At 51.6% G+C, this 57671-nt stretch carries 45 protein-coding genes and 1 pseudogene (1 of these 46 running past the window's edge); 42 read left to right on the forward strand and 4 right to left on the reverse strand.

Going from position 1 to position 57671, the window contains the following annotated elements; translation table 11 throughout:
* From HY768_00205 to HY768_00345, 29 genes are all read left to right on the forward strand, one after another.
* A partial coding sequence (locus tag HY768_00205; GenBank protein MBI4725645.1) for an immune inhibitor A occupies window positions 1-782 on the forward strand: 782 nt, incomplete at its 5' end.
* Window positions 728-940 (forward strand): T9SS type A sorting domain-containing protein, encoded by a 213-nt coding sequence (locus HY768_00210; protein ID MBI4725646.1) that lies wholly within the window; start codon window positions 728-730, stop codon window positions 938-940. The genes HY768_00205 and HY768_00210, both read left to right, overlap by 55 nt.
* Before the next feature lie 73 nt (window positions 941-1013).
* Window positions 1014-3653 (forward strand): T9SS type A sorting domain-containing protein, encoded by a 2640-nt coding sequence (locus tag HY768_00215; GenBank protein MBI4725647.1) that lies wholly within the window; start codon window positions 1014-1016, stop codon window positions 3651-3653.
* Between the two features lie 39 nt (window positions 3654-3692).
* Entirely contained in the window at window positions 3693-5363 is a 1671-nt protein-coding gene (locus HY768_00220; protein ID MBI4725648.1) for a carboxypeptidase regulatory-like domain-containing protein, read from the forward strand.
* A 295-nt stretch (window positions 5364-5658) separates the two neighbouring features.
* Window positions 5659-6909 carry an NAD(P)/FAD-dependent oxidoreductase gene (locus HY768_00225; GenBank protein MBI4725649.1) on the forward strand — a complete coding sequence of 417 codons (1251 nt, stop codon included), beginning with the start codon at window positions 5659-5661 and terminating at the stop codon, window positions 6907-6909.
* Window positions 6909-8525 carry a sensor domain-containing diguanylate cyclase gene (locus HY768_00230; GenBank protein ID MBI4725650.1) on the forward strand — a complete coding sequence of 539 codons (1617 nt, stop codon included), beginning with the start codon at window positions 6909-6911 and terminating at the stop codon, window positions 8523-8525. The genes HY768_00225 and HY768_00230 overlap by 1 nt, the downstream gene beginning before the upstream one ends.
* A 37-nt stretch (window positions 8526-8562) precedes the next feature.
* Window positions 8563-9846: a UDP-glucose/GDP-mannose dehydrogenase family protein gene (locus HY768_00235; protein MBI4725651.1), complete on the forward strand. Its 1284-nt coding sequence runs from the start codon at window positions 8563-8565 to the stop codon at window positions 9844-9846.
* A complete protein-coding gene (locus HY768_00240) occupies window positions 9843-10775 on the forward strand; it encodes an SDR family oxidoreductase (protein MBI4725652.1) in 933 nt (310 codons plus the stop codon). Before HY768_00235 ends, HY768_00240 begins: the two co-directional genes overlap by 4 nt.
* 11 nt (window positions 10776-10786) lie before the next feature.
* Entirely contained in the window at window positions 10787-12367 is a 1581-nt protein-coding gene (locus HY768_00245; GenBank protein ID MBI4725653.1) for a glycosyltransferase family 39 protein, read from the forward strand.
* Window positions 12367-13050, forward strand: coding sequence for a glycosyltransferase family 2 protein (locus HY768_00250; protein ID MBI4725654.1), 684 nt, complete (start codon window positions 12367-12369; stop codon window positions 13048-13050). Before HY768_00245 ends, HY768_00250 begins: the two co-directional genes overlap by 1 nt.
* A complete protein-coding gene (locus tag HY768_00255) occupies window positions 13050-14651 on the forward strand; it encodes a glycosyltransferase family 39 protein (GenBank protein ID MBI4725655.1) in 1602 nt (533 codons plus the stop codon). The genes HY768_00250 and HY768_00255 overlap by 1 nt, the downstream gene beginning before the upstream one ends.
* Window positions 14641-15600 (forward strand): glycosyltransferase family 2 protein, encoded by a 960-nt coding sequence (locus HY768_00260; protein ID MBI4725656.1) that lies wholly within the window; start codon window positions 14641-14643, stop codon window positions 15598-15600. The genes HY768_00255 and HY768_00260 overlap by 11 nt, the downstream gene beginning before the upstream one ends.
* An 11-nt stretch (window positions 15601-15611) precedes the next feature.
* Window positions 15612-16781: a 1-deoxy-D-xylulose-5-phosphate reductoisomerase gene (locus HY768_00265; GenBank protein MBI4725657.1), complete on the forward strand. Its 1170-nt coding sequence runs from the start codon at window positions 15612-15614 to the stop codon at window positions 16779-16781.
* A 147-nt stretch (window positions 16782-16928) separates the two neighbouring features.
* A complete protein-coding gene (locus tag HY768_00270) occupies window positions 16929-17612 on the forward strand; it encodes a site-2 protease family protein (protein ID MBI4725658.1) in 684 nt (227 codons plus the stop codon).
* Between the two features lie 29 nt (window positions 17613-17641).
* Window positions 17642-19357, forward strand: a complete 1716-nt coding sequence (locus HY768_00275) for an AMP-binding protein (GenBank protein ID MBI4725659.1) — start codon at window positions 17642-17644, stop codon at window positions 19355-19357.
* 110 nt (window positions 19358-19467) lie between these two features.
* On the forward strand, window positions 19468-19965 hold the full coding sequence (locus HY768_00280; protein ID MBI4725660.1) for a hypothetical protein: 498 nt from the start codon (window positions 19468-19470) through the stop codon (window positions 19963-19965).
* Window positions 19966-19967: 2 nt separating this feature from the next.
* Entirely contained in the window at window positions 19968-20729 is a 762-nt protein-coding gene (locus HY768_00285) for a DUF1828 domain-containing protein (protein MBI4725661.1), read from the forward strand.
* A 23-nt stretch (window positions 20730-20752) separates the two neighbouring features.
* A complete protein-coding gene (locus tag HY768_00290; protein ID MBI4725662.1) occupies window positions 20753-22369 on the forward strand; it encodes a site-specific DNA-methyltransferase in 1617 nt (538 codons plus the stop codon).
* On the forward strand, window positions 22366-22659 hold the full coding sequence (locus tag HY768_00295) for a nucleotidyltransferase family protein (GenBank protein ID MBI4725663.1): 294 nt from the start codon (window positions 22366-22368) through the stop codon (window positions 22657-22659). The genes HY768_00290 and HY768_00295 overlap by 4 nt, the downstream gene beginning before the upstream one ends.
* Window positions 22656-23000 carry a DUF86 domain-containing protein gene (locus HY768_00300; protein MBI4725664.1) on the forward strand — a complete coding sequence of 115 codons (345 nt, stop codon included), beginning with the start codon at window positions 22656-22658 and terminating at the stop codon, window positions 22998-23000. The genes HY768_00295 and HY768_00300 overlap by 4 nt, the downstream gene beginning before the upstream one ends.
* 3 nt (window positions 23001-23003) lie before the next feature.
* A complete protein-coding gene (locus HY768_00305) occupies window positions 23004-25523 on the forward strand; it encodes a DEAD/DEAH box helicase family protein (protein MBI4725665.1) in 2520 nt (839 codons plus the stop codon).
* A 36-nt stretch (window positions 25524-25559) separates the two neighbouring features.
* Window positions 25560-25829: a SocA family protein gene (locus tag HY768_00310; protein ID MBI4725666.1), complete on the forward strand. Its 270-nt coding sequence runs from the start codon at window positions 25560-25562 to the stop codon at window positions 25827-25829.
* A gap of 181 nt (window positions 25830-26010) precedes the next feature.
* Entirely contained in the window at window positions 26011-26253 is a 243-nt protein-coding gene (locus tag HY768_00315; GenBank protein MBI4725667.1) for a hypothetical protein, read from the forward strand.
* 104 nt (window positions 26254-26357) lie between these two features.
* Window positions 26358-27992 carry a hypothetical protein gene (locus tag HY768_00320; protein MBI4725668.1) on the forward strand — a complete coding sequence of 545 codons (1635 nt, stop codon included), beginning with the start codon at window positions 26358-26360 and terminating at the stop codon, window positions 27990-27992.
* Window positions 27993-28145: 153 nt separating this feature from the next.
* Window positions 28146-29882: a lamin tail domain-containing protein gene (locus tag HY768_00325; protein MBI4725669.1), complete on the forward strand. Its 1737-nt coding sequence runs from the start codon at window positions 28146-28148 to the stop codon at window positions 29880-29882.
* 49 nt (window positions 29883-29931) lie between these two features.
* Window positions 29932-30441 (forward strand): cob(I)yrinic acid a,c-diamide adenosyltransferase, encoded by a 510-nt coding sequence (locus HY768_00330; protein ID MBI4725670.1) that lies wholly within the window; start codon window positions 29932-29934, stop codon window positions 30439-30441.
* Between the two features lie 320 nt (window positions 30442-30761).
* On the forward strand, window positions 30762-32123 hold the full coding sequence (locus tag HY768_00335) for a TldD/PmbA family protein (protein MBI4725671.1): 1362 nt from the start codon (window positions 30762-30764) through the stop codon (window positions 32121-32123).
* Window positions 32124-32125: 2 nt separating this feature from the next.
* Complete coding sequence (locus HY768_00340) at window positions 32126-33448, forward strand: TldD/PmbA family protein (protein ID MBI4725672.1); 1323 nt, start codon at window positions 32126-32128, stop codon at window positions 33446-33448.
* Between the two features lie 67 nt (window positions 33449-33515).
* Entirely contained in the window at window positions 33516-36224 is a 2709-nt protein-coding gene (locus HY768_00345) for a hypothetical protein (GenBank protein MBI4725673.1), read from the forward strand.
* An 85-nt stretch (window positions 36225-36309) separates the two neighbouring features.
* On the opposite strand, the gene HY768_00350 is transcribed toward HY768_00345, so the two are convergent.
* The 4 genes from HY768_00350 to HY768_00365 all read right to left on the reverse strand — a co-directional run bounded on the left by HY768_00350 (window position 36310) and on the right by HY768_00365 (window position 41973).
* Window positions 36310-37974 carry a hypothetical protein gene (locus tag HY768_00350; GenBank protein ID MBI4725674.1) on the reverse strand — a complete coding sequence of 555 codons (1665 nt, stop codon included), beginning with the start codon at window positions 37972-37974 and terminating at the stop codon, window positions 36310-36312.
* Window positions 37975-38091: 117 nt separating this feature from the next.
* Window positions 38092-39651, reverse strand: a complete 1560-nt coding sequence (locus tag HY768_00355) for a DUF4388 domain-containing protein (GenBank protein MBI4725675.1) — start codon at window positions 39649-39651, stop codon at window positions 38092-38094.
* Window positions 39652-39772: 121 nt separating this feature from the next.
* Complete coding sequence (locus HY768_00360) at window positions 39773-40513, reverse strand: ABC transporter ATP-binding protein (GenBank protein ID MBI4725676.1); 741 nt, start codon at window positions 40511-40513, stop codon at window positions 39773-39775.
* Entirely contained in the window at window positions 40510-41973 is a 1464-nt protein-coding gene (locus tag HY768_00365) for a lasso peptide biosynthesis protein (GenBank protein MBI4725677.1), read from the reverse strand. The genes HY768_00360 and HY768_00365 overlap by 4 nt, the downstream gene beginning before the upstream one ends.
* Before the next feature lie 447 nt (window positions 41974-42420).
* Here HY768_00365 and HY768_00370 point away from each other — a divergent pair, with 447 nt between their 5' ends.
* The 13 genes and pseudogenes from HY768_00370 to era all read left to right on the forward strand — a co-directional run.
* Complete coding sequence (locus HY768_00370) at window positions 42421-44079, forward strand: hypothetical protein (GenBank protein MBI4725678.1); 1659 nt, start codon at window positions 42421-42423, stop codon at window positions 44077-44079.
* A 34-nt stretch (window positions 44080-44113) separates the two neighbouring features.
* Window positions 44114-45643: a hypothetical protein gene (locus HY768_00375; GenBank protein MBI4725679.1), complete on the forward strand. Its 1530-nt coding sequence runs from the start codon at window positions 44114-44116 to the stop codon at window positions 45641-45643.
* A 298-nt stretch (window positions 45644-45941) separates the two neighbouring features.
* Entirely contained in the window at window positions 45942-47120 is a 1179-nt protein-coding gene (locus tag HY768_00380) for a phosphopentomutase (GenBank protein ID MBI4725680.1), read from the forward strand.
* A gap of 32 nt (window positions 47121-47152) precedes the next feature.
* A pseudogene (locus HY768_00385) lies at window positions 47153-47450 on the forward strand (four helix bundle protein).
* An 86-nt stretch (window positions 47451-47536) separates the two neighbouring features.
* Window positions 47537-50005, forward strand: coding sequence for an Ig-like domain-containing protein (locus HY768_00390; protein MBI4725681.1), 2469 nt, complete (start codon window positions 47537-47539; stop codon window positions 50003-50005).
* A gap of 615 nt (window positions 50006-50620) precedes the next feature.
* Window positions 50621-51619, forward strand: coding sequence for a DNA polymerase III subunit delta (holA, locus tag HY768_00395; GenBank protein MBI4725682.1), 999 nt, complete (start codon window positions 50621-50623; stop codon window positions 51617-51619).
* A gap of 23 nt (window positions 51620-51642) precedes the next feature.
* On the forward strand, window positions 51643-52671 hold the full coding sequence (locus tag HY768_00400; protein ID MBI4725683.1) for a hypothetical protein: 1029 nt from the start codon (window positions 51643-51645) through the stop codon (window positions 52669-52671).
* Between the two features lie 197 nt (window positions 52672-52868).
* Window positions 52869-53705: a patatin-like phospholipase family protein gene (locus tag HY768_00405; GenBank protein MBI4725684.1), complete on the forward strand. Its 837-nt coding sequence runs from the start codon at window positions 52869-52871 to the stop codon at window positions 53703-53705.
* Window positions 53702-54832, forward strand: coding sequence for a DNA recombination protein RmuC (gene rmuC / locus HY768_00410; protein ID MBI4725685.1), 1131 nt, complete (start codon window positions 53702-53704; stop codon window positions 54830-54832). The genes HY768_00405 and rmuC overlap by 4 nt, the downstream gene beginning before the upstream one ends.
* A gap of 42 nt (window positions 54833-54874) precedes the next feature.
* Complete coding sequence (locus HY768_00415) at window positions 54875-55588, forward strand: hypothetical protein (protein MBI4725686.1); 714 nt, start codon at window positions 54875-54877, stop codon at window positions 55586-55588.
* A complete protein-coding gene (locus HY768_00420; protein MBI4725687.1) occupies window positions 55572-55859 on the forward strand; it encodes a 4Fe-4S dicluster domain-containing protein in 288 nt (95 codons plus the stop codon). Before HY768_00415 ends, HY768_00420 begins: the two co-directional genes overlap by 17 nt.
* A gap of 78 nt (window positions 55860-55937) precedes the next feature.
* On the forward strand, window positions 55938-56444 hold the full coding sequence (locus HY768_00425) for a DUF4833 domain-containing protein (protein ID MBI4725688.1): 507 nt from the start codon (window positions 55938-55940) through the stop codon (window positions 56442-56444).
* Between the two features lie 360 nt (window positions 56445-56804).
* Window positions 56805-57671: the 5' portion of a GTPase Era gene (era, locus tag HY768_00430; GenBank protein MBI4725689.1), read on the forward strand. The gene runs 12 nt beyond the window's last position; only the first 867 of its 879 coding nucleotides appear in the window; it begins with the start codon at window positions 56805-56807; its stop codon lies beyond the right edge, outside the window.

Consider the following 57671-nt stretch of genomic DNA (forward strand, 5'->3'; position numbering starts at 1 on the left):
CCTCTTACGGAGACATTGGGGCCAACGACAGCGCGGCTTCTGATCCATCTTATTATGTAACGGTCGGCGCTCCGCCGGTTTCGCCATATTTTGCCTGGGTAAGGCTTGATATTAGCGCCTTGGGAGGCGGTTATGCCAAGACCGACAGCTTTAGGGTGGTGATTGGCAGCGCCGGGTATTTTGATAATGTGGAGGATACGAATATCACGGCAAAAGTTACGGCTGAATCCCAGTGGCATATAACCGGACAAAGTTTCTACAGCTCCGCCCACAGCTGGTGGTGCGGCGACAGCGCTTCGGGCCAATACGGCAATTCGCTGAACGCCTCGCTTACCCCGCCGGATATTATCCTGGGACCCAACAGCACTCTAAGTTTTTGGCATAAATACGATAGCGAAGTTGGCTACGACTATTGCTATGTGGAATACAGCACCAACAGCGGGGGCAGTTGGAATCAGAAGGCTCCGTTTAACGGGTCTCAGACTTCATGGGTCAAACAAACATATGATCTGTCGTCTTTGGCATCAGGTACTGTTATTAAAATACGGTTTCGCTTTACCTCCGACGCTGGGGTAACCGGCTTAGGCTGGTATGTGGATGACATCAGGGTTCAGGAGATCACCGGGGTCTCTGAAACAATTATTGAACCAGCCCTGCCGGCGGGAATAAAATTGGGTTTGGCCTATCCCAATCCGGCTTCTGACGGTGCCGTCATTAGTTATCAAAACTGCCGAATAAAACCTCGCTGGAACTTAAAGTATATAACATCACCGGCCAGGTAGTCAAGACCATTGACCTGGGAACCAAAGATCCGGGATATCAAAAAGTGTATTGGGACGGCAGAGACCAAAATAATCAAAGGGTGGCGGCCGGAGTTTATTTTTACCAGCTTAACGCCGCCGGTTTTTCGGCCACCAAAAAATTAATCATGGTAAAATAGGAAATACAAAACTAAACCGGGCGTTTTCCAGACAAAAGAAAACGCCCATCAATTATTAGAAAGGAAGGCCGCCATGAAAAGGATCATTCTATCTATCCTGTCTGTAGTGTTTTTTAGCATTCAGGCAGACGCAATCAAACAGCTGGTTTTGATGAAATATTCTGATAAAGCCGGGCTGGAAAAAATACTCAGCAATTCCAATCTTGATGTACTGAAAATAAAAAATAATTACGGCGTAGAATGCCTGGCCGATGATTCCGAAGTATCCAGCCTGAAAAGCCAGGGATTCTCCATAGACGTGATCATTGCCGATGTTATTGCCTATAACCGGAAGATCAAGGCCAATTATAAGTCGGATACTTTTGGCCCCTACTACAGCTATGCCGAGGCCGTGGCCGAAATGAACCAGCTGCACGCCCAGTATCCATCTTTGGTTTCTGCGCCGGAATCGCTGGGCGCCGGGTGGGAACACCGTCCGGTGTGGGCTTTTAAAGTGTCAAGCAGTCCCACCTCTGACAACGGCAAGCCTGGCGTTCTTTACACCGGAGTTCACCACGCCCGGGAACCTATAGGCGTGACCATAAATCTGGGATTTGCCAGATATCTCTGCCAGAATTACAACTCCGATCCCGGCATAAAAACATTGTTAGACAACCGCCAGATATGGTTTGTTCCGATAGTCAATCCCGACGGCTACGTGTTCAACCAGACATATCCAGACTCCATGTGGCGCAAGAACCGCCGCAACAACGGCGACGGGACCTACGGGGTGGACCCGAACCGGAATTATCCCTATAGGTGGGGTTACGATGATGTCGGCTCCAGTCCCACCCCGTCGTCCGAAACCTATCGCGGCCCTTCCGCCGGTTCCGAGCCGGAGATCCAGGCGGTGATGGCTTTGATGAGCCGGGAGGGGTACTTTAAAACGGCGCTTAACTACCACAGCTACAGCAATATGTGGATTTATCCCTGGGGTTATGTATCTGAGAATGTTCCGGATTCTTTGGTCTACCGGGATCTGGCCAAGGAGGTCGCCAGTTACAACGGCTACAGTTACGGCACATCCTGGGAGCTTTTATATAACACCAACGGCGATGCCGACGACTATATGTATAAGGAAGAACCGGATAAACCAAAATGTTTTGCCTTTACCCCGGAGGTGGGCGAGTGGTTCTGGCAGGCCGACACCAGCATCATCGTCCAGCAATTTAACGATAACCTGATGCCGAATATCCTAACTGCCCAGGCCGCCGGTCTGTATCTGGCAGCCACCGGGCAGACTTCCATCTCCGGGGGGGATGGCGATACCATAGCCGAGCCGGGCGAGATGGTAAATATGCTGGTCCAGCTTAAAAACCGGGCCATGGATCAAACCGCGATTTCGGTTACGGCCGTTATTAAAAGTGATGATCCCTATATAAATATAAAGCAGGCGGCTGCCGGATATGGCGATTTCCTTTCCCGGCAAAATAAAAATAACGTTTCCGCGCCGTACCAGTTGGATATTGATCCAGGCTGCCCGCTCGGACATCCGGCTTTGTTTAAAACCGGTATAACCTGTAATACTGGAGAAATGTTCAGCGACAGCTTTAAATTGACCATCGGACAACTGGCCCGCTTTGACACGGTATTTGCCGACTCGGTTGAGAATGGCGAGGGTGCATGGACTCACAGCGGCGGCGGTGATCTTTGGCATATCACCACCTACTCCAGCCATACGCCCAGCCACAGTTGGTACTGTGGGAACGAGGGGAGTTGGCAATATAACGATGACATGAATTGCCGGCTCGCTTCCGGCCCCATATCCTCTGAACGATTTAAGGCTCTGGAATTTTGGACCAGATACGGTTTGGAAACCGACTACGATTACGGTTATGTGGAAATCTCCACCGATGGCGGCGCAACTTGGAAGAAGCTTGATTCAAGTTTTAATGGCACTGCCGGATGGACCAAAAAAGTCATTGATTTAAGCGGTTATTCAGGAACCATTAAATTGGGGTTTCGCCTTTTTTCGGACATGTATGTGACCGATGAGGGCTGGTATTTGGATGACATTCTGGTAACCGGCGATACTAGCAGCAACCAACCTCCCGGCAGCCCGGCGCCGATTTCCCCGGCCGGCGGGGTAGTGGTTTTAGACCCCCTGCCCTATTTGACCGTAAGTAATTCCGGCGATCCCAATGGCGATGTTCTGTCCTACGGATTTAGCGTCTACTCCGATTCTCTGTTGACCAATATCTATGCCCAGGGAAAAAATGTGGTCTCCGGGTCCGGTACTACGGCTTGGCAGTTAAATAAAGCCCTGGTTCCAGGCCATTATTGGTGGAGAGCGTATGCCGATGACGGTAAAGAGAGAGGCTTGTTCTGCGATAAAGCCGATTTTGTCTATCAACCTACCGGGGTGCAGGATAAACCGGAACTCCCGGCGATTCCAAAAATCTACGCCATGGGACAGTTTTCCCCCAATCCTAGCAACGGATCCGCCGTGGTAAAATATCAGCTTCCCAAGGCCGGCCGGGTAAATCTGAAGATCTATAACGTTACCGGGCAAGTCATTAAAACCCTATCAAACGGCCACAAAACGGCCGGGTATTATTCCATCGGCTGGGATGGCCGCGACGATTGGGGGCAAAAGGTCCGTTCAGGAATTTATTTCTACCAGTTACAAACCCCGGGTTATTCCTCAACCAAGAAAATCACGGTGATTAGGTGAACGATACAACTTTAGTCGTGCTTTAAGGGAAAGACGGTTATGAAGAAGGTCCTGTTATTAATCCCTGTCTTGCTGTTGCTTCTGGCCTCGGGAAACCTTTGGGCCCAGCAGATAGATTTGATCCCGGTGAAGATATTTATCTCTTCGCATGACGATGTCTACAAGTTCCAGGCCCTGGGCGTGGGCATAGAGGAACTGCGTAAAGGGTATATAGAGGCCCGGGTCACAAAGGCCAAATATGCGGAACTGCAAGTCCTGGGCTGGATGGTGGAGAAAATAGAACCAGTTATAGTTGATGAGAAAATAGTATCCGCCTACCACAACTACGACTGGCTTACGGCCAAGCTGGATTCGGCCCATAATAATTATCCCAATATTACCAAACTGATCTCCATCGGCGCTTCGGTTCAAGGCCGAGAGCTTTGGGCGCTGATGGTGTCCGATAATCCAGATAGCGCTGAAAACGAGGCCGAGTTGCGCTTTGCCGCCACTATCCACGGAAACGAGCCGGTGGGAACCGAGCTGTGTATAGCTATGATAGATTCTCTTACGCAGTGTTATGACAGCATTCCCGCCATAAAAGATCTGGTAGATAATCGTGAAATATGGTTCTTGCCGATGTTCAATCCCGACGGCCACGCCGCCAACAGCCGTTACAACGCCAACGGAATGGATTTGAACAGGAATTATCCCGTGCCCGACGGTTCAATTGGTGATGACGGTACGTATGCTGTCGAACTTGAAAACCAGAACATGATGAATTGGGTTAATTCCAGGCATTTTGTTTTGGGCTGCATGTATCATGAGGGCGCCGTAGTAGTTAACTATCAATGGGACTACAGCGGTGCTCCAACTCCCGATGATCGACTAATCAGAGAAGTATCGCTGGGATATGCGCGGCTTAATAGTTTACTATATAATGAAAATTACGATTACGATAACGATGGACAAGCCGATAGCGGCGTGGTGTTTGGATATTATTGGTATCCGGTATCCGGTTCTTTGCAGGATTGGTCGTATTTTGCCAACTCCTGTATAGATTTAACGATAGAAATTGACACCTTAAAAACTCCACCCGCTTCGCACCTTCCCCAGCGGTGGGCAGATAACCGCAGTTCAATGCTGTATCTTATCCGCCAGTCCGGATTGGGCATCCAGGGCATAGTTACCGATTCGGCCTCTGGCCAGCCTTTGGACTTTGTTCAGGTTGAGGTGGTCGGAATTAATAAGTCTGTTTACACCGACACCATCGGCGACTATCACCGGATGCTGCTTTCGGGGACCTACGATTTTACATTTTCCAAGGAAGGATATTTCCCCAAGACCATCAGCGGCGTCCGGGTCAACTACGACAGCCTGACCATTCTGGACGTAGCCCTGGCCAAAGACCCGGGGGAAGTAACCGGGGGAAAGCCTTCGGAAATAGTCTGGCAAAAAGGTCAGCTCTTAAATAACAGGCCAAATCCCTTCAGCAATCAGACGGCCATCAATTACCAGATCGCAAAATCAGGAATAGTCAGCCTGAAGGTATACAATGCGGCCGGGCAATTAGTAAGGATATTAGATGAGGGATATCGGATCTCGGGGGAACATAGCGTTAACTGGGACGGCCGGGACAAGAGCGGCAAGAATGTTTCCAACGGGGTATACATTTATCGACTTCAGGCCGGGGATATTAGCCAAACCAGAAAGATGGTAGTTTTGAGGTAAATCAGGGTGTTGATTTGAACAAAACGAGGTGTTTCAGGTAGGGTAAAAAATTGTCCCAAGGCAAAGATAATCGTTCTACGGTCATTTAAATCAGCCGTTTTTTAGAGGGGTCAGATTTCCGATTTCAAATCAACAGCCTGTAAATCTTGTAAAATATCCTAATAGCCCAAATCAATATTTTGACTTGGGCTATTTTATTTTGATAAATATATTTTAACAAATATATTGCAAGCGCGCCGTAAATTTGGTATCATACGATGTTAAACTATTTGCCGCAATTGCAGTTAGGTAAACTATAATTTCCAAATCCACGGACAAAAAAATATTGATAATCGGCGGCGGGCCGGCCGGCATGATGGCTGCGATAACTGCGGCCAGGGCAGGCTCACAGGTCATGCTGTTGGAAAAAATGCCGGCTTTGGGCCGCAAGCTGTTGCTTACCGGCCAGGGCCGTTGCAACGTCACCAATAACCTTGATCCCAGGCAGTTTATAGCCGACTGCGGTCCCGGCGCCCGTTTTTTGTATGGAGCCTTGGACCGTTTTTCCAGCCAGGATACTCTGGATTTCTTTGAACAGCTGGGAGTGCGCATGGTGCTGGAGCGGGGCGGAAGGTTTTTTCCCGAATCCCAAAAATCCAGAGACATATTGCTGGCTCTGCAAAAAGCCCTGAAGCAGGCCGGGGTGGAAGTAATCACCAATGCCAGGGTCTTAAATATTTCGAAACAACTTCAAGGTTATAGAATATCTACACCGGGCAAGACATACTCTGCCGATACCCTGATAATAGCCACTGGGGGAAAATCCTATCCGGCCACCGGTTCCACCGGGGACGGTTACGGTTTGGCCAAAACCTTCGGGCATATAATTGTCCCGCCTAGGCCCAGCGATGTGCCGCTGACCATTAAGGAAGATTTTGTCAAACAGCTTCAGGGATTAAGCCTGAAGAATGTGGCGTTGAATTTTTCCCAGGGCAAAAAAAAGATCTCTTTTTTCGGGGAGATGTTGTTTACCCATTACGGCATATCCGGGCCGATAGCGCTGGATGCCAGCAGACAGGTTGGCCGGTGGCTTAAGGATGGACCAGCGCAATGTTCAATAGACCTGAAGCCCGCTCTGTCAAACGAAATTCTGGATCAGCGGCTGCTGCGCGACATGGATCTGCAGGGCAGGAAGACCTACAAAAATTTTTTGAAAGGACTGCTGCCAGCCAGCCTGATCCCGGTATTCTGTTCCCTATCCCGGATAAGCCCGGATGCCTTAGTCAATCAACTGAACAAAGAACAGCGGGGCGCGACAAAAAAACTGCTGAAGGGAATAAATTTCACCGTCACCGGTTTAAGGGGCTATGACGAAGCGGTGGTTACCGCCGGCGGAGTGGATTTATCAGAGGTTAATCCCAAAACCATGGAATCAAAAAAAACTTCAGGGCTTTATTTTTGCGGGGAAGTGCTGGATCTGGACGGACCCTGCGGCGGCTATAATCTGCAGATAGCCTGGTCCACCGGATTTGCGGCCGGAAGCAGCGCAACCGGACGGTCTTTCTGATGAACGATAAAATTCAAGACATAAACCAGGAACAAAGACATCTGGAGGTGATGTCGGCCTGGGTGCGTTGGGCGGTGCTGTTCCTGGCGGCGCTGCTGACGGCGGCGCATCCCGAACAGCTGGGATACAGCGGGCTGGGGCTGATCATCGTGCTGACCGGGGCGGCGGTTTATAACCTGCTGATAATTCTGGCCAGTGCCAGGATCTTTGATGTTTTAAGGCGCCGGTCCATTACCCTGGGATTTGATCTGGTTTTCGCCACCCTGCTGATCGCTTTCACCGGGGGAAGTCGCAGCCAGTTCTTTTACCTTTATTATCTGGCCGTGATCTGGGCGGCCCTGCTGGGCAGCCGCCAGGGAGCTCTTAAAGCCGCGGGCGCGTCGATAGTCCTTTATTTTGCGGCGCTGGCCTGGCGCCGGGAATTGGTGCGGGAACAATTGTTTTTATATGATCTGTTGTTTAAAATCGGCCTGCTGTCGTTGACCGCCTTTTGGGCCGGTTTTATTTCCGACCAGCAGAAGCTCTGGCGCAGCCGCCACCTGGAGCTGAGCCGGGCGGCAGACGAGTGGACCCGCACCGTCTCTAATATCCACTCGGCTGCCATGTTTGGGATCGGAGCGCTGATATCCTCCTCCAAGGATATAGAGGAAACCCTGGGGCTGACCCTGGACGCCATCGAGGACATAGTAAAATCCGACCGCTGCTCCATTCTCCTTTTAGACTTCGACACCAGGGAACTGGTGCTGCGGGCTGCCCGGGGGATGAGGGCCGGGATGGTGGGCAAGCTGCGGCTGCAAGCAGATCAGGGAATCGCCGGAGAAGTGCTTAAGACCGGCCTTCCCAAGAACGTTCCCGACACCGACCTGGAGCCGATGTTCGTGCCCTCGCCCAAGGGATATGATAAGATCCGCTCCATGCTGGTGTTTCCCTTGATGGTCAGGGAAAAAAGGATGGGAGTGATCAACATCTCCGAGGTCAAGGGCAAAAGGGAGTTCACACCCAGCGAGCTTTCGGCCATCAAATTGATCGCCGATTACGCGGCCCTGGCCCTGGAAAACGCCGGCATCATGGAAGAGAAGGAGAGGGAAGCCACCACCGACGGCCTGACCGGGCTTTACAACTACCGTTATTTTTGGGAAGAACTGGTGCTCTTATTGAAAGATGAAAAGCAACATCCCCTGTCCCTGATCTGGATGGACCTGGACCACTTCAAGGAATACAACGACGTCTTCGGACACCTTAAGGGAAGCGAGATACTGAAAAGGATGGGCAACATAATCGGGTCGGTCCTGGCCGGACAATCTCCGGTGATCTGCCGGTACGGCGGAGACGAATTTGCGGTAATCCTCAAGAACTCCGACAAAGGCCAAACCTGCCGGGCGGCCGAGGCCGTCAGGATTTCCATCTATCGGACCGAATTCTCCCAGACCCGCCCCGACGGGAAAAAACTTTCGGCCAGTCTGGGGGTGGCTGTCTTTCCGGGCGATGCCAGGGACGGCAGGGAGCTGGTGGAAAAGGCCGACCAGGCCATGTACTTCGCCAAAGAGCAGGGCAAGAACCGGGTAGCCTGCTGGGCCTCGGATAAAATAATTCTGACGGGCGGATTTGAAAGATAAAAAACTAATAAAAAATATAAAAAACCGGGAGAAGATCATGAAGTTAGCAATAGTGGGGACCGGATATGTGGGTCTGGTCTCCGGGGTTTGTTTTGCCGAATGGGGCCACCAGGTAATCTGCGTGGATAATGATGAACGGAAGATCAATATGCTTAAGAAAGGCCAGATCCCGATATACGAGCCCGGGCTGAAGGAATTGATGGACAAGAACCTTTCCCATCTTACCTTTACCGCTTCCATCGAAGAAGCCACCGATAAATCGGACATCATCTTCATCGCCGTGGGTACGCCGCCCCGTCCCAACGGGGAAGCCGACCTGTCGGCGGTGGAAACCGTGGCCGCCACCGTGGCCCGCCGGATGAAGTCCTACAAACTGGTAGTGGAGAAGTCCACCGTGCCGGTGCAGACCGGCGACCAGGTCAAACGCACCATGGCCTTGAACAACGTCAACAAAGTGGAATTTGACGTGGCCTCCAATCCCGAGTTCTTAAGGGAAGGCACGGCCATCGAGGATTCCTTAAAGCCCGACCGGGTGGTGTTTGGCACCGACTCCGAGAGGGCCAGGAAAATGCTGATGGAATTATACAGCCCCCTGGGCTGTCCCATAGTGGCCACCGACATCCAGAGCTCGGAGCTGATCAAGCATGCCTCCAATTCATTCCTGGCCATGAAGATCTCCTTCATCAACGCGGTTTCGGTAATCTGCGAAAAATCCGGGGCCAACGTGGAACAGGTGGCCTACGGCATGGGGCTGGACAAGAGGATCGGCCGGTCCTTTTTGAGCGCCGGGATCGGGTTCGGCGGTTTCTGTTTTCCCAAGGATCTGCAGGCTTTCATCCGGATCTCGGAAAAATTAGGCTACGATTTCAAATTGCTGAAGGAGGTTGAAGGGATCAATGACCAGCAAAAGATCAACTTCGTGAAAAAGATCGAAGAGACGGTGTGGAACATTTCGGGCAAGACCATCGGAATTCTGGGGCTGGCCTTTAAGCCCAACACCGACGACATGCGGTTTGCCCCGTCCATCGAAATCATAGAAGCCCTGCAGAAGGACGGAGCAAAGGTCAAGGCCTACGATCCGGTTTCCATGGACCGGGCCAGGCAGATTTTAAAGGGTGTCCAATACTGCGACAACCCCTACGATGCGGCCAGGGATGCCGATTGTTTGGCTATCGTCACCGAATGGGACGAGTTCAAAAACCTGGATATGTCAAAAATAAAATCCCTGCTGAAAGTTCCGGCCCTAGTGGACGGACGCAATATCTTTGACCCCCGGAAAATGAAAGAACTTGGCTTTACCTACAAGGGAATCGGTCGATGAGGATACTGGTGGCCGGGGGGGCGGGCTTTCTAGGCTCCCACTTGTGCGACCGTCTGCTGATCGACGGACATCAGGTCCTGGCCCTGGACAATTTGATCACCGGGAGCTTAGAGAACATCAGCCGCCTGCAGCATCGGGACGATTTTAATTTCATCGAGCAGGACGTGACCAAGCCGTTCAAGATCGGGGGGCCGGTTGATTTCATATTTGACCTGGCCTCGCCGGCCAGCCCGATAGATTTTGTGAAGATCCCGATGGAGATACTGCTGGCGGGATCGTATGGGGTGCATAATCTGCTGGAACTGGCCAAGGCTAAGAAGGCCGGGTTTCTTTTAACATCCACTTCCGAGGTCTACGGCGATCCGCTGGTGCATCCCCAGAGCGAGGACTACTGGGGCAATGTCAATCCCATCGGGCCGCGCAGCGTCTACGACGAGTCCAAACGCTATGCCGAGGCCCTGACCATGGCCTATCACCGGTTCCACCGCATCGATATCAGGATAGTCAGGATATTCAACACCTACGGTCCCCGGATGCGCTTGGACGACGGGCGGGTGGTGCCCACCCTGATCGACCAGGCCCTAAACAACCGCCCCCTGTCTGTCTTTGGGGACGGCAGCCAGACCCGCAGTTTCTGTTACTCCTCGGACCTGATCGAGGGAATCTATTTGGCCATGAAGTCAGCTGAACACCAACCCATCAACCTGGGCAACCCCCATGAGATGACCATCCTGGCGTTCGCCCAGGCCATTCAAAAGTACACAGGCGCCAAATCCACCATTGAGAATAAACCTCTGCCGGCCGACGATCCCAAAGTAAGGAGGCCGGATATTAGCCGGGCAAAAAGAGTTTTGAACTGGGAGCCGAAGGTCGGCTTTGAGCAAGGAATAAAACAGACGATAGATTGGTTCGCTGAAAAAAACAACTAATAGAAAACAGGATGCGGCTAAGCGTAAAGTTCCCCAGATATTTAGTCCTGGGGATAATATTGCTGATAGGGCTGATGCTGAGGGCAGAGGGCCTGAAGTGGGGGATTCCCAAAGCTCCTTACTGGAAGGCGTATCATCCGGACGAAAGAGTGGCCTTTGCCAACCTATTGGTTATGACCACTTCCGGGGGAAAGCTCAATCCCCATTATTTTGTAAATCCCACCTTTCATTACTACCTGATAGGTTCGGTTTGGTGGGTCGCGAAAACTGCAAAGATTGTTCCATCATTTAAGGATATAATAGATGAAACTCCATCGGTAACCCTGGAGGATGTAACCAATATCTGGCTAATAGCCAGGTCAATAAGCGTGGCTTTGGGTGTCCTTACGATATTACTGACATATCTTTTAGGCTTGGAGATATTTAAAAGCGAAACCTATGCCGTTGCCGGGGCTTGGCTGGCGTCTGTAATGCCGACATTAGTGGTGCAGTCCCATTATCTGACGGTGGACGGTCCGGTGGGGTTTTGGTTTTTGGCGGCGCTGCTTTTGATAATCAGGGCTTTCAGAGACAATAAGTTTTGGCTGTGGATGGCGGCCGGTTTGGTATCGGGACTTTCGGTGGCTACCAAATACAACGCCCTGTTGGGAATAATATTTGTTTTTACCGTTTTTTTAGTCCGGCAAAAATCAAGCCGGGCCGGGCAGATAGCAAAAGCGCGGATCAAGGTGGCGATCTTTGCCGGAGGTCTCAGCGCTGGATTTTTATTGGGATGCCCATATTCGGTGTTGTCTTTCGGCGAGTGGAAGAATGGCATCAATGGTTTGCTTTATTATAACGATTTTGCCACAGATTGGCTCTATCCCTGGCTGCAAACCAGTCGCTATTCCTTGGGTTGGCCTGGCTGGGTACTGTTTCTGGCCTCTTTGTTTTCGATCTTTATAAAACCCGATAAATGGAGGACGGTCCTGGGCGCGGGCATAATTCCGTATTTTATAATTTACGGTTATAAGGCATCACCCTACATGAGGCACATGGTGCTTATTATTCCTCTGATGATACTGCTGATCATTTATGCCCTAATGAAAGCCGGGGGATATTTCTGGCATCGCAGCTTCAAATTAATAGTTGGCGGACTTATCTTTCTAACATCCAGTTACGCTTTGGCCAACAGCCTGGCCTGGGTGAAAGTAATGTCGGGCCAGGATACCAGGGAGGAAGCGGCTGAGTACATCAAACAGAACATACCGTTGGGATCCAATATCGGACTGGCCGGCAGGTACTGGTTCTACACCCCGCCGTTGGAGGAGAGTGAATATAACCTGATTCGTCTTGAATACCAGCCGGCTATATTGGGCAACTTTTATCCCCCGCTGGTCATCATAAGTGAATATGAGTCCAAACAATACGCCTTCTGCCGGGTGGCTCCCGAAATAAGGAACGATTTCTTCAAGATGCTCAAACAACATTACCGGGTAAACCGGGTATTTAAAAAGGTTCCGCAGTGTTGCGGAATAAAATTCGAAGGCTATCCTCTGGCTGATTGGAATTATTTCTACCCCGAGATAACTATTTACGAAAGGTCCTTTTAATGAAACTTTCCGTGATCATGCCGGTCTACAACGAAAAGGCCACCATCGAAAAGATCATCTCCCGGGTGCTGGCAGTTCCGGTCGAAAAGGAACTGGTGATAGTGGACGACCATTCCACCGACGGCACCAGGGACATCCTGAAAACCTTTGAAGGCAAACCCAGCATCAAGATATCCTATCATCCCTACAATCTGGGCAAGGGGGCTGGGATCCGCACCGGAATCCGGGAATGCACCGGGGACATAGTGATCATCCAGGATGCCGATCTGGAGTATTCCCCCGAAGAATATCCCAAGCTGATCGAGCCCATCGTGCGGGGCGCAGCCGACGTGGTCTACGGCTCACGATTCTACGGCACCCACCGGGTTTTCATGGTCTGGCATTACCTGGGGAACAAGTTCCTGACGGCTTTTACCAATGTCCTGTATAACACCATGCTGACCGATATGGAGACCTGCTATAAGGTTTTCCGGGCCGAGGTGCTGAAAAATCTGGAACTGAAATCCAACCGTTTTGACATCGAGCCGGAGATCACCGCTAAAATATTTAAGAACCGTAAACTCAGGGTCTATGAGATGCCCATTACCTACGACGGGCGGGATTACGACGAAGGCAAGAAGATCACCTGGCTGGACGCCCTGCCTGCCATCTGGACCCTGATCAAATACCGGTTCACAGATTGATGGGCAAAAATAAAAAAATATCACCCCAAAACGAAGCAACAAACCGCCAGGGTTTTGATCTGCCGGGCTGGGCGGAAAAACATTCACAATGGCGATTGATTTCCGTGTTGGCGTTGTTCGTCGTCCTTTCGCTGCTGCTGTTTGATCCCAAGCCGTTCGTGGGCGGGGATAATGCGGCCTATGTGTCGCTGTCAAAATCGCTGGCCCAGGGCAAGGGACTGACCGAGGTCTGGACGCCGGAGGGGAAGCCCCATACCCAGTATCCCTTCGGCTTTCCGCTGCTGCTGGCCCCGGTCTCACTTTTGAAACTGCCGTATGCCTGGTACAAGCTGATCCCCTGGCTGTCGGGGCTGTTGTCCCTGCTGGCTTTCGGGTTGCTGGTCAGGGATGACAAAAAAGTTCTTTATGCACTGCCGGTTTTCCTGCTGGCAATAAATCCGTATTTCCTGGAATATACCCATTGGGTGCTTTCCGAACTGCCGTTCACGTTTTTTGTTTTGCTGACCTTCCTGCTGTTGAAACGTTGGGAAGACAAAGGGGGGCATCTATGGCTGGCGGGGGCCATTCTGTCCTCGGTCTTCGCCAATCATACCCGCAGCGCAGGGATCGCATTGTATCTGGGGATCTTCCTGTACCTGCTTTTCAAGAGGAAGTTCAAAGCATCGGCGGTATTCATTGGCGGGTGCATCGCGCTGACCCTGCCCTGGGCCCTGCGGAACAGCCATTACGGGACCTCCGGCGGATACCTGGACCAGTTTTTGATGCGCGATCCTTATCAGCCGGAATCGGGCTTTTTGGGGATCGGTGGGTTGGTCCAGAGATTTTTTGCCAACGGCAAAATATATTTTTCCAATATGATGCCCCAGATGCTGTTTCCGGCGGCCGATGACTGGGGACTATCCGGCGGCCGGGCGATCATAACCCTGCTGGCTGTGGTTCCGTCAATTACTGTCCTTATAGCCAGGGTCGTCAGAAGTCCCAAAGGATACGACGGGTTCGTCCTTATCTATCTTGGCATGTCCCTACTGTGGCCGGAAACCTGGTCAGACATTCGCTTTCTGCTGCCGCTGCTGCCGTTCTTGTTGTTTTATATGGTCCAGGCTTATCGCTATCTCCTTACCCGCCTATTCAAAGAAAAGGCACTATGGCCGGCAGTGATAATGATTCTGCTTGTTGCTGCAGCCAATGTCTCATCCGGTTGGAACAAGATAGCCAGCAATCTGGAGGCTGGGAAATATTACTCCCGGGATAAATATTCCGGGTACGACCCGGCCTGGCGCAGTTTTTTTGCGGCGGCGGAATGGATCAAAGATAATACGCCGGAGACCAGCGCGGTAGTTTCCCGCAAGCCATCTTTGTTCTATTTATCATCCAACCGGAAATCTTATTGTTATCCCTTTACCGCCAACCGGGACTCGGTGCTTAAGGAAATAGACCGGGCCGACTATATTATGGTGGAGCCGGTCAGCGGCACCGGGCAGAAATATCTAATACCGGTGGTCCAGCCGTTATTGGATAAAAAATTCAAAATAATATATGCCAACGGAAATCCGCCAACCTATGTGTTGCAGGTTGTAAAGGAGATTGAAAATGCCAGATAAAATCAACCTCTCGGTGGTCATTCCGGTTTACAACGAGGAAGAGAACATTGCCGAGCTCTCGGCGCGGTTAACCACGGTCTGTCGGGGCCTTGGTAAAAGCTACGAAATCCTTTATGTGGATGATGGAAGCAAGGACGGTACCCTTGAGGCGATCAAAAAAGCCAAGTTGAAGGATAAGAACATCTATGCTATCCGTCTGGCTAAGAATTTTGGTAAAGCCGGGGCTTATGGAGCCGGTTTCCACGCGGCCCAGGGCGATATCATAATTACCATGGACGGGGATCTTCAGGATCGGCCCGAGCAAATCCCAGATTTTCTTAAGAGAATAGATGAAGGATACGATCTGGTAACCGGATGGAAATATACCGGAAAAGGGAAAAGGGCTGTATCCTCAAAACTCTTTAATTCTTGGGTGCAAAGGCTCACTAAACTTAAAGATATTCACGATACCAATTGTCCCTTCAAGGCGTACCGGGCAGAAATTGTCAGTAGCCGCGAGGAGAACAAGCACGCCGGTTTGTGGATCTATGGCAACTTATACCGTTTCATACCTGCGATGGCATTCTGGAAGGGTTACCGGGTAACCGAGATCAAGGTTGAGAATGATCCACGCCGCCACGGGCAGACGAAATATGGACCTGCCCGGTTTGTCGGCGGGTTTTTGGATCTGTTGACTGTGATATTTTTGACCCAATATATCAAAAGACCGATGTACTTTTTTGCGGTGTTAGGCCTGCCCATGATTCTGACGGGTATATTACTAGATTCAGTCATAGTAATTTGGGGCCTGGTAGAGGATGGGCGGGTGGGACATTTTGCGCTTTTGATATTGGGTCTGGTAGCGGTAATAATCGGCATTCAGTTTATTTTTACAGGGTTGCTGGCCGAAATGATAGTTCGTTTGCATCAAGAACAACGCAGGGATATTCCAATTTTTATAAAATACTAAAGACTTTACATTTGGACAAAAAGAAAAATATCATAATCCTGGGTTCCACCGGGTCCATTGGCACTCAGACCATCGAGGTCATAGCCAAACATCCGCAGCTTTTCAAAATTGTGGGGTTGGCGGCCAATTCGCGTTTTGATCTTTTGGCCCGGCAGATAAAACAATTCAAGCCCCAAATGGTCTGTATCGGCGACAAGGCAGCCGGCCTGGCGGAGATTGACGGGCCGGGTTCCAAATTCAAGTTGGTCAGAGGCCCGGAAGGCTTAAAAATACTGGCTTCCCTGCCCGGGGCCGACATGGTGGTCAACGCCCTGGTGGGCTCGGCCGGGCTGGAGCCGACCCTGGCCGCCGTCAAGGCAGGGCACGACGTGGCCCTGGCCAACAAGGAGACCCTGGTAGCCGGCGGACAACTGGTGATGCCGGCGGTGAAAAAGAATAAGGTACGTCTGCTTCCCATTGACAGCGAGCACGTGGCCCTGCACCAATGCCTGGAAGGGCGGGATCCGGCCACCGTTAAAAACCTGATACTGACGGCCTCGGGCGGGCCGTTCCGCAATCACAGCCTCAAGCAGCTTGACAGGGTCAAGGCCCGGCACGCCCTGAACCACCCCACCTGGTCCATGGGTAAAAAAGTGACCATCGATTCGGCCACCCTGATGAACAAAGGGTTGGAGATGATCGAGGCCCATTACCTGTTCGGCCTCCCGCCGGAACGGATAAAAATAGTCATCCACCCCGAATCCATAATCCACTCCATGGTGGAGTTCAGCGACGGCTCCATTATCGCCTATCTCTCCACCCCGGACATGCGGCTGCCGATCCAGTACGCCCTGACCCATCCTCAACGCCTGCCGTCATTAGTCAAGGAATGCCAGCTGGATGAATTGCCAAAGCTTACCTTCCATAAGCCGGACCGGATGACCTTCAAATGCTTAGGCCTGGCCTATCTGGCGATAAAACGGGGGGGGATCATTCCGGCAGTGATGAATGCGGCCAATGAAGCGGCGGTGCAGGCCTTTTTGGAAGGGCGGATAAAATTCCTGCAGATCCCGGGTTTGATCGCCGGAGTGATGAATAAATTCAAGGCGACCGGGGTCAGGCAGATATCCGACGTCACTTCAGCCGGCCAGTCCGCCCGACGGCTGTCGGAAAATATTTTAAAGTCATTTCAGCGCGAATAAAGCGCAAATAAAGATTGACAACCTGGCCGCCGGTCTGTTATTCTTCGATGTTCCAAGCGATACCCCATTCGTAGTATGGCTGGCTGAAAAACACCAAACGAAGAGGCCGGAAGGTCCGCTAAAACAACTCCAAAATTTCTTCTGATTATGAATTTGAAAATATTTGAATATATCCTGATAATTCCTCCGGTGCTGTTCGCCATCACCATTCACGAAGTGGCCCATGGGTTCATCGCTTTTAAACGGGGGGATCACACCGCTTTTTTAATGGGACGGCTCAATCTGAATCCCCTGAAGCACCTGGATCTTTTCGGAAGTTTTATCTTCCCGGCCATGCTGATATTCTTCAAGGCTCCTTTTGTGTTTGGCTGGGCCAAGCCGGTGCCGGTCAATTTTTTCGCCTTAAAGAACCCCAAGCGGGACATGATCTGGGTATCGGCGGCCGGACCCGGCAGCAACCTGCTGGTGGCCGCAGCGGCCGGTCTTTTCTTCCGGTTGCTATATCCCTTTTATGGGGGGCCGGAAACGCTGCTGCACCCGGTGCTGGTGATCCTGTTTTATTTTATCTTGATAGATACGGCTTTAGCCGTATTCAACCTGATTCCCATCCCGCCCCTGGACGGTTCTAAGATCCTGGCCGGACTGTTGCCCGGGCCTCTTTCGGCAAAATACTTAAGACTGGAAAAATACGGGATGTTCATCTTTATGGCGCTAATAATCATCATCCAGCTGACCCGGATCAATTTTCTTTCCTATGCGCTGGCCCGGCCGGTGGTCCTCATTTCTCAATTCTTCGGGGGGCCGGAGCTGTTCCAGTTTATGCCCAGGTAAAAGCATCGGCAACTCAATAAAAAACAAAGATGCAGAATTTCAGCGACAAACACTACCCGGTGCGGGAAGGGCTGGGCCTGATCACCATCAAGGGGATGCTGGCCCGTTCGGCCGGGCTGTACCCTTACAAGACCGCCCTCCAGATCAAGCGGGGCAACGAGTTTTATAAGGTCACTTACCGCGAGCTCAAGGAACGGGCGGATCAATTGTCGGCCGGGTTGGGAAAGAAAGGGATCAAGTTTGGCGACCGGGTGGCCTTGATCGGCGAGAACTGCCCGGAGTGGGTGGAGGGCTATATGGCCCTGGCCAGCCTGGGTGCGGTGATCGTGCCTTTGGACACCCAGCTTAAGGCCCAGGAGATCCGGCACATCCTGACCGATTCCGAAGCCGTGGCCCTGCTGGCCTCCAATAATTTCAAGGAAGCGGCGGACGAGGCAACCAGCAAACTTTCCAGTCTGAAACATCAGTTCTCCCTGAACAACCTCCCGGCCCTTTACGAAACGCCCGAACCCAAGGGGCTTAAGCGACAGGTCCAGCTGGACGATCTGGCGGCCATCATCTACACCTCCGGCACCACCGGGCAGTCCAAGGGCGTGATGCTCAGCCACAAGAACATCATGTCCGACGTGGACGGAAGTTACCAGATATTCCATTATGATCATCACGACAATTTCATTTCAGTGCTGCCTCTTCATCACACTTTCGAGGCCACCTGCGGGATGCTGGTGCCCATGTATGTGGGGGCCACCATCACCTACGCCCAATCGCTGAAATCTCGGGACATCATCAACGACATCCGGGACAGCCAGGCCACCATGATGGTGGGGGTCCCGCTGTTGTTCGAGAAGATGTACCAGGGGATCATCCGGGCGGTAAAGGAAAAGCCGCTTTTGACCCGGATGGCCTTTTCCACCTCAAACGGCATAGTCAAATCCATCAAGACCATTACCGGGAAAAGGGCCGGGGGCAAGGTGTTCCAGTCGCTGCGGGAGAAGGCCGGCCTGTCCACCCTCAGGCTTTTCGTCTCGGGCGGGGCGGCCCTGAACGTGGAAGTGGGCAAGGGCTTTGAGACCTTGGGTTTCGAATTGATCCAAGGCTATGGTTTGACCGAATCATCTCCGGTGCTGACCATCAATACCATCAAGAATCCGGATCACGCCTCGGTGGGCCCGCCCATTTCCTGCGTGGAGCTGAAGATCACAGACCCCGACGGCAGCGGCATCGGCGAAATAGCCGCCAGGGGCCCCAATGTGATGCTGGGCTATTACAAGAACCCCAAGGCCACCGAAGCGGTGATGAAAGACGGTTGGCTGCTAACTGGTGACCTGGGTTACATCGACAAACGGGGCTGCCTTTATATCACCGGACGGGCCAAGAATCTGATAGTCTCGGCGGCCGGAAAAAACATCTATCCCGAAGGGATAGAGGCCCAGCTATTGAACAGTCCTTTCATTACCGAAGTTCTGGTGATCGGAGAAAAGAACCCCCAGACCGAACGGGAGGAGGTCCACGCCATCATTTATCCCAATTACGAGGCCTTTGACGAATATGCGGGCAAGCACAAGCTTACCCTGGACACGGCCCAGATAGAGAAGATTTTAAAGGAAGAGGTCAGGCGCCAGTGCGGGCACCTGGCCGATTACAAGCGGGTTAAGCATTTTTCCCTCCGGGAGGAGGAGTTTCCCAAGACCACCACCCGTAAGATCAAGCGTTATCTATTCGTCGGCAAGAAGGTCAATGTTTAATACCATCATGGAAATTTGAAAGGCCCAGGTCGGCAGGGCCATCGACGCGGTCCTGCAGTGGCAGGAAGTGGCGGGGTGAGGTAATTTTGTCAGTGAAAGGAGTTAATATCATGGTTGACCGCGAACTTAAACTCACGCAATCTTTTCTCGATTCATTGATCATCTGCCCAAAAGAAATCATAGAACCGCCGAAAAAGGAAATGCAACTGTTGAACGGTTCTTGGCGCAATAGCATGAAGCTAAAATCGAAAGACGGGAAGCATGAATTTACTGTATTCATGAGGAAAAACGAAGCGTTTGAAGAAGATTTTTCCATCGGTTTAGTCTACCATACGAAAGAGAAAATTGGAGACATCATACTTGCACGATACAACGGACCCCATGACGTAGTTGAAGATTTGGAATCTGTCCCCCATTTTGGTTATCATATACACACTGGAAAGGCTGAAAATATTGAAAAGGGTATGAAGCCGGAACGGGGTGGCCTTTTGACGAAAAAATACGCAAGCTACCAGGAAGCCTTGATGTGCGCATTGGCTGATTTTCACATAACCAACGCTGGCGAGCATTTCCCAACCTACCAAAGCCCAACACTGTTTGGTGAATGAAAATGGATTACCTAAGTCTGCTCAAAGAACAATTAAACGGCCGGATTGCATTCCGGGAAAAACGGCCAGGAATAAACCAACTGCTGGCCCCGTTCTATCATGAAGATGGAGACATGATGGAATTGTACCTTGAGGCCTCAAAGGTTAATGGCGGAAAAATCCGTGTTTGTGATCATGGCATGACCCTGATGCGCCTTTCGTATTCTTTTGAGTTAGATACAGAAAACAAACAACGCATATTCAACAAAATATTGACGGAAAACCAGGTTGGCGTGGAAAACGGGAATATATATTTGGAAACTTCTCCGGAGGCGATATACCCGGCTGTCATGCAGTTCGTGCAGGCAATAGCCAAGGTCAGCAACATGAGAATATACAAGCGCGAGGTAATACAAAGCCTGTTTTACGAGATGCTGGAGGAATTCATCGAGGAAAAACTGGCAAAATATAATCCAAGTTCAAAAGTATTCCCGATTGAGGACCGTGACGACCTGGAGGTGGATTTCGCCTTCGAGATATCGCCTCGCCCAATATACTTATTCGGCGTTAAGGACACCTCCAAAGCGCGTCTGGTCACCATTTCCTGCCTGGAGTTCCAAAAGAAAAAGCTGCCTTTTAAAAGTTATATTGTTCACGAAGACTTTGAAGAGCTGCCTAAAAAGGACAGAACAAGAATAACAAGTGCAGCAGATAAACAGTTTCCATCTTTAGATGATTTTAGGTTAAATGCAGAATCGTATATTGAACGTGATAAAGCTGCATAAACCGTGCTATAAAGGATATAACCATGCCCACTCTCCAATTCAAAGGCAAAAACATAATCTGGAACCACCACCTTACGATACCCTACCACACGCTGGAAGAAGTGACCAAGTTGGACTTTCAAGCGAAGAAGGGCGAGGGCACTTCGACCCTGCTCAGTGCAGGTAATCTTATTATTGAAGGCGACAACCTGCTGGCCTTAAAAGCTTTGTTGCCGCAGTACCAGGGTAAGATAAAGTGCATTTACATTGACCCGCCGTATAATACCGGCAATGAAGGCTGGATATATAACGATAAAGTAAACAGCCCTCTTATAAAGGAATGGCTGGGCAAGGAAGTGGGCAAAGAAGATATGACCCGTCATGATAAGTGGCTTTGCATGATGGTGCCAAGGCTGCGTCTTTTAAGAGATTTGCTTGATGATGATGGTGTTATTTGTATTAGCATAGATGATCTTGAACTTGGCAGTTTACTTAGAATTATGGATGAGATATATGGTGAGCAAAACAAAGAAGAGGTAATTTGCTGGCGGCGTAGACACAATCAACCAAACGATAAAAGCAAAGCAATTGGAAAAGTTGCAGAATTTATAGTAATTTACGCTAAGAATCTAAATACACTGAAATCCAAAGGTACATTTAATGGTTTAGCCTTAAGTGGTGATTTTTCGAATCCGGATCATGATCCAAAAGGTGATTGGGCCTCTAAACCATGGAAATCTGGTTCAGGGCAGACAGGCACTAAGTATAAAATAGTAACACCAACGGGCAAGATATTGTCGGAGGAGTGGTTAGGTACAGAAGATACTTTTAAAGCCTACTTGGCTGAGGGTAGAATATATTGGCCTAAAAATGGTGATGGTCTACCAAGGAAGAAGTATTATAAATTTGAAAGAGAAATTGAGGGACAGTGCGCACATAATTTTTGGGGTCATGAAGAATTCGGTTCAAATCAAGAAGCCTCTGATGAGATAGCATCCTTAAAAATTGAATTTGATAATCCCAAGCCAACAAAGTTAATAAAATCATTGCTTCAAATATTTACAATAAAAGATTCCATTATACTCGATTCATTCGCTGGGTCCGGTACTACCATGCATGCACTGTTTGATCTAAACAAGGATATCGGTAGCAAACGTAAGTGCATCATGGTGCAAATGACCGAGGCCTCAAAACAGGAACCTGATAAGAACATATGCAAGGACATAACTCGTGAACGTGTAAAACGGGCCATAGAGAAATACGAATACGAAAGCGGTTTTAAATACCTTCGGGTGGGCGATCCCATTGACCCCGAAAGCTTACTTTCCGGCGTTCTGCCCACATACAAGCAATTTGCCAAGTACGTCTATTACCTTTGCACCGGCGAATATCTAAAGGATGAAAGCAAAATAGACGAAAAAACCTACTTCGTGGGTTTGCACAAACAACAGGCGATTTATCTTGTTTACAAAAAAGACTATGATGAATTGACCAGACTGGCATTGAATCTACCGTTGGCGGAAAGCATACTAAAAGCCCGCAAGGGTAAAAAGTGCATCGTCTATGCCCCGGCTTGTTTTTTGGATGAGGATTACCTGCAAGAAAAGAACATAGATTTTGTAGGCATACCGTATAATTTATTCAGGAGAAACAGCCAATGAAAACGATGGCTGAAATCAAGGAAACGCTGTCCAAGCTTAAAGACGAAATCCACCGCCGCTATGGCGTCAGCCGGCTGGAGATATTCGGCTCATATGCGCGCGGCGAACAGCGGGTGGATAGCGATTTGGACGTGCTGGTGGAGTTTGACCGCGAGGTGTCGCTCTTTGACGTCGCCGGACTCCAGATTTATCTTTCCGAGCAGCTTGGGGCGAAGGCGGACGTCGTGCTCCGGCGCAGCGTAAGAAAAGAACTCAAGGACATCATCTTCGCCGAGGCGGTGCCGGTATGAAGCGCCGGTCGAAATTATTCGTCAGCGATATACTGGAAAACATGCGTCTCGCGGAAAACATCGTAGCCGATATCGATTTTGAAACCTTCGTTTTGCTCCAAGAAAAGCACTATACGGTGATCCGTTGCATCGAGATCATCGGGGAAGCGGTAAAAAACCTACCGCCAGAGCTTAGGCGGAAATATCCCGATATCCCCTGGAAAGAAATGGCGGGAATGCGGGACACGGTCATCCATTTTTACATGGGAGTGGATTACGGAATTGTTTGGAATACCATCAAGAACGAGTACCCTGTTGTGCGTCCCCGGATTGAAAGGATTTTCGGCGAGTTGGAAGAATAGGTTATGTTTCTGAAGAATTACCAACATAAAGTCGTTCTCGTCTTGCAGCAATTTTACCGGGCTGCGCGGGAAACGAAGAACAGTTACAATACCGCGCGCCAGGCCCTGCCGGAAAATATGCGGAACACTCTTAATTGGGTGGAGCCGGTATTTGCCGGTGCAGGCAAAGAATATCGGGACAAATGCAAAAACGGGCTTAACGAATGGTATCCCCGCCTAGTCATGAAGGTCCCCACCGGCGGGGGTAAGACGCTGTTGGCGGTTGAGGCCATCCGCGAATATCAAAATTTGTTTGCCCAAAAACGAACCGGCCTGGTAGTTTGGATAGTACCCACGGAAACCATCTACACCCAAACCGTAAAGAAACTGCGCGATAAAAGCAATGTGCTGCGGCAATTGCTTGACCAGTGCAGCGGCAACCGCACGGTTATTTTGGAAAAGGGCCAGCGTCTAACCACCCAGGACATCGAAGAAAACTTAGTCATACTTTTCGTGATGATCCAGTCCATCAGCCGCCATAACGGCAAGGAGGCTTTAAAGGTATTTCAGGATTCCGGCGGTTATGAGAGTTTTTTCCCGCAGGACAATCGGTATGACCTGCACGCTGAATTACTGAAAGCATACCCCAATATGGATTTGCTTTCGGAAATAGGGCCTTTAATCAAAACCAGCCTGGGGAACGCCATCAGGGTTTCCAAGCCATTCATAATCATTGACGAGATACACAAGGTATTTTCCGATATGGCGCGGGGTACCATAGACAACCTTAACCCCGAAATGATCCTTGGGCTTTCCGCCACGCCCAAAGCCGAGATGAATACCTTCGTGTCAATTACCGGTTTGGAGTTGAAGGACGAGGAGATGGTCAAGCTGGACATGCACATCCTGCCCCCGGCCAGCCGTCAAAGCAACGACTGGAAGGCGATGGTTAAGGAGATCAAAACCCACCGGGAAAAATTAGAGAAAAAAGCCAGGGATTTTCACGGGTCAAGGGGCCTATATATCCGGCCCATTGCCTTGATACAAGTGGAGGCCACGGGCCACGACCAGCGCGGTAAGGGCAGGGTGCACAGCCAGGATGTGCGTGAATACCTGATGGATTTGGAAGTAAATCAGGATGAAATCGCCATCAAAACCGCCGCCCAAAATGACATCGAGGATGTCAACCTGTTCGCCTCGGATTGCCCGGTGCGGTATATAATCACCAAAGAAGCCTTGCGCGAGGGCTGGGATTGTTCCTTTGCCTATGTCCTGGGCATTATACCCAACGTTAATTCGGATACCGGTATTACCCAGTTGGTGGGCAGGATAATGCGGCAACCCTATGCCCAAAAGATGGGCATCAAGGAACTGGACGAAAGTTATGTTTATTATTCCAGGGGCGATACCCGCCAAATGCTGGAACGGGTAGCGGCTGGATTCAGGAAAGAGGGGCTGGAAGACTTGGTAAACAGGATAAAGTTAAAAAACCGCGACGACATTAACCAGGAAAAAACGGTCAAGATAAAAAAGAAATTCAAAAAGTACGAATATGCTTTTTATTTGCCGGTGTGGGTGATGATAGGCGATAGGGATAAAAAACGGCGTTTTTCCTATGGCGCCGATATAAAGCAACAACTTGACCTTGCCCAATTAAAGATTGAAGACAAACAAATAAAAACCATTGACAGTAGTCTGAGCGAGGAAAATAAGGAACGGCAGTCTTTTGCAATAACCATCAATAGCCAAAGCCGGACGACATTCCGCGAAGAAACATCGTTGATTAATGAAGAAGAAAATGTCAACATTGACTACCTTACCCGCCGCTATGCAGAACTGATAGAGAATCCCTTCCATGCAAGAAAGACGGCAATGGCCCACATCGCCGTTTTGAGAAGTAGACTGGGCAATAAAAAGCTGGCAGAGCATTTCAGCCATATTGCCTCTATGCTGCACCGGATGTTGAATGACGAAAAAACAAGGCAGGAAGAAAAAATATTCCACAAATACTTGGACGACGACAAATTAGTTCTGGCGGTTTCCAACGAAGGCGAGATAGGTTATCATATCCCGCAAACGGATTTTATGACTGTCAACCCGGTGCCCAGCGCTTACGATAATTATTTATACGAAGATGCTGATATGAATACTATGAACGAGCTTGAGCGTAAGGTGGGCGATATACTTGACCGGCAGGAAAAGATTCTCTGGTGGTATAGAAACAAGGCCAGCAATAATTGGTATGCCATCCAAGGCTGGCAACAATATAAAATACGGCCGGATTTTGTGGCCGCCAGGAAAAAGGGAAGCGACCAAATCGAACTGCTTTATGTTCTCGAAAACAAAGGGGAGCATCTTGCCGGTAATGCCGATACCGTATACAAGAAGAACGTGCTTGATAAAATGACGGAGCAGCATCGCAACGGCAAAATCAAAAAATATCAGCAAACGGAGTTGGACTTGTTCACTATAAACGAAAAAGCAGAATTCTATTTGGTCGAGGAAAATCAGGAAGAAGCAGGAATAAAAACACTTTTTAAATGAACAAAAGTAATTGTTCATCTGTTGGAATTTTGTTTTATGTTAATAGATCATAGCCGTGAAAAATTATTGAATGCCGCAATTTATTTTGCAAAACACACAAAATATTGTGGCATGACAAAACTTATGAAACTTTTTGCCTTTTTGGATTTTATTCATTTTAGACAAACAGGCAGAAGCGTTACAGGGCTTGAATATTATGCATGGAAAAGAGGGCCGATACCTGCAAGCTTTTGGAGTGAATTAAAAGACCAAAAAGAACCGGATATAGTTTCGGATAAAATATCATGGCGAAAATACTTTGGATAGAGGATGGCGCATATGCGGATTTGCAGGAGCTTGTTGTCCCAATCTACATACAGGGACGGCATGATCTGACTATTGCGTTGGACGCTTCGGAAGGATGTGGGCATTTATTGCAAACGCAGTTTGATGCTGTGATCGTGGGCAGGCGAATCCCGCCGGGGAATGATAGGGGCTGGATAGAATTATGCAACAAAAAAGAGAAAATAAAATAACTGCAAAATTGGGCCTTCAATTGCTCTATAAGAGTCCTTCAAAGTTTGAGTTTGATAAATTGATAAAAGTGGAACGGATTCCTTCTTGGATTGATCCCATAAAATTCGGTTTATTCACGGTTGAAAGCAAAAACGACCATTTAAATGATATTATAAACGATGGTTGTTTTTTAAAGGGGAATGCTGATAAAGCATTCCCCCTTATTTTTACTTAGCTATTGACCCCAAAATGTATTTTATGGTAAAGTAAAACATAATAACATACGGAATTCAGTAAGCTATGCCCCCCAATCCCCCCCCAAAAAAAATAATGGTGATCATGCCAGACGGCAAGGTGATCAAACCTGCCGGCCGGCAGATAATGGTGATTATGCCCGATGGCCGGATGATGGAGCCATCCATCGTCATGACCATTGACGACCTGCGGGACAAGCAGAAGACCGTGTTCCGGATGTTCGGGGGCAGCCCCCAGATGATAATGAGCGCCAAGGAAGCTTTGATGGTAGACATCTCCGAGGTCCTCAAGGAGACTTTCGGTGACAAGCTGGAGGTGATGGGACAATACAAGACCGACATCCTGGTCTACTACGCCCCCAACGCCTTTTCCGGGGACAAACAACGGGCTATCACCGTGGCCAACCAGGTCTACGCCGACCGGCTGAAGCAACTGGAAGTGGAGCGGCGGGAGCACATGGCGGCCATTACCCGGTTAAAGACCCTGTACGAAAATGAAAAGGGAAAATCGGTGCAGTTCGCCGCCATGGCCAACCAGTTCCGGCTGCAGACCATGTCGGACAATGAGAAGGAACAATTAGTGACCCGGGCCCGCAGCGAAGCCCTGGAGATGGTGGAGGAGGCGGTCAAGTCCATCGAGGCCGAGAAGGCCGACCTGGAGCGCACCCTGGAACAGCTGGCGCTGCAGCTTTCCGACACCATCACCATCGCCCAGCACTCCGAAGAGATGGAACGCCTGAAGCAGGAATACGGCGAGGTCAACAAACGGGCCATGCTGGTGCGTCCAGCCGCTGATCTTGACGATTTGTCGCTGGAACAGCAGCAGGAATACTCCCGGCACCTTCCCAAGCTGTGCGATCAGCAAGGCAACGAAAGGCTGTTTGATCTGGCCCAGGTACTCAAATTAAAGGGGGAGGAGCAGGGCTTAAGCGAAGGGAGCCATGTGCTGGTGCGCTACCAGCCGGGCGACGAGGTAAAATTCTTCATCGGCCGCCTGTTCTTCAACGACACCAAGGACTATGTCTGCCTGGGGCAGGGGTTCGAGATCACCTCCAGCGTCTACAAAGGCCAGGCCAAGGGCGAGATTCCAAGCGATGAGGAAGTGCTGGGGATCATCGGCAAGAATCCGCTTCACGTCCAGATCTACTTAGAAGCGGTCAGGAACTCCTCCATCCAGACGGTGCAGTTCTGGCTGCACGACCTTAGGGCCGGCCAGCTGCTGGAGATCCAGTCCATAGACCAGGCTATCGGAGACCTGCAGGAATCGCAGATGCACATCGCCCACCAGCGGACCTACGAGCAGGGGCCGGCCGAAGAAGAATGCCGGGCCGAGGAGTCCATCTTAGAACAGCAGGCCGAGGTAGACGAGGAGCTACAGGCCATCAAGCGCCTGATAGTGGGGCCCCTGGCCTCCAAATACGTGCCCGACGAGATGGAATGGCGCAAAAAAATGTCGCTGGCCCGGGATAAGCTTCAGAAGGAGATGGCCCAGCGGGAACTAAAAAAGCTCAGGGGGAAAAAACAGAAAGAGGTCCAGGCCATCTACGAAAGGGTCAGCCGGCTTTTATTTGACGAGGAAATGGTGGGTAAGGCCAATGTCAACCTAAAAAAATATCCGCCCCAGATGATAGCCCTGCGGGAAAAGATTAGCGACCGGATGGGGGAGCGGATCAAGCACGATGCCGGGCTGCTGAAAAAACTGCTGGCAGACATTGAATAGGGTTTGGGTTTGCGCAGCACCCTGCCTTCGTCACCTCAGGAACTCACCCAACCCTCTCCTAAAGTTCGGCCTACGTAGCAGGCAGCACTAATAAATGCTACTACGGCATCGGCAAGGTTTAAACAACCCTTGGCGGGTCAGTAGTGGGTAAATATGAAAAAGCAATTAACCATGACCGAAAGATTAAGCATAAGCGGCTGGTGGCTTTTAGCCGCCGTTTTTTTTATTTTCTCCACGGCCCGGGCCGGGGTGGTCATCAACGAGTTTTGCTATTACTTGGACCCGGCCGGCGACACCGGCAAGGAATGGGTAGAACTCTATAATCCCGATTCCATCGCCCAGGGTTTATCGGGCTATGATATTTACCCCGGCCGCTCGCCCCATTACATAATTCCCCAGGGCTTTGTGCTGCCGGGAAGATCTTTCGCGGTCTTGTATCTCCGGCTGGCCGGCGTCAATACCGTCTCAGATCTCTACGAAGGGACCGCGCCCACCGGCAACATGCCCAACGTCAAGGGGTCGCTGGCAATATTTTCCGATTCCACCCGGGACAGCATCATCGATTTTGTGCAATATGGAGCGGCTGGGCAGACCTACGAAGCCACTGCGGGCAATGCCGGGATTTGGACCCGGGGGAATTTTGTGGATACTGTTACCTGCACCTGGTCGCTGGGCCTAGGCAGCGACGGAGTGGATAACGACACTTCCGCCGACTGGTCAAAATTTGCAAAGCCTACGCCGGGATACACCAACAGCCCGCAAGCTTACGATATCGCCCTGTCAACGCCATTCACCACGCCGCTGGAGATTACGGCGGGAAACACTTTTACCGTTTCGGCGTTGGTGAAGAACCAGGGAACCAATACCGCCCGGAATGTCTCACTTACCTTTTACCAGGATGCCAACGGCGATTCAATTTGCCAGTCCGGGGAAACGGTTTTTCATCGGGAGCAATGGGATTCTTTAAGCAGCGAAAGGGTTTGCAGTTTTACCCATAATGCTCAGGCCGAGGGTGCTTATCAACTGATGGCCATGGTCCTTAGCGACAGCGAAAGCGTTTTGGAGAACAACCATCAGCTCTTTTCATACCTGGCCGGCAGTCCTCTGGTAATCAACGAAATCATGTACGATCCCTATGCCGGGATGCCGGAGTGGGTGGAGCTTTACAACCGTTCCGGCAGTGCCATTGACGTTTGGAACTGGACCTTGGAAGATGCCACGGTTTCGCCCCAGAACATTACCACCGTCCATCAAACCGTTTTTCCGGGCGCGTTTTTGCTGCTGGCTCAGGATACCATATATCTGGGCGGAACTTGTCCCAGGATTAAAGTCAATGGCTGGCCTTCGCTGAACAACGATGCCGACATCGTCTGTCTGCGGGATCAAAGGGGCGCGGCGGTGGACCGGGTGCAGTACCAGTCTTCCTGGGGCGGCGGGGACGGCAAGTCGCTGGAAAGGATCAATCCCTTTTTGCTGAGCCAGGATGCGGCCGGTTGGGACGGATGCGTGGTTTCAAGCGGTTCCACTCCCGGCGCCCAAAACAGCATCTATATTGAAAAACTGGAATCCTCGGCTAACTTAAGCATTTCTCCCAATCCCTTCTCCCCGGACGGCGACGGGTTCGAGGACCGAACCCTGATAAGCTTCGATCTCGCCTGGACCAGGGCGGTGGTCAACCTCAAGATCTTCGACCGGCTGGGACGGCCGGTGAAGACCCTGGCCGAACAAAGGGAGTTCGGTAACAGCGGCTCGCTGGTCTGGGACGGCCGGGACGGCGGGGGGCGGATCTGCCCGATAGGGGTTTACATCGTCCTGCTGGAGGCCCGGGACGCCAACGGCTCGGGGTCGGTAAAGAAAAAGCAGACGCTGGTCCTGGCCCAAAAACTATGAACTTGTCCGTTCCTACGTTACTCCTTTAATACACTATTTTAGGTATAGCATGATCCAAGTATACACCGGCAACGGCAAAGGCAAGACCACTGCGGCCCTGGGGCTGGCCATGCGGGCCTCCGGGCGGAAGAAAAAGATATTGATGATCCAGTTCATGAAGGGCAAGGTCAACTACGGGGAACTGAGATCAGCCAGACTGCTGCCCGGCTTCACTATCAAACAGTTCGGGCGGCCCAGCTTCGTGGACAAGAAGAACCCGGCCCCGGCCGACATCAAGGGGGCGCAGGAAGCGCTGGACTTCGCGGCCAAGGCCATCGGCTCCAGGAAACACGACATCATCATCCTGGACGAGCTGAACGTGGCCCTGGACTTCAACCTGGCGCCGCTGGATGAGGTGTTGGCGCTGGTCTCCAAAATACCGAAGAACTTGGAATTAGTGATCACCGGGCGCCATGCCCCCAAGGCTCTGATAAGACTGGCCGACCTGGTTTCGGAGGTCAAAGAGATCAAGCACTATTACCAGCAAGGGGCGCAGGCGAGGAAGGGGATCGAATTTTAAAATTAAAAATTAAGAAATGCAACCCTTCGGCAATCTCAGGGCAAGAATGCAAAATGCAGAATAATCCCAAAAATAAAAGTTCAAATATAAAACACAAAACAACGACAGGAAATATTTTACTTTCAAGGGTCAAGGGCAAAACTATAAGGAAGCCAGAAATTACAGGAAATTCTTATCCGCAGATTAACGCAGATGGTAACCATTAATTTTATAAACGATTTGAATTGATATTGGAAAATCTGTGTAAATCTGTGTAATCTGCGGATGTATCCGTCCTATTAAGGTAAAACAAAAATCAGCACATATAATCAAGGAGCTTCATGGAAGGTCTGATCAAAAAAGCGCTGGGCAAGGGCCAGGCCGATTACCTGGAGATACGGCTGGAGGAGAAAACCATCACCGGCGTCACCTATGCCGGGAAGGAACTGGACAGCGTGGGGGCCAACGCCGTCAAGGGCGGAAACGTCCGGGCCCTGTACAAGGGCGGCTGGGGCTTCGTCTCCTTCAACTCGTTGGACGAACTGGATGCCAAGGTGGCCCAAGCTTGTCGGGCGGCCAGATTAGTGGGCAAAGGCAAAAGCAAACTGGCCAAGGTCCCCAAAGTGACGGCCGTCATCAAGGTCAACTTAAAGGACGATCCCCGGAAGATACCGCTGGACCAGAAGGTGAAGCTGGCCAAAAAGTACAACGGCATCATCACCGACTCCAAGGGCATCATCAGCTCCAGCGTCCGCTACGAGGATGTCTTCAAAAAACAGACCTTCGCCAACACCGAGGGCACCTTCATCACCGAGGAACGGATGTACTGCGGGGCGGCCTTCGCCGCGGTGGCCAAGGACGGAGCCAACGTCCAGCGGGCTCACGACACGGTGGGCGGCACCGGAGGCTACCATACCGTGCTGAAGCTGGAATCAAAAGCGGAAGCAACAGTCAAGGACGCCCGGGATCTTCTCAAGGCCGAGAAGGTCTCCTCCGGCAAATACACGGTGGTGATGGACCCCAAGATGTGCGGGGTGTTCGCCCACGAGGCTTTTGGCCACCTGTCCGAGGCCGACTTCATTTCCGAAAACTCCAAGCTGAAAAAGATGATGACATTAGGAATAAAGTTCGGGGTCGGCGCCCTGTCCATCTTAGACGACGCCACCATCAGGGGCCAGCGGGGGCATTACTGCTACGACGAGGAGGGGGTGGCTGCACAAAAGAATTATCTGATCAAGAACGGGATTTTAGTAGGGAGGCTCCATTCCCGCCAGACCGCGGGGAGGATGAACGAGAAGGCTTCAGGCAGCGCCCGGGCCATCAGCTACCAGTTCAAGCCCATTGTGCGGATGGGCTGCACCTATATCGAGCCCCGGGACTGCAGCTTCCAGAAAATGATCGGCGAGATCAAAAACGGGCTGTACGTAGTCTCGGCCTTAGGGGGCATGACCGAGCTGGAGATGTTCACCTTCTCGGCCATGAAGGCCTATCTGATCAAGAACGGCAAGCTGGGCCCGATGGTCCGGGACGTCATCTTAACCGGCAACGTCTTTGAGACCCTGAAGAACATCGACGCCATCGGCGACGACCTGGAGCTGCACGGGGGCCTGGGGGGCTGCGGCAAGGACGGGCAGATGCCGCTGCCGGTCTCGGACGGCGGCCCGCACATCAGGGTCAAAGACGTAGTGGTGGGAGGGAAATGAAGATGAATAAGATAATAAACCAAATATTGGACCTGGCCAAAAAGAAGGCCGAAGCGGCTGAGGTCATCTTAGTAGAAGGGAAAGAGAGCCCGGTGGAGTTCCGCTCAGGCAAACTGCATTCGGTGGAACACAAGGAGATCAAAGGGGCCGGGCTGCGGGTGGTCAGGCACGGCCGGATAGGTTTTTCCTCCACCACCGACTTCGACAAACTTCCGGCATTAGTGGACCATGCGGCAGCGGGCGCAGCCTTCGGCCAGCAGGCCGTGTTCAATTTTCCGGCGGGATGCAAACCGGCCGGAGTGAAGACCGTCGATCCTCAATTGGAAAAATTCACCCCCGCCCAGGCGGTGGCCGAGGGACAAAAAGCCTTGGGAATACTGGCCCAAAAGGCCCCGGCCCTGAAATGCGATATTGGCCTGAACAAGAAATTCTATCATGTTTCACTGGCCAACAGCCGTGGGTTCTGCGGGGAGTACGACAAGACCTCGTTCAGCTATGGCCTAAGCGGGGTGACCATAATCAACGGCAGCCTGACCTTCATCGAACAGGAGCGACGGAGGGGGAAACTGGACCTGGCCACGTCTGAGATGACCGCCAAAATGGTCCGGATGTATCAAGACGCCAAAAAAACGGCTAAGCTGGCTGCCGGGAAAATGCCGGTGCTGTTCACCCCCGAAGCCATGAGCCTTTTATGGATGTCCATAGCCCTGGGGGTCAACGGCAAGGCGGAGCAGAAGAAGACCACGCCGCTGCTGGGCCGGCTGGGCGAGAAGATGCTGGATCCCCGGATCACCGTCAGCGACGATCCGCTGCTGCCTTACGGCCTGGCCTCGGCTCCGTTCGACGACGAGGGGGTCTGCGGGGCCAAGCTGGACCTGTTCCATCAGGGCGGGTTCAAAAATTTCATTTACGACCTGCAGACTGCGGGGATCCTGGGCAAAAGGTCCACCGGGCACGGCAGACGCTCCTTCGGCGCCCAGCCTTCGCCCCAGGTCAGCAACCTGGTGATAGCAGGCGGAAAGACCAAGCTGGCCCAGATGATCAGGAACATGGACTCGGGCCTGATCGTCTACGATCTTTTAGGCGCCGGGCAGAGCAACATCATGGCCGGGGATTTCTCGGTCAACATCGGGCTGGGTTACAAGGTGGAGCAGGGGAAGATCGTGGGCCGGGTCAAGGACGCCATGATCGCGGGCAACGTCTACGATCTTTTGAAGAACAAGGTACTGGAGATCTCGTCCGAGACCGAAGCCATGGGGAGTTACGGCATTTCAACCAATACCCCGGCCATGCTGTTCGACGGGATGAACGTGGCGGCCAAGTAATAATAAATCAGAACACCGGAAATGCTTTAATTGTAATTTGCGGGGGCTTTGTTGCGCAAATATGGATATGAAATTTATCGCTGATTTGTCTGTGGCTGAAGAAATCGCCAAATATACGAAGACAGAGGGACCAAAGGATGAGGCAGTAAAGCCCATCCAAGCCCCGGTATTGGCCGAAGAACACACGCCCATTTACACTATGCACCGTTATTTCGCCAGAAGGCCGCACAATGTATTTTCGTATCTTATCAAGCATTACACCAAGCCGGGCGATATCATCCTTGATCCATTCTGCGGCGGCGGAGTGACCGTGGTGGAAGGCTTAAAGCTGCGGCGAAAAGTTGTGGGTGTTGATTTAAACCCCATGGCCACATTTATTACCAAAATGGAAGTAATGCCGGTTGATTTGGATTTACTGGAAGAAGGGTTTAAAAAAGTTGCAACTGCGGCAAAAGAAGACATTCTGGAGTTATACCGAACGGTCTGCCCCAAATGCCGCAGTAAAGAAGCGATTGCCGAATGGTATGAATGGAGCAACGTTTTTATCTGCGGAGGCTGCCATAAACCCATAGTTTTGGCGCAGGCTAAAAAGAAAAGCGCCGGCCGTTATTTGTGCGCCACCCCCAAATGTAACAGTGTTATTGTTCCATCGGCATGCGATAAAACCGAAGATGAATTGATAACCGCAAAATACCATTGCCATTGCGGTAAAACCGGCGAGAAACCGGCGGACGAGTTTGATAAAAGGCTATATCGGAAGATAGAGAAATCGTTTGAGGAAACGGTTCGGAAAGAAAAACTAAAATATCCCAAAGACAAATTCCCGGACGGCGATAGGCAAAGAGATGACGCGCTTTACCAAAAAGGCATAACCCACTTTTACAAATTATTCACAAAAAGAAATTTACTGGCCAATGCCAGGTTGAAGAAGGCTATTGAAAAAGTTGGTTTAGAAAGTAATGAAAAAGATATTTTAATTTTTTCGTTCAGCGCCGCCTTATCATGGACCTCTATTTTAACAAGCGATACCGGCCATGGCTGGCAACACCATGCGTATTGGTTGCCAAATATATCGTATGAGCTTAATGTGTGGGAAATGTTCGTCCAGCGTTTAAAAGGCGGCAATAATACTGTTTATAGGGGGAAGAAGTCGTCGCAGGAAACAATAGGCCAGTATGCCGTTTTTGCGAAAAACATAAAAGAATTAAAAGAAAAGAAAAAATCTTGTTTATTGCTTACTCAATCGTCCCACAAATTGACCTTGCCGGAGGGTGTAGTTGATATTGTAATAACCGACCCGCCATTTGGCGGAAATGTTCAATATTCCGAATTATGTGATTTTTGGGCCGTTTGGCTTAAAGATGAACTCGGACTAAAAGGTGTAATTGACAATGCTGATGAGGCGATTCAAACGCGTCATTCCGGTTTTGAGGCCACCAAAACGGCAGAGCATTACGAAAATATGCTGTACAAGGTGTTTAAGGAATGCCATCGTGTTTTAAGGCCGAAAGGTTGGATGGTGATGACATTTCACAACCGGGAAGTAGGGGTCTGGATGAGTTTGCAAAGGGCCGCAGTTAGGGCTGGTTTTAAATTGCCGGATGCCGGATTTGATAAAACCAGGGGAATGATTTATCAGCCTCCCATAGAACACTATACGCCTACTCTGCATTTACGAGCGCCTGGCTCAATGCTGGGCGATTTTATTCTTAGTTTCCAACGGCAGGAAGAGTTGCCGGAAATTGACAATATAAAAGACACTTTAACATCTGCCGAAGAAAAAGATTTTCGCAACAAGGTTGAGGAGTTGATTGAGTTCCACGGCGGCGCTGACGAGAGCCTCTTAATGACGGGTTTAATCCCCTATCTTAATGAAAAAGGGCTTTTACACCGTTTGGCTAATTTTGATCTGCGCACTTTTTTAAACGGCCACTTTGTGTACCATAAAGATAAAAAATGGTATAAAAAGGAGATGGTTGACAGGGCTACCCAATCTTTAAAGCCCATGGACGCCATCCCGGCCGAACTTTTGACCGAGGGGCTTATCACCAGCTTTTTGCGAGAAAAGAAAATAGCCAGCCTTGACGACATATTGGTTAATATCTATTCAACTTTAGTTAACAGCCACAGGCCGGGCATTCAGGCCATCAATGAAATATTGGACAAGTTTTGCGATCCGGTACAGTTAAAACGCGGAGAAAAAAGGAAAGGCAACCGCTACCGGCTTAAATCAGAATTGCCGGCCAGCACCGAAATAAAAACCGTGGAGGCTAAAATACAAACCACCATATTCGGCGATGACGAAATAACGGCCAATATCGGGCATAATGACGCCATTGCTTTTCTGGCAAAATATGCCGCCCGGTTGGGTTATGATATACATGTTGGCGAGACGGAACAAAGGAAACTGCCTAATTTCAGGGACATATCGCATCAAATGCTTTCGGCGGTGGACTATGGGATAAACCCCAAGGCTTTTGATATTATAAAGGAAATTGACTTATTATGGATGAAAGGGAAGAAAATTATTGCCGCTTTTGAGGTAGCCACATCCATTGATACCGCGGATAAAGCGATAAACGTTCGTTATAGAAATTTATTCGCTTCAATGCCTGGTCTGGAAATAAAAACATTTGTCATTGTCCGGGACAAGGATTATAAAAAAGCGGAAGAAAAACTTTATACGCCGGTAAATTTACAAGATGGTATTTGCGATAAAATAAAAATCATTAAGATAAGCGAGATGACTTTTGAAAACATAGAAAAGAAGGTGTAATATTGTTTTATAGGTAAGCAGGGAAGGACAAAGAAAAAGCTGATGGCATTTGCCATCAGCTTTTTACATACTTGCCGGTTTTGTATCACACCTCTTGTCTCTCCAGCGCCTTCAGCCCCACTCTCAACGGCAAATAAATAGCCACGGCCGAAAGCAATCCAAAAATTCCCAGGGCCGTCAAAAGGGCGCCGCTGTAGCTTAAATTACTTTTCCATAAATTGGCGGCGTATAAATAGGCCGGCCAGGCCAGCACCACCACCGAGAGCCCCACGTAACCCAGTCCGGCCAAAGCGGCCAGCAGGCCGCCCAGCCCCGAGGCAATGCGGCTGGGATTGCGTTCCTTGAAGTCGGGGAAGATGGCCCCCAGGCCCAGCGCCAGGCTGGTGATGGCCAGGCACATCAGGCCCAAAGACAGGTGGCTCAACAATCTCATTTGGGGCAGGGTGTTCAGTATCCGGTTGGAGAGTAAACTCAAAGTTTCGGTCAGGAGCAGGGCCACCGCCAGGTTCAGGGCCGATTTCTCCATCAGCAGTCTTTTGGCCGAGACCGGGGCCGAGCGCATCAGCCACATCATGGGGCCTTCCAAACTGATCACCGGAAATACGAACCGCACCGAGAGGGTGGCCAAAATGTACCCGGCAAAGGCGAAGTTCAAAAAGGCGATGGCCACCTTCCAGACCGGGAAGGTAAACAACAGGGGATAGGTCCTTAAGCCACCCAGGTAGATCACTAAAAGCGACAGGAAGATCAGGCCCTGGGCCCACTGGCCGGGGTCGCGCAGGAAGAGCAGAGCATCCTTGGCCGCGATGGGCAGAAGGCCGGCCAGCCGGGAGGCCGGTCCGAAGCTTTTAGTAAATCCCCGGTCCGGCGAAGTATTGACCCGCCCGGTCAACGCGTGGTAATAGACCTTGCCCGCCAGCCAGGAACACAAAGCCCCCCAGAAGACGGCGGTGATAAGAAGCAGCCAGGCCATCTTCAACGCTTCTCCTAAAGCCGCGGGGAGCGGCGCCAGCACCAGCCGGGCCAGCCATGTTCCGGGCAGCAGCGGTGATCCCACCAACGCCAGCTGGGACAGGTAATGCTCCAGCTCGGGCATGGTGTCTATCTGGGCGATCACCATCCCCTTGGGCTGGCCGAACAGGAAGAAGGCCCAAGCCGCTAAAGCCAGGAACAATAATAAAAACCCCAGCAACTGACGCAGGCCCAGGCGGGGAAATATTTTTATCAGAACCAGCAGCGCCGCCATCGCCAGGAAGGCCGGCAGCAGGGTGAAGACCAGCAGGGCGGCCAGATAAAGCAGAAAGTGGAGCAGGTTCTGGTGCCGGGCCGCGGTCAAGGCCGCCAAAAGGGGCAGGCCCAGTATCAAAGTGGCCCAGGTGCTGAAGAAGAAGTTCTGCAGGAAGCGGTAGCCGAAAAGCTTTGACGGCTCCATGGGCGTGGCCAGCAGGTAGTCCACCTCCGGGGAATAGTACAGGGTGGAGAGCGAGGTGATCAGGTTGCTTAAAAAAAGCATCAGAAAGAAGGTCAGGAAGGAAGTGGACAACAGCCGGAACAGCAGGGGCCGCCCGATGTCTTCCAGGGCCAGCAAGTAAGCGAAGATCTTATAGAACAAAAAATACCCGCCCACCAGGAACACGGCCACGGCGAACAGGTAGGACGAAAGCTGCAGCAGGCGGCCCCGGCGCGGGGCGAAGATCTGCGAGGCCGAGGCCCGGAATAAGGTAGTTATAAGATGGAGAGGTAATGACATCTGGCTGAAAATCCTAAAATTTTAAACAATTTCAAAACTGTAAAAACTGGGAATTTGGAAATTCGGAATTTGGTAATTGGTGTTTGTTCAGTGTTTAGGATTTAGTATTTTGTTTGGTCATAGCCTCTCAAACTCGCTGTGCGACAGGGCCAGGATATTGTCGATCGGGAACAGCCAGCGGACGTCCAGCAGTTTCCGCTTGAGCAATGCCAGCCGGGGGGCGGGGGGCAGCTTCAGCGCGGCCGTGACCACTTTCTCGATATACTTCTCGCGGCCGCCGCGGCTGTAAACGCTGAAGACCTTCTCCGAGGCCTGCTCGGCCTCCTCGATGGCCATGGTCTCATCGGGCGACAGTTTCGGCTGGGGCAAGAGCAGCACCGCCTTCAAACTGACGAAGGTCTGGGGAATGGAGGAGGGCTTGGCGGAAAAGGCTCCCATTCCTTCTATCACTTCCAAAAAGCTGGAGGGGATGACGAACATTTTTTCTCCGCTCAACATCCGTTCCGCCTTTTGGGCCTGTTCCTTCAGTTTTAGGTGATGCCAGCGCAGGCTTTTTCCGATAAAATCTATTCCTCCAAAAAGGTTTAACAGCTCCGGCGGCAGGGCCATGATGTAGGCCAACCTCCGCAGTTCTTCGTCCCGGATCTGGGGCATAAAGGTCAGGCTCTGAATTTGCCGCTGATGCAGATAAAGGGAAAACTGGGGCAGGATCTGGCTTTGGTCGTGGATCGGCCAGCCGTTGACCAGGGTCTGGTCGATGGCCGACGAAAAGGACAGACTGCTGTTGTCCATGGGCAGGTTGCTGAGCAGATGGGAGAAGCCATCCAGGTTGGCGATGATATGGGGATGGTTAAAGGGATAGCGGGTGATGTTTTTGATCAGCAGCCCGAATTGTTTTATCAGCAGGGAGATGGTGCTGACCTGAAAGGCCGGATCGAAGGTCCGGACCGGCTGAGGCTGCAAAGAGGCCTCGGCCGGTTTCTCGGCCAGGCCCATCTCCAGCAGTTCGGTCAGGGCCTGGCAGGTCAGGAACTTGCCCAGGCCGCTGGAGGAGACCAGGCCGGAAACCGGCAGATGCTTTTGGCCCAAAAGTCCCAAGATATTTTCCTGCTCCGGGGTCAGCTCGGGGGGGCGGGGTTTGACACCGGCCTTGACGATGGCCTCCAGCGAGGGGATCTCCTTCTTGATCCGCAGCCATTCGTCCAGCCGCCGCATGCCTTCCAGCAAAAATCCCTCCACCGCCAGGCGCACCGGGTATTTGCTCTGGGTGTACAGCCGGGCCTGGACGTCAAAAACATAGTGCCCCTCCACCCAGGTAAAGATCTCGTCCATGATCTCCTGAATCTTGAAGCGGATCACTTCCTCAAAATCGTCCTGGGACAAAAAGCCGCGCTCGATCAGGATCTCCTCCAGCGGGGCCTTCAGGGCCTTCTGCTGCTCTTCGGCCTGCATGAAGTTGGTCTCGGATACCAGCCCGGTCTTGAACAGGTATTCGGAGATGTGCTCCTGGCGGCCCTGCTTGCGGTAAAAGCCGCCGGTGATGTAGCCCTGATCCAGATCAAAGGCGACTTCGTCGTCCCCCTGTTTCAGGGTCAGAACGCCGTTCTTGCGCTGGCTGGAGATCAGCTGTAAAATCTCGGGGATGCTGAAATCGGAAAGATTTCCTTCAAGTGCCATCTTATTAGCTGTTAGCTGTCAGTTAGTTGTTAGCTGGACTGTATCCAGTAGCCGATAGTCAGTAGCCACTGTTTTCTGTTTAGCGTTTACCATTCATTGTTTATTGTTCACTGTTCATTGCTCATTGTTCATTGCTTCGAGTGAACTCCAGGTACAGGCTCTCCAGGTCCTGGTGCCGGTGTTGGGATAATTCCATTAGCTCCTCCAGCGTGCCCAGGGCCGCCAGCCGGCCGTTGGCGATGATGCCGATCCGGTGGCAGACCGACTCGGCCAGGCTTAAGGTGTGGGTGGAGATCAGCAGGGAACAGCCTTTTTTAGCCTCCTCCTGGAATATCTGCTTCACCAAAATTATGCTGGCCGGGTCCAGGCCCACCAGCGGCTCGTCTATCAGATAAACTTTAGGCTGATGAAGCAGGGTGGCGGCCAGCACGGTCTTCTGCCGCATGCCGTGGGAATAGCTCTCGGCCCGGCGGTCGATCCACTCCTGGGTCTCGAACCGGTCTATCAGTTCCTCCACCCGCAGCTCCAGCCCCTTGTCCGGACAGCCATAGAGCCGGGCCACCAGGCGCAGAAACTCCCGGCCCGACAGTTTCTCATATATAAAGGGGTCGTCGGGGATGAATCCCAGGCACTGTTTGGCCTGGGTCGGGCTTTGTTCCAGGTCAAAACCGCAGATGGAGCGGGCACCTCCGCTAGGCTGTAAAATGCCGGCCAGCATTTTAAGTGTGGTGGTCTTGCCGGCCCCGTTGGGGCCCAGCAGCCCGAAGATCTCCCCCGACCCGATGCTTAGGCTGATATCATCCACCGCCAGCTTGGCCCCGAATGATTTGGACAAATTCTTAAGCTCTATTCCCCGGCTCATGGCCGGTGCTCCAGTATCTCGATCTTCAAATTTCCGAAGGCACTGAGCAAACGGGTCTGCTGGCTGAGGTCGCCCTCCACCAAGCGCAGCCGGGCGGCGTCGGCCGGGGCCTGGCCGAAGGTGGGATCCAACTCAATCCATTTACCGCAGTAGACCGAATTCCAGGCGTGATAGTAAAACTTGCCGTCCAGATAAACCACTCCCAGGCAGATCTTGGCCGGCAGGCCGGCGGCCCGGGCCAAGGCGGCAAACAAAGTGGCGTGCTCGTTGCAGTCGCCCCGCCGAGATTGCAGCACCTCCACCGCCGAGGGCAGGCTGACGGTCATGGTTTTCTCCAAATTCTCATAAACCCATTTCTCCAAAACCAAAGCCTTTTGCCAAGGATCGGTCAAGCCCTTGGTCAGTTTTAAAGCCAGCTGTTTGACATCTTCGTCTTCCGACTGGATCAACACGGTGGGCATTAAATACTCTTCCAGTTTGTCCGGTTTGCCGTTTACAGGTTGAAGTTCGGAAGTTTGCTCCGTGGTGATTTGTACGATTTGTTTTTGACTGTCGGTGATCGCCTGCCGCCCGCCGGAAACATCCAGCTCTTTAAGGGATACGCCTGAGATTGCGATCACCATTCGTTCGGTTTCCCGGGCCTTCGGCAGCCCGCCATTAAGCGCCGGCACTGCAATATTGCTGAGCAGGTCCATTTCTGGAAAATCCTTGGGCAGGGCCAGGGCCTGCTCCTTTGTCTGGCGGATCATGGTTATCCCCAGCGGGCCGTCCTCTTTTACGGTCTGGCCCAAACTGTCCACCCAGGCGTGGCTTTTGGAGCCGGAAAAACTTATCTCCAGTTTGGTGGCTTGGGTCCAGCGGCCTTCCAGCAAAATGGAATCGGGGCCGATCACTTTCACCAACAGGGGCACCACCGCCATGGAAGCCGGGTCAAACACCGAAAAATCATACTCTTTGCCGGGGGTCAGGCTCTTGCCTATAAGCATCGGTTCCAAAGCCTCGGGCATGACGATGGAGCCGGGGATGTCCAACTCGGCGCTCTGGCTCTGGCCGTTGGACAGTATCTCCAAACTCAACTGCTTGCCTTGGACCCGGCCCTTGACCGAGATCTCGGCCGCCCCGGCCATCTTGAATTCAAAGCTGGTCAGCCGGTAATTCCTGTCCAGCTCGTAGTTCAAAACGGTGGACACCTGGCGGACCTCGCCCATTAGCGGCAGCCGCATCAGCGACTTGTTGGAAACCGCCTGTCCGCCTTGGGTTAAAACCCTGGTCAGGGTGACCGAGTGGCCGATCTTCTGGTACTGGTAATAGATGCCGTGCCATTGCTCGGAATCAGACAGGGCCCGGGGCCGGACCTTATGCTCCGCCGGCTGGCAGCCCGCCCGGCCCAAGCCGAACCAAACCAGGGAGCCAGACCAGACCAGGCCCAGCAGCATCAGGTATAGCGCTTTTTTGGACATAATCTTCAATGAAAATTCAAAATCAGAATATCGAAATTCTAAACAAATTCAAATCAGATGGTATCTAAAGACTAAGATGGTTTTTAGGATTTTGGTGCTTTAAAAATTGGTGCTTGTTTGGGATTTTGAATTTTGAGTTTTGGGATTTGTCAACTTTGGCAATGGCCAAAGTTGAGTTTCAATTATACCACCTGCACGAATTTAGTCAATAGATATTTCCCAGAGGCCCGGTTTTTAGCGGCAAATTAATGTCATGCCAACCGGAGCGTAAAAAAGAAAAAAAAGTTTATTTTTATCCTTGACATAAGCGCCTTTTTTATGTATCATATATGATAATATCTCTATTCGGTGTATTATTCAAGGAGGTGATTAAAAACAAGTTTTACCTGTCTGGTTTTATGGTTAATAAAAAGAGAATAATCAACTAATAACTAACAGGAGGAGAAAATGAGAGCAAGAGTTTTGGCGTTATTGGCACTTATCGTTGCCGTAAGTTCGATTTCGCACGCCCAGGGCTACCGCTGGGAAGCCAACCCGTGGACCGAATCATTCCGCAGCGCATCAACCGCAGGCATACTGGAAGACGATATCGACATTCTTTTGGATCCCGCCCGGGTTTGCGAAATAGGGGGAACACGGTTGTACACCAACCTTTCAAACCTGGTTGACAAGGACGAAGAGGTGTTTTCAAACAACGACAACGGATACTTTTTAATCGGGGGTTCGGGCAAGCTTACCAACAGCGGTTACGGATACTTCGGGGCCTTGTACGACCGTTATCAGGATAAGAACATCGACTCGACGGAAAGCACCACCACCACCTACCGAGATATCGACATGAACGGCAGCTACGACGAGCAGAGCATGGTCAACGATCAGTCCATAGTCAGCCGGGAAGAATTCGACAACCACTGGTATCTGGCATACAATAAGGAGCTGGGAGACAAAAAAATAGGCCTGGCCTACTACCGCAATGAGGAAAGTTATTTCTACCGCCTTTTCAACAGCTACCAGCAGGAGGACAACAACTATGTCACCGGCCTGCTGTACACCTATAACGGCGAGGGCCAATACAACGACAGCTCAAAAGTTTCCGAGAACGCCATTCTGGGTTCTTTCTGGATGCCGTTCGGCCCCAAGGTGGACCTGAACCTGGGAGGTTTGGCAGGCTTTCTTTCCACCAAATACGGCTACCACTACGAAGGCACTTCCACCGAGGACAACAGCCCGGCAGACACCCGGATAGACGATGTTAACACCAATGAGCACGCGCAGTATGCCAGGCCGTATTCCGGCACAAAGTTCTTTGTTTGGGCCGGCGGCCGCTATAAATGGAGCGACAATGTCAAGACCGAGGGCTTTGCCCGGATGGGCATGATCTCGCAGAAGACCACCAGCGACGCCATGGGGACCTACGAATACAGCCAGGTGACCAGAATAACCTTTGGCACCGATCTGATTCAGGACACCCAGAATAGAAATATCGATATCGGCCTGACCGGGGACGCTGCCGCTAGCGGTTTTGAACTCTTCGCCCGCACCGTGGCCAAGCTGGACGAAAAGGTAAGTTTTGGCATGGGCCTCAACTTCTCCACCTACGGCTGGGAGGACAATTTCACCAGCGACAGCTTGGTTGCCAATCAATACTCTTACAACGACGGCGACAACCAGCTGCTTGATCCCGACGACTCTGTGACCGTGGAAAACTACTCCACCGCCATAGATTACAAGACCACCGGCAGCTATACTACCCTGGGGATCCCGGTGGGCTTGGAATTCAAAGTGGCCAACCCGGTGGTGATAAGGCTGGGAGCCCGTTACGACCTGGGCTGGGATGATTCTACCCGCACGCGCGCGATATCCAGCTATTCGGCGCTGCACCGCCGGACGGTCACCGGAGACAGCGTAATCACCGAGAGCATCTCGCCCAACCCCAACACCCTGGAGAATGGGACCAGCGCCAGCGCCTACACAAAAACCAGCCAAACTTCTTTTAGCTATGGCGCCGGCTGGAGCATCAGCGAGCACCTGAAGATAGACTTGATGGGGTTTGCCAACCTGACCAATCTCAGCGGCTGGAAACTATCGGCCACCATGAAATTCTAATTCATCAAACATAAATATTTAGGAGAATATTGAAATGAAAAACAGAAAAATACTCATAGGGTTGGCAAGCCTTTTGGCGGTGGCATTATTCTTGGGCGCGGGGTGCGGTAAAAAAGATAATCCGCTGGAGGTCAGCACCGCCGGGCTAAACACCGCCAAGGCTGGCAATCTGCCTGCGGTTTCGTCGGTTGTTATAAAAACCGCAAATGGGGATACCACAGTACAGGTAGAAATAACCTTTGATAACTACATGAATAGCGCTACCATTGACAGCAACAATATCAAGGTTTATGACGCCTGTCATTATCAAACCATGGGCGCTAAGTCCGGCAAAGTAAGCTACGATGCCGTGGCTAAGATGGCAATATTCAAGCCGAACACCGGAGGGTTTGCCTTTGATCATGCCTATTTGCTGGTTATTTCCGCCAATGTCACCAACAAAGATGGAGCGCATTTAGATGGCAACGGAAACGGAACATACGACGGAACACCCTATGATGATAAGCTGTATGCCTTTCAAATAGGCAGCGGCCCTTTGGATAGCGTGAGAACTACTCCGCCAACCGTTTCATCCACCACACCTGCGGATGGGCAGCGAGTTGCGATGTCTACTCAAATAATTACAGTTAATTTTAGCAACGGCCCGATGGATACCTTATTATTAAAGCCACTATCCAATTATTCGTTAAAACGTACCGACAATAACACCACGGTGCCCCTGTATCTAAGGGGAGTGACCGCGGGCTCGGTGTCGTTGGGCATAAACATTCCCAGCGATTCGTTGGTGGTGGCCGGAGCCAAGTACGAATTTAGGATTTTGGGGAATACGCTCAAGGCCACGGCAGATACAACGGGAGTGGATTCCTACCTGCTTAAATTAGATACCGATGAAAATGGCGCTAAAGCGGTTGAGCCGGACTATATCGTAAAATTTGAACCGGCCGATACCACAACTGCTGAAAAATATACCTATCCGCAGGTTAACACTTATGCCAATGCCGGCGATTATTACCGGATGACCTTCACCAAGAAGATGGACATCAGCACCTTCACCACGGCCAACATAATGTTCATGGACGGCTCCGGCTACCTGCCGGGAGAGATCGTGCCGGACCTGGATTCCATAGGATTTAGGTATTACTATAAAAGGACGGTGTCGGGAACGGTTGCTCCGTATGTCCATATGGAAACTGCCGATAAATTTGGGAACCTGCTGGACGGGAACAACAACGGCATCGGCGGGGAGGAAGGCCTGGACAACTGGCCGGGAGTCTCCCCGAGCCTCAAACTCATCTACCCCCAGGATGGAGCCAGCGGGGTGACCAACCCGGTAACGTTTAAGTGGAGTTGCAATCTGACGGACGTTTATTATTACGATGTTGCTGTGAGATACAGCGATGACGGGGGAATGAACTGGTATCTGGAGCAGTGGTTCTTCACTTACCATCCTATCACCCAGTATACCACCATCGTTTCTTCGCACGGCAGGTATGCTTGGATTGTTTATGCCTATGATTCGTATTATAATTACATCGACTCTCAGATAGCCTTTTTTACGATGTAGCAAGACTCGTCTGCATGAAGAGTATAGGCAAAAAAGGAAAGACCTTAAACCCAGGAGATACAAGAACCACTTTTGTAAAGGTCGAAACTTTTTAAATCTAATAAACACGGCCTGTCAACCGCCCCGTTTTTAGGGAAACGGGGCGGTTTGCTATTTACAACCGGCAAAAAATATGCGATAATTAAACATAAGGGTTATTCCATTCCCTTGGGTAAGACAAGATTTTCATGATTATAAAATTAGAAATAATCTCGTAAATCATGTTAATCCTGTCAAATATTCGGAGCCTGTTTAATTGGTGATGAAAAGGGTCATTCTTATAGTTTTGGACGGCTGCGGGGTGGGCGAACTGCCTGACGCCACCGATTTCGGAGACCAGGGCAGCAACACACTGGGCAATATTTCCCGGGCGATCCCCGGCGGGCTGGCTCTGCCAAATTTGCAGGCTTTGGGGCTTGGCAATATAACAGAGATCCATGGCCTCCCCCCAAATCCATCGTCCAAAGGCTGCTGGGGAAAACTAACCGAACGCTCCCCTGGCAAGGACTCCACCTTTGGGCACTGGGAGATAGCCGGCCTGGTCGCCGAAAAGCCCTTGCCCACCTATCCTCATGGGTTCCCCAAGGAAGTCATTGAGCCTTTCAAAAAAGCCATCGGGCGAAACATCCTGGCCAACAAAGTGGCCTCCGGCACCGAGATCATCAAAGATCTGGGCGATGAGCATGTCAAAACAGGCCTTCCCATCGTCTATACCTCGGCCGACAGCGTTTTCCAAATCACCTGCCACGAGGACATAGTGCCCCTGGAACAGCTTTACGACTGGTGCCAGAAAGCCCGGGAACTGCTGACCGGCGAACATGCAGTAGGGCGGGTCATCGCCCGGCCGTTTACCGGCGTTTCCGGCAATTACCAGCGGGCGGGCGGCCACCGAAGGGATCTTTCCCTGAAACCTCCAAGGCCCACGGCGCTGGATCTCATAAAAAACAGCGGCTGCCAGGTGATAGGGGTGGGCAAGATCCACGATCTTTTTTCCGGACAGGGTTTGAGCCAAAGCATTCACACCGACGACAATCAGGACGGGATGCAAACGATACTTAAAACCCTGCCGGAATTTTTCCGCGGCCTACTGATGGCCAACCTGGTGGATTTTGACATGAGCTGGGGCCACCGCAACGATGTTCAGGGGTTCTATCAGGGCTTAAAGGATTTCGATGTCTGGCTTCCCGGCCTGTTAAAGGCCCTGACCGGCGGCGACATTCTCATGATTACCGCCGACCACGGCAACGACCCCACCACGCCCTCCACCGACCATTCGCGGGAATACACGCCCCTGCTGGTCTTTGGCCCGGGGATCAAAAGCGGGATAGACCTGGGAACCAGAAAAAGCTTTGCGGACATCGCGGCCACGCTGGCTGAGATTTTCGACATCAAAGACACCGGACAAGGGGCGAGTTTCTTAAAACAGATCACGATATAGTTGCTGTTAGGGTTTAGGGGGTAGCAGTTAGTATGGGAAAAAGTTATAAGGATTTGATTGTCTGGCAAAAGTCATATGCGTTATGTCTTTTGGTATATGAAAACCACCAAGGCCTATCCAAAGAGCGAATAGTATGGCTTGATAAATCAATTAAGAAGGTGGGCGGTATCCATCCCATCGAATATCTCCGAAGGTTATAACAGACAACGCCGGGGCGAAGATCTGCAATTTCTTTCCATTGCCTATGGATCGGCGGCCGAATTGGAAACCCAAATACTACTCTCAAAAGACTTGCATTATTGCACTATAGTTTTGCCCTTTTTAAGATAAATACATTGAAAACATAAAGGCTCTTGCCTTATCATTAATGGAGAAAACAGAGAAATCATTAACTCCAAATTTAAAAGGAGATCCCCATGAAACGATTATTGTCATTGGTAAGCGCCGTGCTGTTGGCAACAGCGATGCCAGCCTTGGCGGCAGTTTATGCTTGGAACGGAGCGGGGGGCGACCTTCTCTGGACCAACGCCAATAACTGGACGCCGGCCCGCAGCGCGCCAAATGTCGGGGACACCATATCATTCGCCAACGGCAAGTCGGACACTGTCACCGGCATTCCCACCCAGACCATCAGCACCCTGATGGTGGGCGCCCTAACCGCAGTGCATCTGCAATCGGAGGCCGGGGCCCGCAAGACCCTGACGGTGGGGGATTCCCTGTGCTTGGCGGTCAGGTGCCAGCTGAACCTGAACGGCGCCGCCGACACCATGACCATCTTCGTGGCCGCCGGCGGTGTGGGTCAGATCAACGGTTCTATGACCTTCTCCGGGATGGCCCACAAGCTGAACGCCAGCGACGCCGGCGCGATCCAGTTCAATATTGGTTCGACATTCGCCCAGAACTGCGCCAGCAGCGTCTTTACGAACTCCGGCACGGCCAATGCGATAGTCTTCAATGCCGGTTCCGAGTTCATTCAATACGCAGGGTCTAATCCCTTCGGCCTGGGCCAGCCGAATTCCAAAGTCCTGTTCCAGCCTGGAAGCTGGTTCCGTTGCCGGATGAGCGGCCCCCTATCATTCTCTGGCCGCAGTTATGCGAATTTTGAATTGGATTTCCCAACTTTCTCATACACCGCAACCGGGGGGAACCCCACGTCCCTGGATACTTTGCAGATTACGGACGGCAAGCTTACGTTTGGTTTGTCCCGCATTAACATCAAAGGCGACATCCTGATCGCCGCGGCCGAGACTCTCCAGTTCCGCCAGGTTGTCTCCGGCGGCGCGGCCTGCAGCCTAAAATTTTACGGCACGACGCCCCAGACCATCGGCGGCGCCGGGACCCTGCTATTTCTAAACGACTCCACTAGCGTCTATGTCAACAACGCCGCCGGACTGACCATCAACCGGGTATTCCCGGTCGGGTATGACCTCGGCCTATTCGAAGGAATCGTGACCGCCAACGACACGCTGAAAATGTTGAGCGACCAGGCAGTACAGCGCACTAACGGCTATGTGGTAGGGAATCTGGCCCTGCATACGGCCATCGGCGCCACCACCAAGGATTTTCCGGTGGGCACGGCCAACGGTTACTCGCCGGTCAGCGTTACTTTCGGCGCCGTCGGCACCGCCGGCAGGCTGACCGCCCGGGCAGTTCAGGGCAGCCATCCCAACGTAAGCATTGCCGCTTTCACCCTGAAACGCTACTGGACATTGAACAATGACGGCATTCTGGCCTTTGACAACTATGAGGCGGTGTTCAACTATCTGACAGACGATTTTACTGCTTTCCTTTTTCCTGAGGATCCCAACGAAAACACTATGGTGGCCGGCAAGTACGACGCCGGCAACTGGACGTTCCCGACCATCGGCGCCCGGACTCCGGGCGGCACGGCCGACGGCGGCTCGGTGCAACTGACCGGATTGACCTCGTTCTCTGATTTCACTTTCGGCAAGAATTCAACCTCAATTGATGCAATCCCGCCGACCATAGTCTGGACCTCCCCAGCTGACGGGGACAGCAACGTTGCCCTAAATGAAAATGTGATCTATGCCTTCTCCGAGCCGATGGACACCGCCAGCTTTAAAGGTTACTCGGTTCCCGACCATGCGTTTACCAAGAGCTGGAATACGAACTTCGACACCCTGACCCTGACCCCGGATACGCTTTACGAGCTCAATACGACTTATGCTTTGATCTGCACTACCGGGACCGACCCGGCCGGGAATTTCCTAACGGCGCTTCCGGATAGTTTCATGTTCACCACCACCGGCGATACAATCAAGCCGGCCATAGTTTCGACCTCCCCGGCTAACGGAGCTACCAACGTTGCCCTAAATAAAAATGTGATCATTGCCTTCTCCGAGCCGATGGACACCGCCAGCTTTAAAGGTTACTCGGTTCCCGACCATGCGTTTACCAAGAGCTGGAATACGAACTTCGACACCCTGACCCTGACCCCGGATACGCTTTACGAATACAACACCGCCTATACCTTGGTCTACACTACTGGCACCGACCTGGCCGGGAATCCCCTGGCAGTGTTGCCGGACAGTTTTATGTTCACCACCATGCCCACCGGGGTGGAAGGGAAGCCCGGTGGGGTGAAACCCGGCTTCTTCCTGTCGCCGGTGGCACCCAACCCGGTGATGGCATCGGCCGAGTTCCGGTTCGGGCTGGCCCAAGACCAGCAGGTCAGCTTGGAGATCTACAACGTGCTGGGGCAAAAGGTAAAGACTCTAGCCGAAGGCCGGCTGGCATCCGGCAGCCAGACGGTCAAATGGAACGGGCGCGATGAGAACGGAAGGAACGTGCCTTCGGGCGTGTATGTCTACCGGCTCAAGGCCGGGGATAACACCTCCACCAGAAGATTCACTGTGATCCGGTAAAATAAGGATCTAAACGCCCTGCTTGTAAACGGCAGGGCGTTTTTTTAAATCCCCGGAAACAATGTTTCATTTTAACTCAAAATATCTGTAACTATTCAGCCACACTATTACCATCCGTTCCCCAGACTGACCGCATAAAGCATGTCCTGAGTCCTTCGATAAATTCAGGATAAATTCTATCGAAGGGGCGCATAAATCACAAAGTGCCTCCGCTGAAGCTATGGCACTCGAGGAAGATATAAATAAAAGCGTAAGCGGAATAAGTTTCTTAAATTGGAATTTGTGCGTGCCGAAACTGTGCCATTTTCATCATAAATCTTGAGCGGGTGTTGTTACCAGGCCTTCGGTCCAGGCTGGCACAGCCGATGCGCCAACCAGTTTTCGTACACTTTCGCCCAACGCTCAAGCCCAGGAATATATGCAGATTAAAGGCCGTCGGCCTTATCCTGTCGCACAACTCCATTATCTCTTTCTCATCCATTTTGTGTGTCCTCTGTGCCCCTACGGCACCGCTCAGGGCAAGCTTTTTTTGGCTGAATAGTAGTAACAAATATCCCAAAAAATATCTCAAAATATTGTTGACAAATCCTTTATTAATTAGTAAACTATTACGTTATGGCAACAATTTCGGACCTGGATACTGAGATCCTTAAGTCAAAAATTCATCCGGCTTACTGTTTTGTGGGCGAGGAGGAATATCTTAAGGGCCTATATATTCGAAAGATCGCTGGGGCTTTTCTGGGAACCAATGTGGAACACGGGCTGGAGGTGGTTTACGGCTCCGAGACCGACGCCAAAGACATCATCGACCGGGCCCAAAGCCTGGGCATCTTCGCCGAAAAACGGGCGCTGGTAGTCAGGGAGGTTGATGCGCTCTCACCCCAAAGCCGTAAGATCCTCTTGGAGCATCTGGGGAGTGAACCCTCGCCCGACGTCTGCCTGGTATTAAGCTCTTTCAAGCTTGACGCCAAGACTGCATTTTACCAGGAGCTTCAGGAAAGAACCGTCTTTGTTTCTTTTGATAGCCTGAAATCGGAAAGCCTGGTCAACTGGGTCATGGCCAAGGCCAAAGAGCTGGGCTGCAGGATCTCCCTGGCATCGGCCCAACTGCTGATCCAGATAACCGGACAGAGCCTGGGGCTTTTGGAACAGGAGTTGCTTAAAATTTCAACCTTCTTAGAGGGCCGGCCCGACCGGGAAATAAAGCCCGATCACATAAAAATGCTGGCCGGTGACACCAGCGAGGTGGGGGGATTCGAGCTGGCCGAGGCTTTGGCCAAAAAGGATCTGAAGCAGTCCCTGGCCCTTTTTCACAAAATGCTGAGGACCGGGGAAGACCCGGTAAAAATGCTATCCGGCATCAACCATAAGTTCAACACCCTGTGGCGGGTCAAGCTGATGCTGTCCCAAGGCCTTTCCCCGGAAGCCATGGGCCGCAAGATGCGGATCCATCCCTATGCCCTTAAAATGGCGATCCCCGCAGCCCAAAAAAGGACCGAAAAAGAATACTGGACTCTGTTCAATGGACTTTTCACCACCGAGTTAAAGCTGAAATCCGGATTCGGAGACCCCAGGACCGTGTTGCAACAGGCAATCTTCAAATTATCCAGCTAATCATTATTAAGAAAAGCAAAAATATGGCACAGGAAGTTCTGACCGGGAATGAAGGCATCGAAGAGCTGCAAAAGCTCTACGATGTCTTTACCAATAGGATCCGGCTGATCGACGAGAAGAAAGCGAATACCAAACCCGAGATATACCAAAAGGTGCGGAACGAATACGAGGCCAAACTGCTGGAGGTCCAGGTGCTGCTGGAGGAAAAGGGCGCCGGGCTGGAGGACGCCCTGAACCAGGCCTTGGCCGAAAAGGACCAGATACTTCCCCAATTGCAGCAGGTATCCAATACCCTGGAGGAACTTGAACTGCGGATGGTGATCGGAGAGGTGACCGAGGAGGAGAAAGCCGCCCAGGAACAGGCGCTTTTGGCCCAAAAAACCGAGATGGAAAATAATGCGGCCGCCTTGAACCAAAAAATCGAAAAACTTAATACTTTTGTCAAAGGTAAAACCACCCAGTCCGCGCCCATTCCGCCAGCACCTCCGGTCAAATTTGCGGCTTCGGCTCCTGTCCCGCCAAAGCCAGTAGTACCGCCGGCGGCCCCGGTCCACCCGGCCCCAAAACCGCCTGTTCCGCCTGCGCCCCGGCCGGCCCCAGTGGCGGTCCCGCCACCAGTGGCCAAACCTGTTCCGCCAGCGCCTCCGGTAATGCCGGCTCCGCCTGAGCCAGTGCCGCCCGCTCCTGCCCCGGCCCCGGAACTCTCGGAAGTCTTGCAGCCCCCGGTCAACGAGATGGATGAGTTGGAAAAGCAGTTTGCCAGCATCCTAGGTTCCAGTTTTAGTGAGGCCCCGGCCCAGCCGGCTCCGGCCATGGAAGAAGTGATGCCCCGGCCTCAGCCAACCCCGACCTTTGAAGTGCCGCCCGCTATGCAGGCGCCGGAGGTTCCGGTCACGGCGGCGGTCCCGGAAACGTCGGCCGAGGAGGAATCGCACAAAGGAGAGCTTAAATGCCCCAAATGCGCAGCCTATAACCGGGCCGACAACTGGTACTGCGAAAAATGCGGCAACGAGCTTTTAAACGCCCAGGACCTGTTCGGAGGCGGCAAGTAGGACAGGATACCAAGCAAATGTAAAAGCCTTCAGTATCACTGTCAGCTGAAGGTTTTTATAATTATTAGCGATAATAGATGAGTCCACTCTAAAAAGGTCGAAATCAAAAAAACGGTCATTGGAAATCAACAAGTTACAGCAACGAAAAAAGGCAAAATGCCTCTTTTTAGAGGGGACTCATAGATATATAAATCATTATGACCAACAAACCTAAAATCGGCCTGGCCCTTTCCGGCGGGGTAGGCTACTGCCTGGCCCACATCGGAGTAATCAAGGCTCTGGAGCAAAGAGGGCTGGAAGCCGACGTGGTGGCCGGGACCTCGGGCGGGGCCTTGATCGGCTGTCTTTACGCTTCGGGCCTTAAGTCCGACCGGCTGGAGCAGATTGCCCGCGAGATATCCTGGACCAAGCTGATGTCCCCCACCATGGTCTTCAGGGATAAGGGCCTGCTGTCCTCGGAACCCATCGAGAAATTAGTGGATCAGCTGATAGGGTCCAAAAGGCGTTTCAACGAGATGAAGCTGCCGCTGGCGATGTCTACGGTGGACCTGATCAGCGGCAAGGAAATAATTTTTCCCAATCATCCGGATGATCTGATAGCCCCGGCGGTCCGGGCCTCCTGCTCGGTGCCCCTGGTCTATGCCCCGCTGAAAATGGGGAATTGGCTTTTATCGGACGGCGGCATCCTGGATCCCCTGCCGATGGATCCGTTAAAAACGCTGAAGCCCGATATCACCATAGCCGTTTCCTTTATGCCCGGTCGGTTTGAGCCGGGGAACCTTTTTGAGATCGGGGTCCGCTCCATGGAGATCGCCAACATCAAGGAATCGCAGATGTCCCGCAAAGACGCCGACATCCTGATAGAATTGGAAACCGGCCAGATCTCCAGCTGGGATCTGAAATCGGCCCTGAACCTGATAGAGCTGGGCCAGCAGGCGGCCGAAAAAGCCCTGGAAGCGGCCAAGGACAAGCTTTCCGCCCAAAAGCCGTTCTGGTTTGAAATGATAAACAAAAAATGGGGTTCGGAAACATGATGATCTATCTGCTGCTCGCCGTCCTAGCCGCCGTAATGCTGGCCGGCTTCTGGTTCCTGTTTCAGGCCTTCAGCCGCCAGATGCAGGAACTCAAGGACTCCGCCAAGAACGACCAGGCTATGAACATCGTCTCCCAGTGGATGCAGGAGACCAAGGCTTCGTTGGATTCCCGCCTGCAGGAGACCAGGCAGGTGCTGGACAGCCGGCTATCGGAAGTGGACACCAAGCTGGGCCGTTCCCTGGACTCGGTCAGCCAGAGATTAGAGACCAACACCAAGACCGTGGGCGAGCGGCTGGACAACGCGGCCCGGGTGATCGGCGACGTCCAGAAAAGCCTGGGCTCGATGAACCAGGAAACCCAGCGGATCAAGGAGATCGGCCAGGACATCGCCTCGCTGTCCCAGATCCTGCGCTCGCCCAAACTGCGGGGCGGCATGGGGGAATTTTTTCTGGGCGACCTGCTGGCCCAGATACTGCCGCCCCACCACTTTGAACTGCAATACGGCTTCCGCTCCGGGGAGAAGGTGGACGCGGTGGTCAAGCTTTCCCAGCGGCTGGTGCCGGTGGACGCCAAGTTCCCGCTGGAGAATTTCAAGAAAATGCTGGAGGTCCAAAGCGACGAAGAACGCAAAAGCTGGCGCAGAAAATTCGTATCCGACGTCAAAAAGCACGTGGACGCCATTTCCTCCAAGTACATCCTGCCGGACGAAAACACCTTCGACTTCGCCCTGATGTACATCCCGGCCGAGAATGTCTATTACGAGACCATCATCAAGGACGAGAATTTCGGCGAGGACAAGTCCATTTCCACCTATGCCATTGAAAAGAGGGTGATCCCGGTCTCGCCCAACTCATTTTACGCCTATCTCCAGGCCATAGTACTGGGTTTAAGGGGAATGCGGGTGGAGGAAAGCGCCCAGGAGATCATCGATTCGCTGTCCAGACTCAAGGGGGATTTCGGAAAATTCCGCGATGAGTTCGACATCCTGGGCAGCCACATTGCCAACGCCGGGAAAAAGTACGAGGAAGTGGACAAGCGGCTGGTGAAGTTTGAGGACCGGCTGGAAGGGGTGGAAGGCAAGCAGATCGCCTCGGATAAGCCCCAGGTGTTGTTGGAAGACAAATGACATTTGGTGCAGCCCAAAATCCAATTAATAGGTAGAATTATCATGGATAACATACTATCATTCATAATGGCGAATATTCCGTTCCTGATCTTCATCGGGGTCTTTCCCCTGATGATCTATATAGGCTATCTGGGTCGGCAGAAGCAAAAGGCCAAAATGAAGGACATCGCCATGAAACTAGGCCTGCAGTTGAGCGAAGGTCGGCTGACTCCGCAGATCACCGGGCGGCCACAGAACATCAGCAATGCCCGGGACTTCAATACTTACCAGGCTTCCAAGAAACTGGCCGGGAATGGTTTTATCAAAGAACTGTTGTCCATGATGTCGCCCTTGTCTCTGACCGGGAAATACAAGGGCTACGATGTCCGGATTACCGTTACCAAGCGGGACAAGGCCACCTACACCGAATTCAAGACCGCTTTCCCCCGGCCGCTGGGTCTGGGGCTCAAGATCAACGCCAACAACCTGCTGCTGAAACAATTCATTCTGGGTCAAAAGGGCAAAACGGTGCAGGCAGGCAATGAGCCTTTTGACAAGAAAATCCAGGTCAACGGCAACGATCCCCTGAAGATAAAATATTTACTGACGTTGGAAAACCAGCGTTCCCTGCTGGACCTTTTTTCCGTTTATCCCTCAACCGTGGTGGATGACCAGGGGATCAGCATCAGCGTCCGGGGTTTTACAGACGATTCTCAGAAATGTTCCGCGGTCCTTGACCGGATGACGGCGGCCGCCAAACATTTCAGCCACAACTAATCCGGTCAGCTGGCTTTGTCACAAAATTGACAGAAGCGGTTGCCTGAAATGCCAGAAGTGCGTCCGGGTCTGTCCCAGCCGGGCCAGGGAGGGCATCGATCACGGTAAAAAATTCCGGGCCGATTTTTCGCCGGCGGCCAGCGCGTCAACCAACGCCCGGCTTAAGTGGTTCCCACTGAAAAAGACCTTTTTCACACCGAAACACACTAAAAGACTCGAAACAATTGTATATCCATTGTATTACCATTGTGAAACAATTGTTATGCAATAGTGGAAACGTGTTTAGGTGGTTTTTCAGGGAGAACTAAGTAATCAACTGGAAACATAAAACCAGCGACAAGGAGTTGAAATGAAGAGAGCTACCCTGATCCTTTCATTGTGCCTGGTTCTTTCCGGCCTGGCGCTGGCCCAAAGCGCCCAGCCGCTGTTCCTGATCGAACGTACCAAGAACATCAACAAGCTTTATTACGAAGCGAACGTAGCCAAGAACGGGGAGATCAACGCCAAGAACCCGGTGCGGGCTTTTTGGATAATGTGGGCCAAGGATTCCACTGGCCAGACCACCGAACCGCTGTCCTTCCTGGAAAAGAAGGTGGCTTACGGGTACAACGTGGAGCTGGACAGCTCGGGCAAACATTTCAACATGACGTTGAAGCCATTCAAGGAAAGGCTGATCAAGATATATCTTCAGGAGGGATCAGCCCGGGCCGAGATGCTGATCAACGGCCAGCCTTCGTACTTTGAGAAGATGTACATCTATTCCAAGGGCGATTCCAAGCCGGATTCCATAAAGCTTTACGGGACCGGGATAGAATCGGGGAGCAGCCAGTGCGAGCTGGTGATCCCCAAGAAATAACCTTGACGGCGCTTGAACAAATACTAAGAGTTTATCCTTAAATAGTTACCACTGAAGAAGACTTTTTTTCACCGAAACACACTAAAAGCACGAAAATTATAATTGGTAAAACTAATTGATTTTCAAGGCTTTACAAAAACGTTGCAAAAATAGATTTTAGTGTATTTCGCGTGTTTAGGTGGTTTTTCAGGGAGAACTAAATATCCAAGTGTTTTGAGATCTTTGGAATTTAGTGTATTTCGCGTGTTTAGGTGGTTTTTCAGGGAGAACTAAATATCCAAGTGTTTTGAGATCTTTGGAATTGGTTTGATATTCGACATTAATATTTCGAGTTTGCTAAAAATTCAGAAGGTAAATTTGATGACCTTTAGATCCGGTTACGCGGCCCTGGCCGGCCGCCCCAACGTGGGAAAATCCACCCTGCTCAACGCCCTGCTGGGCCAGAAACTGGCGGCGGTCAGCCGCCGCCCCCAAACCACTAGGGCCAGGGTGCTGGGAATCCTGAATAACGACCGGTATCAGATCGTTCTTTTAGACACTCCGGGCCTGCTGGATCCCCGCTATGCCATGCAGAACGCCCTGCTGAAGATCGCCGCCAATTCCATCTCCCAGTCCGATGTCCTGGCCTTCCTGGTGGATTCCCAAAAGGGCTGGCATGATGAGGACTGGAAGTACCTGCAGAAATATCAGCGCAAGAATACCATAGTGGTGTTAAACAAAATTGACGCCAAGCCCAAGTCGGAGGTGCTGGAGCTGATAGCCCGGGTCAACCAGGCTACCGGGCTGGACCAAATCTATCCCATCTCGGCCCTCAAGAAATTCGGCCTGAAGGAACTGGAGGAGGGCATGGCCGCATCATTGTCCGAGGGGCAGCCTTTTTATCCAACGGATATGGTCACCGACCAGCCCGAAAAATTCTTCGTGGCCGAGATCATCCGGGAAAAGATATTTGAACTGTGCGGGGCCGAGGTGCCGTACGCCACCGCGGTAGTAATAGACGAGTTCAAAGAGCAGGAGGGTCGCAAGGACGTGATCAAGGCCACCATCTGGGCGGAGAAAAAATCCCAAAAGCCGATATTGATCGGCCAGGGCGGGCATAAGATGAAGGCCATCGGCATAAACGCCCGGAAGGAGATAGAGGAGTTTTTGGACCGCCCGGTGTTTTTAGAGCTGTTCGTGAAAGTCAAGGATAAATGGCGAAATAACGAGGCTGATATAAGGGAATTG

The organism is candidate division TA06 bacterium, from assembly GCA_016208585.1.
Taxonomy (GTDB): Bacteria; Edwardsbacteria; AC1; order AC1; family EtOH8; genus UBA5202.

Bases quoted from the DNA above. Each gene is read 5' to 3' on its own strand.
- HY768_00295 (MBI4725663.1), top strand. From the start codon at position 22,366: ATGAAAACGATGGCTGAAATCAAGGAAACGCTGTCCAAGCTTAAAGAC.
- HY768_00400 (MBI4725683.1), top strand. From the start codon at position 51,643: ATGGCACAGGAAGTTCTGACCGGGAATGAAGGCATCGAAGAGCTGCAA.
- HY768_00425 (MBI4725688.1), top strand. From the start codon at position 55,938: ATGAAGAGAGCTACCCTGATCCTTTCATTGTGCCTGGTTCTTTCCGGC.
- HY768_00255 (MBI4725655.1), top strand. From the start codon at position 13,050: ATGGGCAAAAATAAAAAAATATCACCCCAAAACGAAGCAACAAACCGC.
- HY768_00310 (MBI4725666.1), top strand. From the start codon at position 25,560: ATGTTAATAGATCATAGCCGTGAAAAATTATTGAATGCCGCAATTTAT.
- HY768_00365 (MBI4725677.1), bottom strand. From the start codon at position 41,973: ATGTCCAAAAAAGCGCTATACCTGATGCTGCTGGGCCTGGTCTGGTCT.
- HY768_00235 (MBI4725651.1), top strand. From the start codon at position 8,563: ATGAAGTTAGCAATAGTGGGGACCGGATATGTGGGTCTGGTCTCCGGG.
- HY768_00290 (MBI4725662.1), top strand. From the start codon at position 20,753: ATGCCCACTCTCCAATTCAAAGGCAAAAACATAATCTGGAACCACCAC.
- HY768_00320 (MBI4725668.1), top strand. From the start codon at position 26,358: ATGCCAGACGGCAAGGTGATCAAACCTGCCGGCCGGCAGATAATGGTG.
- HY768_00280 (MBI4725660.1), top strand. From the start codon at position 19,468: ATGGTTGACCGCGAACTTAAACTCACGCAATCTTTTCTCGATTCATTG.
- HY768_00275 (MBI4725659.1), top strand. From the start codon at position 17,642: ATGCAGAATTTCAGCGACAAACACTACCCGGTGCGGGAAGGGCTGGGC.
- HY768_00285 (MBI4725661.1), top strand. From the start codon at position 19,968: ATGGATTACCTAAGTCTGCTCAAAGAACAATTAAACGGCCGGATTGCA.
- HY768_00360 (MBI4725676.1), bottom strand. From the start codon at position 40,513: ATGAGCCGGGGAATAGAGCTTAAGAATTTGTCCAAATCATTCGGGGCC.
- HY768_00245 (MBI4725653.1), top strand. From the start codon at position 10,787: ATGCGGCTAAGCGTAAAGTTCCCCAGATATTTAGTCCTGGGGATAATA.
- HY768_00340 (MBI4725672.1), top strand. From the start codon at position 32,126: ATGAATAAGATAATAAACCAAATATTGGACCTGGCCAAAAAGAAGGCC.
- HY768_00325 (MBI4725669.1), top strand. From the start codon at position 28,146: ATGAAAAAGCAATTAACCATGACCGAAAGATTAAGCATAAGCGGCTGG.
- HY768_00375 (MBI4725679.1), top strand. From the start codon at position 44,114: ATGAAAAACAGAAAAATACTCATAGGGTTGGCAAGCCTTTTGGCGGTG.
- HY768_00415 (MBI4725686.1), top strand. From the start codon at position 54,875: ATGGATAACATACTATCATTCATAATGGCGAATATTCCGTTCCTGATC.
- HY768_00240 (MBI4725652.1), top strand. From the start codon at position 9,843: ATGAGGATACTGGTGGCCGGGGGGGCGGGCTTTCTAGGCTCCCACTTG.
- rmuC (MBI4725685.1), top strand. From the start codon at position 53,702: ATGATGATCTATCTGCTGCTCGCCGTCCTAGCCGCCGTAATGCTGGCC.
- HY768_00250 (MBI4725654.1), top strand. From the start codon at position 12,367: ATGAAACTTTCCGTGATCATGCCGGTCTACAACGAAAAGGCCACCATC.
- HY768_00315 (MBI4725667.1), top strand. From the start codon at position 26,011: ATGCAACAAAAAAGAGAAAATAAAATAACTGCAAAATTGGGCCTTCAA.
- HY768_00260 (MBI4725656.1), top strand. From the start codon at position 14,641: ATGCCAGATAAAATCAACCTCTCGGTGGTCATTCCGGTTTACAACGAG.
- HY768_00270 (MBI4725658.1), top strand. From the start codon at position 16,929: ATGAATTTGAAAATATTTGAATATATCCTGATAATTCCTCCGGTGCTG.
- holA (MBI4725682.1), top strand. From the start codon at position 50,621: ATGGCAACAATTTCGGACCTGGATACTGAGATCCTTAAGTCAAAAATT.
- HY768_00300 (MBI4725664.1), top strand. From the start codon at position 22,656: ATGAAGCGCCGGTCGAAATTATTCGTCAGCGATATACTGGAAAACATG.
- HY768_00350 (MBI4725674.1), bottom strand. From the start codon at position 37,974: ATGTCATTACCTCTCCATCTTATAACTACCTTATTCCGGGCCTCGGCC.
- HY768_00305 (MBI4725665.1), top strand. From the start codon at position 23,004: ATGTTTCTGAAGAATTACCAACATAAAGTCGTTCTCGTCTTGCAGCAA.
- HY768_00390 (MBI4725681.1), top strand. From the start codon at position 47,537: ATGAAACGATTATTGTCATTGGTAAGCGCCGTGCTGTTGGCAACAGCG.
- HY768_00215 (MBI4725647.1), top strand. From the start codon at position 1,014: ATGAAAAGGATCATTCTATCTATCCTGTCTGTAGTGTTTTTTAGCATT.
- HY768_00405 (MBI4725684.1), top strand. From the start codon at position 52,869: ATGACCAACAAACCTAAAATCGGCCTGGCCCTTTCCGGCGGGGTAGGC.
- HY768_00370 (MBI4725678.1), top strand. From the start codon at position 42,421: ATGAGAGCAAGAGTTTTGGCGTTATTGGCACTTATCGTTGCCGTAAGT.
- HY768_00335 (MBI4725671.1), top strand. From the start codon at position 30,762: ATGGAAGGTCTGATCAAAAAAGCGCTGGGCAAGGGCCAGGCCGATTAC.
- HY768_00330 (MBI4725670.1), top strand. From the start codon at position 29,932: ATGATCCAAGTATACACCGGCAACGGCAAAGGCAAGACCACTGCGGCC.
- HY768_00230 (MBI4725650.1), top strand. From the start codon at position 6,909: ATGAACGATAAAATTCAAGACATAAACCAGGAACAAAGACATCTGGAG.
- HY768_00345 (MBI4725673.1), top strand. From the start codon at position 33,516: ATGAAATTTATCGCTGATTTGTCTGTGGCTGAAGAAATCGCCAAATAT.
- HY768_00355 (MBI4725675.1), bottom strand. From the start codon at position 39,651: ATGGCACTTGAAGGAAATCTTTCCGATTTCAGCATCCCCGAGATTTTA.
- HY768_00220 (MBI4725648.1), top strand. From the start codon at position 3,693: ATGAAGAAGGTCCTGTTATTAATCCCTGTCTTGCTGTTGCTTCTGGCC.